Here is a 49,846-nt window from a genome sequence, read left to right as displayed (position 1 = left end):
CTCCGTGCCTGCCAAATTCCGCAGCGCTTATCTGCAAAGCCTTCGTCCCGAAGAAGTTCAGGCTTTATTGCCTCACGAACAGGATTCTATCCGTTTGGCAGCCGAGAACCTTTTGGGTAGAGAGATTGCTTTGAATGAGGAGCGTGCCGCCCGCAAGAAAGAAATGTTCAAGCTGCTGGTTCCTTCTCCTTACAAAGAGAACACACGTTATGATATAGTACTTCCCGAGGGAAATAACTTTACTTACCGTTATACCCAGGAGTATCCGGTAACAAAAAACCTACGCAACCTGGCTGTTACCCTGAAAGGACAGGTTACAGCTACCGACCGTAGTGGTTTTCCTATCGCCCCATTAGATACACTAACGTTCCTGATCTCTTCTTTGGACGAGTTAGCCGATGGTAAATTATTGATCAATGCCGACTTTACCGAAGAGCAGCGTAAGGACTACACTTTGGGTCTTCAGTTGCTTCGCAACCGGGAATACAGCCGTGCCTTAAATATCCTTAGTCCATATAAGGACTATAACACGGCCCTTACACTAACATGTCTGGGAGATAATCAGAAGGCCTGGAAGATCCTGACTTCTTTACCTGCCAACGGTAATGTTTACTACCTGGCTGCCATCATCTGCTGTAGGATGAAAGATGAGGGTGGTGCCGTTCAGATGCTTCGTGATGCAGTGAAGGCGGATGGTGATAAACTATTCAGAATCAATCGTGATTCGGAGATCGCTAACCTGGTAGAGAAACGAGGGCTGAAACAGGAGTTAGAGAAGTTGGCTGCTGCGAATTAGGAATTGGTTTATACAACGCACAAACATATCTATTGATATATAACAAAAAAGTGAGAATTGAAAAAGGTTTGAAACNGTTTGAAACCATTTATTTATTAACTAATTATTTTAAACAATGAAATTTAAATTTAAGTATGTAAGTATGCTTGTAATGGCTGCTATGATGGCAGGGTTTACAGCATGTAGCGACAAAGATGCAGTCGTTGAAGGTACAGACGGTACTGGTTCTGGCGATGGCTTGGAACTTCGCGAAGATGATCTGACTATTCAGATAACAGTTCCTACTGCATCAAAAGGTACTCGTGGAGAATCTACAACTAACGTAGGTATTGCCCCTCACGTTTTTGACATGACTTTGGTATTTGTAGGTAAAACAGTATCTACACTTCCTGAGCAAGTACTTGCAGTAATTGAAGGAGATGTTGCTTCTTTAACAGGTGCTGGACAAAAATTTAAAGCACTTCCTTTGGGTGTAACAGGTTTGTATGTTATTGGTAATACAAATCCTGCTAAATATGATGCAAATGTTATTACTGGGTATGAGTCTTCTAGTTCTACAATTAAGGATGACTTTGGAGTATTAGCAATGAAAAATGCAGCTAAAAGGAAAAAACTTTTGGACTACAATCCTAAAGAAACACCTGCTGGTTCAGGAACTTATACCTATGTAGATGTAGAAACTTTCATGAAAGAAGTTCGTATCTCATTGGATAACTATAACCTGAAAGATGCAAAAGCTGTAAATATTACAGGTTATGCTCCTATTACAGCAACTCAAGGAACTACTCCGGTAAGAGTAGTAGTTACTCCTGCTATTTCTCGTTATGAGATTGCTGAGATTAAATCAAGCGTAGATTTTGCTATTAAAGGAATCTATATCAGCAATACAATGAGAGAAATCAGTGTGGATGGTCAGCAATATCCTAATCCAGTTCAGGAACCGGAAATGGTATTGAACTATGGTTGGAATAACCCAGCATGGAACTACTCTTTGTGGAAATGGGATTATACAGCTTATTCTCCTAAAGATCCTAATAACTTTGGTGGTAGCAATGCTTGGTATGAATATAAAGTAGATGCTGAAGGTGATGCAATAACTCGTTCTGGTACTTATGCAGAATCTCATAATTACACAAAGAAAGGAGATTTGAATTATGATATAATAAAGAACGCAGCTATTCCTACAGCAAGAAAGAACCAAGAACGTTGGGCTAAATGGTATGAAACAGATTTGAGCAAAGCTGTAAAAAGCACAGTAAATGGTGTTATTGGCTATAGACCTTCTGATAGAAACTACTATTGGTCATTCTATATTGCTTCAGCTCGTAAACAAGATGATCCCAATTCACATCCAATTACTAATCCTTATTTAGATGAAGGTGTATACAATCGTGTTGGTTTGAAATGTGGTGATTGGGCTTACACAGATGAAGAAGCAGCAGTAGAAAAAGGTGATGTGTTTAAAGCACTTGGTACAGCTTATGCTGTAGCTGCTTATCCGGGAGTTCCAGGACTTGATATGGAAGTTCCAGATTGGGCTACTCGTGGTACCGGAATCCAATATGGTACTTTTCCAACTATCTGTATTGATATTGATTTAGCTACTGCTAATTCACATGGTTTGAAAAGAGGTTGGTATACTATTACTAAGTTCTTGGATGCTGCTAATGGTTTACCACTTCAATACCCAAAACCAGGTACAGTATATGTAATCAAAGCAATCAATATTGATGCTGATAAATTGACTCCTGATCCAATGTGGCCAAAAGAAGAAACAGATATTTCAGTAGAAGTAATTGTTGAAGGTTGGGTTGGTCAAGACACTATTGTTGAGTAATCAATTGCCTTTAAACTAAACAGAGTTCCGGGAAGCCTTTTCCCGGGCTCTGTTCCCCCAAAACAAAAAAAGATAAACTCATGAAACTACTAAAGATATTATCCTTGTTCACTCTGTTGAGTGGTTTGTGTATATCCTGCGATTCGATAGGTGATAACTTAGACGATTGTGGTATGTACGTTAACCTCTACTTTGAATATCCTAAGTTTCCTGAACGCATTCACCGTGTGAATGTGGGTATTATCAATAAGGATAACGGACAATTTGTTCGTGTTCGCAACTTGAGCAAGAAATATCTGATAGATTATCAGGGTATTCGTACCCGCTTGATGCCCGGCAACTATATGGCAGTGTGCTGGGGAAATGCTTTTGATAAAACCACCATTGGTGGTCTTGATTTTGATCTGCCTGCTGAAGATCATTGGGTGAAACACCCTAAATTCATAGCTTGGGAGGACCCCTTGGCTCTGCATGAGCAAATTCAAACCAACGACTCCCTTTTTTATGGGAGACATACTTTTGAAATCCCCGAAATGTATGGGGTTTATAACGATACTGTTCATTACCGCCCTGCACATATTACATTCGAGGTTTATGTACACGGTTTAGAAAGTACATTGCCCCAAAAACCGACTGACAACTATCCTTTTGTGACATTTAATAACCTGAGACCTTACTATGATTATGAGATGGAAACTTTGGGAGATTATGTAAGCTATTATCCCACAATGGAAGTAGATACCGACATGGTAATGGCTTCCTGCACTACGAAAGTATTGCGCTTTACAAATGAGAATCCTATAGAGATTGTGATCGACGAACCCCAGGTTCGCACACATCCCGAAATACCATATACAATCGATGTGAAGCAACTATTGCATGGTCGTCTTGATTTGATTGAAGAAGATAAAGAATACATCATTAAAATAGGAGTCTACTTTAATGGACTCGGAGTGGAAGTGAAATTACTTGGCTGGATAGGCCAGGGAACAGAAACACCCATAGATTAATAATGATTTTAATATAGACACAAGATGCGAAATAAATATCTATATATATTAATAAGTGCTTTGGTGCTTATGTTGATGGTTGCCTGCCAGGGTGATGAAATGAAGCAGCCTGTGGAACCAATAGAGGAGGAACTGATGGAACTATCCGTACAGATAAGACCCGACAAAACCGGATCTTCTCGCGGAGCAGAGGATGAAACCGCCATCAGCATTGTTCCTCACCTGAATGGTACTGTATTATTCCTGATGCTGGATAGAGATAGCGTTATACAAGACGTTGTTTCTGTAGATGCCGATGCGGTAAGATACCCTGCCCCTAATAATGGTATCCGGTTAAAGTTTAACCGTAATGAAATAGAGAAGATTAAAGTTATCGGTAATGTGGATGACAATAAATTATATTTGAATAATCCTTCCACTCCTCTTTCTCCTGCTACTCTTTTACCTGCCGGCACCGACTGGAAAGCAACATTAGTAGGCAAACGTTTTGAGGATCTTCAATACGACATAACCGGACAAGGTACCGGTGGAGACCAACTCGACCCCCAACAAGTAAATGTATTTGGTGGAGTGCTTACCCGAGAAATCCCTATGGGGAATGCTCATCTTATTGTTGTTGTAAAACCTGCCATCTCACGTATTGAGATAGGAGGACTGAAATCTACCGATAATATTAAATTCCTTCTGGAAGAGATCTTTGTGGATAATAATTTCAAGAAGATGGGACTAAACTATATGGCTTATCCTACTTATACGAATGATTTGATTGCATTCGATTGGTATAATTCTGCATTCACAACAGGACCTACTGCTTATCCTAAGGAATTCTACTTTAATGTAAATAAACAAGGAGCTGGTACAGCTAAGCCTTCGCCTATGCCTACCATTACCACTACCGAAATTACTCCCAAAGTAGATCATTGGTGGTCGTTCTATGTAGCTCCTGCTTGGGTACCGAATCCTGATTATGATGATGCTGATCCTAAGCAAGATCATGAATATATAGGTAACGTTATAGAACCTTATGTAGGAATAGATACTCCAAGCCCGATTTATAAGCGTACCTATTCTGCCATGCCTATGCTTATTTTTAAAATATTGCTGGATGATCCAGATGCAGTAGAAGCTGATGCCGACGATGAAGGTCGGCACTGGATTACCATCAAAAACTATAAAAATGCAGATACAGGAGAACGCATCCATCGTATGGCACCCGGATATGTATACCAGATTAAATGCATAGAGTTTACAAAAGATGATGTAGATAAGGAACCGATAAAAGAAGCAAGCCCGTATGGGATAGATGCTGTAGTTTCTGTAAAAGACTGGACTTATGTAGGTGGAGCCGGTATGCCGGGTCCTATTGAGAAACGTTGATAATAAAAATATAAAAATACAATTGTTATGAAAATCAAGTTGCTGAATATTTTATATGTTATTTCCCTATTCATGATTTGTATTTCCTGCGAAAAAGAGGATACGGAAATGCCGGAAGAAGAAAATGGAATCCTTGTTTCATTGGCTTATCCTAAAGAATCGGGTGGATCTGCTTTCACTCGGGCAATGAATGAAGGATTAGGAACCTTGCGTGTGCTCTATTTTATAAAGAGTGGTTCGGATTATATATATAGAGGATTAAATAGTTTTGATACAACACCTACTGCAGATGCTAATGGTAATTATACCTATCGATTAACGCCTCCGTTTGTGGATGCTGCTAATAATACAACAGAGGCAATGAAACTTGTTTTTATAGCAAATGCGGAAAGTGAAGTTGCAGCAGTAGCTGGTGTTGCAGGTAAAATAGTTACAGGAACCACCACATTAGCTAATGCATATCAGTATTTAACTGCCGTAACAAGCACTACAGCCAAAATTTCGCTATGGACAAAAAACAAAAAGGGGGATGAAGTCATTCCAATGGCTGTAGAAACAGAGGAAGTTAGTTTGCCTACAGGTAAAACAGCACCTACAGGTAATCATTATGTAGGAGGATCAAGTAGCGGAGCTACCAATGATAAAGTATACTCATTAGTACGTATGGCAGCTAAGGTTAAAATCGTAAATACGGTGATAACAACAAATACTTCCACTAAAAAGAATTTTAAAATAACAAATGCCTGGATTATAAATGGGAATGATGAGGGCTTTCTCTGTTATCAAGGAGCAATTTCGGGATCTGCCACACATACTTATACTATTGATAATAAAAGCGGCGAAAAGAGTGGACATGTGGTGACGGCGGTTAGTGCGATCCCTTCTGGTGCAGAGAAAAGTGTAAAAGATAACAATAATAAATTGACACCAACTTTATCAGCAGATGGAAAAACACAGACTTTGGAATGCTATATATTGGAAGCAACATCAAGCTCTACCGGTAATATTACTGATATTACATCAAACTGCCATATCCGTTTGGAAGGTAAACGTTGGGAACCGGGTGACGCGGAAAGTACAGCAACAAATGTAAACTATATGATTCCTTTCCCTAAGTTAACACATACCTCTGGGGCAAGTGGAATTACCATTGATATCAGTACTACAGATGGAGGGCATGTTTTACGTAATCATTTTTACGATTATACCGTAAATGGAGTAAACGACTTTGGAACTTTTGCTGCTTTAAGTGTAAAAAACTGGACTACTGTAGACCTGTCAAATTACAATCCGACTCCTATACGATAATTCCTTGTATTTATTTATTAATCCCTTTTCTCAGATATGAAGCATTACCATATTATATCAATATTCTTATTTCTTTTGGCAGGATTAACCTCCTGTCAGCAGGAAAGTGACGACGACACCAATGTTGTCGAACAGGTTATTGAACAGGAACAGGAAGCCGGACTTTATTTGGCACTTCATTCTTCTGCTACTCGCTCGGTAACTGATGAGGATGGGATAAATAATTTGTATGCTATTTATTTTAAGAATGATAAGTGTACAGGTGTTAGTTCTCTGGGCTATTCGCCTACTACCGGATTGTCTTGTCTCACAGGATACCCTACCGGAACAAATATTCAAATTATGTTTGTGGCTAACGCCAAAGAGGTAATGGAGGCAAAAAAAGCATCTATGGTTGGTAAAAATCAAAGTGGGGTGAGGGGGGATTTGCTCGTAACCGGAGCCTCCAGCATTTGGTGTGTAAACAAACCTTCAGACAATGGTAAGCATTTCATTCCTATGTATGCTATTACGAATGAGCTACAGATATCTGCTACTACTACTACTACCATTACCGATGTCAGATATATAAGAGATTTTAATGACGTTACAACAGACAAAAGCAAAGCTACCACTTATTACTTAATTCGGATGTTAGCCAAAATAGAAATCATAAATAAAGAAACCCCCGCTACCGGTAAGCTAAAATTCCAGATAAATAATGTTTCTTTAAAATATGGTAAAACTGCCGGATATATTGGATACAACCCAGACTGTTGGGATGCCGGTAATAATTGGGTGTTTAATCCGACTCTTTATGGAGCCGGTGTAGTAGGAGCCGACATAAGCACCATTTCCGGAATACCTACTTATAGCAGTAATCAGCAGGTTATTGAATTCTATGTATTTGAAACAGGAGTAAAGGAATCCGGTTTGGACAATGTAAACTCTACGGATAACTGCCATATCGTGTTGGAAGGGTATGTAGACAACGACGATAAAACTTCCAGATCTTATATGTTATCCATTCCTTCGCTCGACAGAAAAGGCGGTTCGGTTTCTGCCAATAAAGCAAAGCCCGGTTCAATTCTTCGTAATCATCACTATAAATATACTATCGAGGGGGTAACAAATGTATACCCTATAGATGCAAAGATAAAAGTAATTGATTGGACTGATCGTTATTTCGGCGTAGAACTTTGATGCATACGCTATTATATAAAATTGAAAGAATATGAATTATCAACACAATATATATACTGCCACTTTAATAGCATTTCTACTCCTGTTTTTGGTGGGATGCAAAGATGACGATAGCCCTAATAAGGAGGAGCTACCTGTAAAACACGATATTCAATTTTTGTTGCGTATTCAAGAAGAACCGGGAAATCCCAATCAGGAAGATAATACAAGAGCGTCTGATCCTACTAACGATAAAGATAAGAAGCTAAACGATGTTATTGATGTTATTGCACTAACCCCACATTCTACAAATACTGGTTCAACAGATGGTGGTAAATGGGTGTATAGCTATATGGTGCGTGCAACATTGAAGAGCAATACTCCTGATGCAAGTGGTGCATACACCTATACAGCTCCAATTCAAGAATTGAAAGGTGTAAAGCAACGCTTTATATTCCTTGGCAATATTAGCAATTATATAGATATAAACGAACTGCAGAAAGCTCTTTCCGGTAAAGAGTATGTTAAGGGTGAAACTAATCCGGGGAGTAATTCAATATTAGAATGCCTGAAACTCTCAAACGAATCGTTCTGGTTTGTTTCTGATGATGCGAATGGAAATTACGAAGTAAAGCCGGAAAATGTGAGAATCCCGATGTATTCGGTACCTACTACTCCCGAAGAAATTACATTAGCTACAAAAACAACAGGTCTAAATGGTGGCAATACCATTTACATATTACGAATGTTGGCACGTATTGATGTGAAACTTGATAAAACCCAAGTTACAGATCGTAACCTAAGAAGAGTTTACCTGCTTCATCGTCGCACAAGTGGCTATATAGGGCATAAGGATGACGCTACTTCTTGGATTTCGGACAATAATATCGATAATAAAAGCAGAGTAAAAACCGCTTGGGAAATTGATGAGAAAATTTTTGAGCAAGATATTTCTTACGCAGTATCAGGTAACGAACTTACCCACAGCATATACGCATTCGAGAGCGATGTAACCGAGCGTAACCTTACCCAAGCTATTGTTGTGGGAATTGAAAGTAGTGAAGGCTTAACTTATTACCGAATAGATATACCAAAGTATGATGATGTAGGGAATTTAGCTACACCTTTAGCCCGAGGCCCCATTTTGCGCAACCACTGCTACACCATAAACATAACCAAAGTAACAGATGAAGGAGCAAAAACCCCCGAAGAAGCTTATTATGGCCATATACCGATAGGAGCTACAATCGATCCATGGGAAGATAAGTCGGTAGATGCCAATCTTGGTACAGTATACCGCCTTTGGGTAGATAAAACACTTATAGAATATCCTGCCGATTCGAATGAAGAACTTATCTCTTTCTCGGCAGAAACCACTTGGAAAGATGGATTCTTGATAAACTGTTACAATGGAGGAGGCGTATTTGAACACCAGTCGCCTACTCCGGTTGCCACTTCTACTTCCGGAAATTATAACTTCCCTTCATCCGATTATTATGGCCTCAATGGCAAAAGAGAGGTAATAACATTCAAAACCAAAGAAAACAAATCTGATAACTCAAGAGGAGGAACTTACACCTTTAAGGCAGGCAATATAATTAAGTATGTACATATACAGCAATCGAGTTTTAAATGGGATAATTCATTAATTATAACCGATTGGAGTGATATGCCTATAGATGGAGAAACCGGAACCATGTACCACTTGGATGTATCTACTGATATAATGTATTTGGGACTAACAACGGACCTTAAGCTCAGAAACTCAGATAATTCTAAATGGTGGTTTAAAGTAACAGCCTTGGGTTATGACAATAGCTATTGGGTGTTAGATTCGCATAGTAGTTGGATGCAATTTCAGTGTGGTCCCGATAGAATGCTTACTAATGATGAAAAAATTGATGATGGAGATGGAGTATTCGAACCGAATTCAAGCAGAGCAGTTGCGGATGGAACAACCCGTACCTTGATAATGCACCATCATTATGAATTTGAAAGGAGGGACTTAGAAAAACCTAAATTTTACACAGGTGGAACTCAGGCTGAAATAGATGCAGAAAAAGAATATTTAAAGAATGCCGGAATAGCCCCCTATGTAGCAAGTGCAGACTATGGCTTACGTAGTGATGTTGAACGGTGTCTTAGCTTTGTGAAAATACGGCTTGGAAACTTGTATAAAGTAGTGCAGGTTGTTCTCTATAACCCAAACCCAACAAATGATGTGATAACTGTGTATGATGAGGCTGATAACAAATTGAAGAAGTCTTTCAATGGTGATTTTGGACAGGTCATATTCACATATAAAATCAATGCATCTGATCTGGAAGATGGAGATAAAGAATACAAACTAAAGATTAAAACAGCTCGAACGGGATGTGCTTGGGTGATCAATAATATCAGCTCGGCTGGAGATATACTTAGAAGTGTAAAAGTAGGATCGGGTAGAGGCTCTGTTGATGGCGAGGAATTTTCGTTTGTGATAAAAAAAGGAACTCAGGCTGGCTCCGCTACTATTATTATTGGGCCGGATATAACTTGGAACAATTACAGAGAGTTTGTTCAGGAAAGAGTAATAAATATAATAATAGAAAAGTAAGAGATAAAAAACGTAAGCGTATTTAGAATATGAAGAAACTATTTTTGCAGTTTGCTATAATGGGGGTTATAATAGGAGGGCTGATTTCGTGCGAATCGGAAAGCTCCTTTATGATCGATGAAAAGGAAACCTCCGAGGGTAAGATGGTAGTGGAATTTATATTGCCTACAAATTCGCTGCCACAAACGAGGGCTGTAGATGCTACCGACGAAAATAAAATTGTAGATATTTATGCATTGGCTTTTTCGAAGGCTAATAAAACATACTTGGGCTATCAAAAAATAGGAACTCCGGCTAATGCCAGCGGTAGTGAAGGGCGTAGAGCTTTCGTTATGAATGCTTTTAATAAGGCTGCAAATACAGCTGACGAAAAGCATGCTGCTATAACAGAAGATATCTTTCTGGTTTTCCTTGCAAATGTGGGTATAACTGGATTAACTATAGATACTGATACTTATGCCACCGTACGAAACAAATTTATAATAAATACAGAAAGTAATTGGTCTCGCCCGGAAGAAAATAGCAATTGGAAAGGCATACCTATGTATGGTGAAACGGACTCTTTCTCGCCGAATACCAAAGAATCGCTACCTGTGATTTATTTAATACGCTCCATGGCAAGGGTAGAAGTAAGATTTGCCGGTATTGGAGAAGCCGATAATAAATTCACGCCCGAACAACTGTATCTGTATAATGTGTCGAAAAACACTGTAGTAATGCCCGAAAAGACCAAATTGAATGCTAACAAAAATAAAGTGTTAGATGTATCGGTGGAAGATGAACTGTTCTATCATGTTACTGCAGAGAATACATATAAACTACTCCCTGAGAGCTATTCTACCGTTTTTTTTATTCCTGAACGAAAAGCTTATATAGGAGAAACTGACTGGACCAAAAACTTTGCCATCATAATTAAAGGTACTTATGATGGTAATCCATCTTATTATCGGGTAGATATAAAAGACCAGAAGAAAAATACTTTGCCAATTTTACGCAACCATAACTACGTAGTTACGGTTAGAAGAATTAAAGAAATAGGACGTGACTCAAAGGGAAAGGCATTAGAAACTGAGCATACAAATACAGATGCAGATATAACATGCAATAGCGGAGAAATATTGTACACCCGTTCTTATGGTCATCGAATGCTGGGAGTGAACCAGATTGAGTTTCATCGAGATGCTGAGGCACAAAATTTAAGAGATAATACTAAAGCAGGAGGCGAAAAATATACAACTTACTTGAAAGTAAGCAGTCTGAATTTTGAAGATGATGCTACTGGCACCTCAACAGGTACAGCTGACAAATGGAAATATAAGTTCGTAGATGAAAATGGTAACAACACCTCTGTAGGCTGGATAAAGATTGATGATTATGACACAGAACAAGAATTCCCCACTGTGAGATTAGAGAAATTTACGTCATCAAAAGTATACGATACCCGAACTGCCTACATTCGGATTTATTCCGAAGAGTTGGGCGAGCGCTTGTATATTGATGTGAAAATAGTACAGCACTACCCCGGCTTATTTAAACGCGAGAATAACTCGAAAATTAAAAAGAATTGGCTGGTAAACCATACGTATGGAACCGGACTTGTGATGAACTTTGCAACTCCCGTAGCGGTTGCTCTGGTGGAAGATCCTTACGGTGTAATCGTCGGATTTCCATTGAGGGTGGATGAGAAGGTGGAAGATGACTATGGAGCACCATTTGTTCCGGGCGAAAAAACACTGTTTCATATTCGAACCACCAATGGTTGGTATTTAGAACCGGAAAAGAATGAGATAAAGGCGAAATTAGGATTCCGATCTTTCTTAGACCCCGCATTCTATGCCGAACACGAAATGGAGTTTTTTAGAACAATCAAGATAAATGGCTATTATATAAGTCCGGTAATACCGGAATTTGAAAATAACGACTATAAATATGGTGCGCATGAACTAAAACTTGGAGACCTACCACGCGAGACATCATACCCTACCTGGTATCAGGCTATGGGAAAAGATGACCCGGCACCTTATAACTACACAAATCCCCAAAAAGGATGTCCTCACCTTCCAACAACAGATAATACTCAAGCTACAGGCGATTGGAAGCTGCCCACTTTGGCAGAAGCATACGCAATCTTTGGAGTAGCGGGAACAAACGATTTTAATGAACAGATGATTAATTTTTGGCACACTTTTGCAGAAACAAATTTTCCGCTCCAAAGCCCTCGTCCTTATTTGACTTTAGAGCATTGGGAATCTGCCAATAACGGCACTGGTGACCGTGTGGGAGAGTTCTGGCTACAGGATCAGATGATAGTTGATGGTCAAGCTATCGGAGATAACAAAAGGATTTTGAGGCTATTATTAAAACCTGGAAATACGAAGGTGTCTTATCACGATGGGGATGATCACATGTCTCTTCCAATGGGAGTTAAATCCCCTGCACCGCCACTGCCGGGAACTACAACTACCCGTTTCTCATATTTTTGTATAAGAAAAGCTAAGTAATATATGAAACAACTAATAAATTATTTCTCTATCGTTTTGCTTTGTGTATGCATAATGGCATGCGAAGACGATTTTATGGGAAGTTCCAAAGGAACTAACAGTGGAGAGCTAACAGTAGTATTCTCGCTTCCTATTTTTGATATACCAACTACGGATATTACAAGAGCCGATCCTGATGAAAATGACGTAAAGGCGATGAACATATTTGTGTTTAACGCATCAGATAATAAATGTGTAGCTCATCACCTGATAGAAGAAGGAAAAATTAAGAGTACAGTGATAGGCGGTAAGACAAAAAAGCAATTCCGCATACCCAGCACACGCACAGAAGGCCAATTCTATTTATTGGCAATAGCCAATGCAAAGGCCGATATTGAGGCCATTGGCGATGTGGATAGTGACCTTTGGAAAAACAAAACCTATACCGAAATTAGCCAAATGATTAATGTGGTTGACTTTTCGACCGAAAAATGGGAGAAGATAATTAAAGGAGAACTTGCTCTTCCTATGATGGGGAAGTCTGGCGATTTTAATTTGACATTTGGCGGCTATAACCAGATTAATGTAACCCCCCTCGACCCCCTCGAAACCTCCATTGATATACATTTGAAACGCTCGTTGGTTCGGGTAGATGTTGAGGTAAAAGCAAATGGAACGACTAAGCCGGAAGACTTCCAAATAAAAAAGATTTATGTATATAATGCCAATAATAAAATTGCTTTATTCCCGGAAGGAGACCCTACCATTCCGTCGGGAACGGGGCGTTTAGATGCTTTAGAATACGATAACACCGGAAGTAGCACACCAACCATAGTAGAAAAGAAATTATATTTCCCGGAGAGCGAAGCCGGAAGTTTAGAAACAATCAGCAAGCATACCTTTTTGGTAGTTGAAGCTTCTTACAAGAACAGTAATGGTAACCGCTTTTACCGCATTGATTTTGCCAAACCTAAAGATAAAGAAGACGGATTGATTAAAGACGTAGACTTCTTGCCATTGCTGCGCAACCATAAATATATAATAACCATTAAGGATATTTTAGGCCCGGGGTTTGATACATGCGATGATGCCACCAAAGTAATTGGAAACAATAACAATATAGCCATAGACATTGTGTGCGAGGACGATAGGTTCGGCACCATATTCTACGATGGTTATAACTTTGTGAAGTTAGACCGAAAATGCATTTACAGAGATTGGAATAAGGGTCATGAAGTTACATTTCAGGTGTTAGTCAGCACCGAAGCTACCATAGAATGCGGAGACGAAACCTGGCTTAAGATAACAAAAATTAAAAATGATTTAGGGAATAAGGAAACTGGCTTAGATGGAGAACAGACCTTGGCTGAAGGACTGAACTATGTAACTATAAAGTATACACAAGATCATATACTTACAGAAAACAAATCTCGTAGACAATACATCTCCATCAAACCAAAACACACGCAAACCGAGTTTGCTCAAATAAAGGTATTACAGTTTAGCCAGCAGTTGATAGAATTACCCAAGGAGGATGATAAAAACAACTTATTACACAACACCTATTGGGCCACAAGAAAACAATTTGGAACAGCTATACCCTTAGGCCTAAATGGGAAATTAATTGCTAACGACGAAAACGAAAAAGCAATAGACTGGATAGTTTCCGTTAAGGAAGATGAGGGTAACGTTTTAGAACGAATTATAACTAATAGCAATAATACGGATTATATTAAAGATGAAGATAAAGATTTGTTGTATTACCAACATGAAAGCGAATTGATTATACCATATCCGAGTGATCCCAATTATACAAATACCCCCCACTATTATAATGGGGTATATAAAGGTGTACCTTCTACTAGATCTGGATTATGGACGTATAACAGTGATCGTACGCAAGCTAATGATATGTTATTCAGATTTCAATTGTATAATAACTGGGAGAAGGAAATCGGCAAAAAGGAAGTAGTGTTCTCGTTTCAGGCGATAGATGACCCAACCTGTACGATGGATCATAAAATATACGTTTTTGGTAAAATGGTGCTTGGAGGTGTAACTATCACACCACCGGGAATAAAAAGGAGTCTGATAAAAGTAAACGAAGGAGAGGATAAAAGTAAGAAGTTAGGAGAGGAGATAAAAAATCCTCTATCCCCCGATGAGGAAAAAGAAAAGCATACTAATCAATACTACATGAAGCTGAGCTCTGCAGCAGGTATTCACGAAAAACGGTATGCTGATGTGGACATTTACGATGATAAGAAGTCTGATGGAGTCACACGTTATTTTTCAGGCACTGGTCTGACAGATCGTTATAAATACGAACTTACTTATAACACGATTGAAACTGGAGGAGAGATATTTCCAATATATCTCTATCATTACTGGAATCGAAATCGCCCAATAAGCAACGGATGGGGAAAAGACTACGAAGAAGATATTCCTTCTTGGGCTGCCGATTTTTTATTCTATAGTGGACTAAGCTTAACAGAAAAAAAAGCAGCATGTGAAGGTTTAAAGAGAGATGATTCCGCAGGTTCTGATTTTACAGTAATGGGAGCTCAAGACTGGAAGTTACCAAATAAAACACAAATTGAAAGTATCTTTACAGGAAATTATGAGGATAAGGAATTAAAACTGGCTAATTTACTCCTTCATTATCATTGTTTAGAAGAAAGGAGAATTTATCGTTATTTTAGCTTTCCGGATTATTATACAATTATGCACGACAAACAGCTAAAACCATCCGTAGAACCTCGAATTGGCTGGGGAGCCCAAGGAGCTGATTATGCTAAAGCATTTTTTTTGGTGTACGATTCTGTTAATCCTATTAATGATGGCTCATATAAATATCTGTATTTCGCGCCAGGAAGCTATATAAAAGATGGTAAAATTACGCTTGAAACAATCTCAACAACAGACACCAGAAAGATGAGAATTGGAGTCAGAGTCTACCCCGGCAGCGCCTATTTCTGTGTTAGTACAACTGTAAAATAACTAACCCCTAACCCCCGTTCCGGGCGGGGGCTATAAGTTCCCGGAATAGATGTCAGCATGCCTCGCTGCGAAGCGCGGTTCTGTAAATAAATAGGTTTTTTGCTAAGCCCCGACCAAGCGTGGTCGGGGATTTCTGTTAGTGCCTGTGCATAATACACACCACTTCTTAAACAGAAATAGCAAAAACAATGCAATTTTAAAGCGTTTATTAGAGAGCTTGGCCTAAAATAGTTAAATTTGCCATTCACCTTACAATAAGGAATAAACCATGGAAAAGCAAGCTAAATACATCCAACGAATAGAGATAGATCGGCTTTGGGGCAGATTGAACATTGTATGGGAGTTAAACCCGGAAGTAAACATCCTTTCGGGCATCAATGGAGTAGGGAAGAGTACTATTCTTAATCGGTCGGTTCATTACCTGGAGCAAACGGGCGAAGTAAAGAGCGATATTAAGAATGGAGTACGTGTGTTTTTTGATGATCCGCAAGCAACTTTCATTCCTTATGATGTAATTCGTAGTTACGACAGACCGCTGATATCCGGCGACATTGCTACCCGCATTCCGGGCGAATACGTGAAATCCGAACTGGATTGGCAACTGTACTTGCTTCAGCGGAAATACCTGGATTACCAAGTGAATATAGGAAACCAAATGATTGAACTCCTGAATAGCAACGACGAAGAGCAACGCAGCAAAGCTGCCGATTTATCGTTGGCGAAACGTAAATTCCAGGATATGGTGGACAGCTTATTCGGGTATACCAACAAAACCATCGATCGTAAAAGGAATGATATTGCGTTTTTTCAGAATAATGAGTTGTTATTCCCCGATAAACTATCATCGGGAGAGAAGCAAATGCTGGTTATTCTTTTAACTGTATTGGTGAGAAACAATGAACACTGTGTGTTGTTTATGGACGAACCGGAGGCTTCGCTACACATAGAATGGCAACAGAAGCTTATTGCTATGATCCGCGAGTTGAACCCTAATGTGCAGATGATACTAACCACACACTCGCCGGCTGTAATCATGGAAGGCTGGCTCGATGCTGTGACCGAGGTGAGTGATATTTCTACGGTTGTAGAAGATAGGGTTTAGGTTATGGCTAAAAAACTAAAAGATAACGTCAGCTCTTCTTATTTTGATGCGGCTCGTAAATTCTATCCCCGGAAAACCCGCCGGCGAATAATAGCTTATGTAGAAAGCTATGAAGATGTGGCTTTCTGGAAAACACTGCTCAATGAATTTGAAACAGAGGAACATTACTTTCAGGTAATGCTCCCTTCGGCCACTTCTCTTTCTAAAGGAAAGAAAATGGTGCTATTGAATACACTGAATACGGAGCAATTGGGGAGGAGCCTGATAGCCTGTGTAGATAGCGACTTTGATTTTCTGCTACAGAGGGCTACGGTTACTTCGCGAAAGATCAATGAGAACTCTTTTATTTTCCAAACCTATTCTTATGCCATTGAGAATTATCGTTGTTATGCAGAGAGCCTTCATAATGTATGTGTGCAGGCTACACTGAATGATAAACGCCTGCTCGATTTCGATAAATACATCATTCGCTATTCTCAAACAGTGTATCCTTTATTCTTGTGGGTAATCTGGTTCTATCGTAATAAAGATACGTATACTTTTCCGATGTACGATTTTAATAAATGTACCTGTTTGCGGGGAGTACGTTTAAGAGATCCGTATTCGAGCATTGATGAACTGCGCGAGAGGGTGAATCATAAATTGCTGGAACTGGAGAAACAACACCCCACACTAACTGCCAAAGTAAAGGCGCTGGGAGGGGAGTTAAGCGAATTAGGACTCTCTCCCGAAACCACATACTTATATATTCAAGGGCATCATTTGATGGATAACGTAGTTTTGAAACTGCTCATTCCAATTTGCACAGTGCTCAGAAGAGAACGCGAAGATGAAATAAAAAGACTGGCAGGGCATGGAGAGCAATATCGCAACGAGCTGACCTCTTACCAAAACAGCCAGTTAAATGTAGGAGTTGTATTAAAAAAGAATATAGGATATAAAGGGTTGTACCACTATCAATGGTTGCGCAACGATCTGAAAAAATTTGTAGATAGTTTAATTGAATAAGTAAGTGTTCATGATTGGTTTATATCATTGCCCCCTCCGCCCTTTGGGCACCTCCCCCTTGCAGGGGAGGATCGGCGAGGCGCCGAAGCCAAGTCCTCGATGCCGCAGGAATTCCTCCCCTGCAAGGGGGAGGTGCCCAAAGGGCGGAGGGGGACTTTCTCATACTATGAATTAATTTTGCATACCTACTACTTACATTAATTAATTTTGAATACCTACTTACCTATTTAATATATAATAAAGTAATGAGAATAATTGAGTATTTACGTGAGTCCCTTTTATCGTTAGGACTGAGTGAGAATGTAACAGGCATAGTATCTACTGTCGTCATAGTTTTAGTGCTTATAGCTTTGGCACTTTTTATAGAAAAAGTGTGTGTGCGTATTATATTAGGAATAATACAGCGAATTGTAAAAAACACCAAAGCAACCTGGGATGATATTATATTTAGCCCCCAAGTAATTGGAAAACTGCTGGGACTGATAACGCCTATTCTTTTATATGTGCTTTTCCCCATTGTATTTAAACCTACGGGCGAAGAAGGGGTTACGGCTTTGGTAGTAGCTCAGCGCCTCTGCATGGTATATATTATCGCTATGTTTGCTCGTTTCCTGAGCGAATTATTAACGGCTTGCTTTACTGTTTATAATTCGAAAGAGGAATTTCGCGACAGGCCATTGAAGGGATTATTGCAAACCTTTCAAATCGTTATTTATTTCATTGCAGGCATTGCTATTGTCAGCATACTGATTGATAAGAACCCGGCTATACTGTTAACCGGACTTGGAGCTTCGGCAGCTATTTTAATGTTGATCTTTCAGGATAGTATTCTGGGATTCGTATCGGGCATTCAGCTTACAGCAAACGATATGCTTAGAGTGGGCGACTGGATTGAGATGCCTAAATATGGTGTAGACGGTGATGTAATAGAAGTAACCTTAAACACCGTAAAAGTAAGAAACTGGGATAAAACCATTGTTACCATTCCTCCTACATTGCTTATGAAAGACTCTTTCAAAAACTGGCGGGGTATGGTAGAATCCGGTGGGCGACGGGTTAAACGTGCTATCTATATAGATATGAGTAGCGTAAAATTCTGCTCGGAAGAGATGCTCGATAGATACCAGAAAATACAAATCCTGTCTGAATATATAGATGATAAAGAAAAAGCGTTGAGCGAATATAACAAAGATCATAATGTAGATAATTCTGTAGTGGTGAATGGAAGACGCCAGACGAACTTAGGGGTATTCAGAGCTTACCTGAATAATTACCTGAGTAAACATCCTTCGGTAAACCATGAAATGACTTGTATGGTACGCCAATTACAACCTACCGAAAAAGGGATGCCGTTAGAATTGTACTTCTTTACAAATACCACAGCATGGGTGCTTTATGAAGGAATACAAGCCGATGTTTTCGATCATGTATTGTCGGTGATTCCTTACTTTGATTTGAAGGTTTATCAGAATCCTTCGGGAAGTGACTTCCAAAATCTGTCTAAGAGCTATTAATATTCTTGTATTTTCGTACTTTTGCAACGCAAAATGCAATAAACAAATTACTAATTCTAAAAAATAACACCTAATTATGAAGCCTACATTATTTGTGCTTGCGGCCGGAATGGGAAGCCGCTACGGAGGTTTGAAACAACTCGACGGACTGGGTCCTAATGGAGAAACGATTATGGACTATTCCATTTTCGATGCAATTCGTGGTGGATTTGGCAAAGTTGTTTTCGTAATTCGTAAAGACTTTGAAAAGGATTTCCGCGAAAAGATCATTAGCAAATACGAAAATCATATTCCGGTTGAAGTGGTATTCCAGGCTTTAGATAGCCTTCCACAAGGATTCGAAGTGCCCGAAGGCCGTGTGAAACCGTGGGGAACCAATCATGCCGTACTAATGGGAAAAGATGTTATCAACGAACCATTTGCCGTAATCAATGCCGACGATTTCTACGGACGTGATAGCTTTGCTGTATTGGGCAAGCAATTAACAGAGATGGAAGGAAAGAAGAATGACTACTGCATGGTAGGCTATCGCGTGGGCAATACATTGAGCGAAAGCGGAACGGTGGCTCGTGGCGTATGCGAAACCGATGCAAACGGCTATCTGACTACTGTGGTAGAGCGCACAGCTATTGAACGTATAGATGGAAAAGTTTCTTTCACCGACGAGAACGGACAATTGGTAACGATTGCTGATAATACCCCTGTTTCTATGAATATGTGGGGATTCACTCCCGATTACTTCCAATACTCGGAAGACTTCTTTGTAGACTTCCTGAAAGAAAACATGAGTAACCTGAAGAGTGAGTTCTTTATTCCATTGATGGTAAACAAACTAATTGTAGAAGGTACTGCCCGCGTAAAAGTGTTGGATACTACCTCTAAATGGTTTGGAGTAACTTATGCCGAAGATCGCCAAGGTGTGGTAGATAAGATTCAGGCATTGATTGATGCAGGAGAATACCCCGCCAAACTGTTTTGATAAAATAGATCTAAAATAATCCCGGTTAGCTTCTACTGTGGTAGGGCAAACCGGGATTTGTCCACATGCGCCCCATCGCAAAAGGGCTTATTCCGCGATTTGCCGCAACGGCACAGTGTTACCCGATTCCTTATTTCATAGCTTTCTCCATCGGCGCTTTCAATACGAATGCCGCCTTTTACCCATAGTGGGCCGCTAACTTTCAAGGTAGGATCTTCCAGTACTCCGATGGAAGGCTTAAACTCAGGTTCGTAAACTTCCTGCTTTTCCCTGTCATATAACAGTAATCTGCCTGCCGGACAATATCCCGCGGAGTGGCGGGCAAGTTCCTTTTCTTCTTCGGTTTGAGCTTTCTTGGCAAGCTTCCACGCTGTTCCATGAGAGTCGCAAAAACGGGCAAGGGCACAAAATTTCCGGTTGTCGGACAATACCAGGTTAGGTCCTTTGTACTCCTTACTATCTTCCAGGATGGGGCGTTTATCGCTTGTCTCTTCCGGATTCCAATCTGCCTCTTTATGAGAGCCATCGCAGAAAGGATGCTTTTTGGAAGCTCCGCAACGACATAGGGCAGCTACTTTAGTGGTATAATCGAATTTTAGCCCTTGGCAATACTCCCAGGGCAGCCCTTCTTTGTTTGGAACGAATGTTTCCTGAACAATAGGTGGATTTCCATATACCAGGTAGGGGCCTTGGGCGCTTACCTTAATATAGAATTCTTCGGGTGCTTGCTTGCTACCTGTTTCTTTTACTATTTTCTCTAAACGGTTTATCATAAAATGTTGCTTAATGAAATAATAACAGAATAAACAAGGGAATGGTTTTGGTTTTACTTATTTTAATTCAGTTTTGAGCTAATTCACCACAGATTAACACGGATTTTCACAGATTATTAACTAAAAGTTCTGTCCTCTTTGGTTTTGTAGTGGAATAATTTAATCTGTGAAAATCTGCGTAATCTGTGGTGAAAAGTCCTCCTTTCCGAACCGTTATGAGTTAAGTTGAAATGGGTACGCTGAAAAAACGGAATGAGCGGATGAACGCGGAAGATATATATTCGTCCTTATGTCGCAAGAAAAAAATAATTCCGCGTGTTTCTGCTCATTCCGCGTTTTCCGTGTATCTATCTTCTTTTGAGTTATATTGAACCGCAGAGTTACGCAGATTAACACAGAGTTTTTGATGCAATGCTGCATAGAACTAAAACTTAATCCTCTGCGTTAATCTGCGTAACTCTGTGGTTCAAATTCAATTCTTTCCAAACTGCTTTGAAGCAAACAATTCTACAGTAGCAAGTAATAATTTGTTTGCTACTGGCAAAAACCCGGAAAATAAAATTAGATGAAGTGGAAAGATACATAGAATACATTTCATATAAAAGATAAGAATGTATCTTTGTATTCAAGATGAAGAAAGACATGAAAGAACCAAATAAGCGTGTACTGGTGGGTATAAGCGGCGGGATAGACAGTTGCGCTACCTGCCTGATGCTGCTGGAACAAGGATATGAAGTAGTGGGAGTTACCATGAGGGTGTGGGGAGAGGCTCCCGAAGATGCCAAACTACTGGCCGATAAAATAGGAATTGAACACCACATAGCTGATGAACGAATTCCCTTCAAAGATACCATCGTAAAGTATTTTATTGATGAGTATAAGCAGGGGCGAACTCCCAACCCTTGCGTGGTGTGCAACCCCTTATTCAAATTCAGAATACTGACCGAGTGGGCAGATAAACTGAATTGTGCCTGGATTTCTACCGGACATTACTCTCGTTTGGAAGAACATAACGGAAATATTTATATCGTGGCCGGTGATGATGAAAAGAAAGATCAATCTTATTTTTTGTGGAGATTGGGGCAGGATGTTCTGAGGCGATGTATTTTCCCTTTAGGGAACTATACCAAAGTAAAAGTGCGCGAATATTTAAAAGAGAAAGGATTTGAAGCCAAGGCGCAAGAAGGAGAGAGTATGGAAGTTTGTTTTATTGAAGGAGACTATCGCGATTTCTTGCGCGAGCATGATGCAGATATAGATAAAGAAATAGGTGCCGGTTGGTTTGTAAACTCGGAAGGGGTGAAGTTAGGGCAGCATAAAGGATTTCCTTACTACACCATCGGTCAGCGAAAAGGATTGGAAATTGCACTCGGTAAGCCGGCGTATGTATTGAAGATTAATCCCAATAAGAATACAGTTATGCTGGGCGATGCAGAGCAGCTAAAAGCGGAGTATATGCTGATAGAGAATCCCAATGTTGTGAACGAAGACGAGTTCTTTGCTTGTAAGAAACTGACTGTGCGCATACGCTATCGCAGCAAACCAATCTCGTGCGAGGTAAGCCGATTGGAAAACGGGCAACTGCTGGTGCATTTTCTGGAAGAAGCTTCTGCCATTACTCCGGGGCAATCTGCTGTGTTTTATGACGGAAAAAGAGTGCTGGGCGGGGCATTTATAGCTTCGCAACGCGGAATCGGATTAATAGTATCATCCATACAATAATACAATGAAAAGAGCCATCCTATTTATATGGGCGCTTGCCGCGTTGACGGCTTTTGCCCAACAAGATTCTTTAAAATATCGTATCTACTTAAAAGATAAAGTTTCAACAACTTATTCTTTGGATAGACCATCGGAGTTTCTTTCGCTCAAAGCCATTGAACGACGCATGAAACAGCAACTCCCGATCGACTCTACCGATTTGCCCGTGTGCCAAAACTACATCGAGGCTATTCAGGCAAAAGGAGTTCGCATCGTGGCTAAAGGGAAATGGGAGAATTTCGTAACGGTATCTTGTAGCGATACGATTGTAATCGACCGGATTATGGAATTGCCTTTTGTTGCATCTGCAAAGAAAGTATGGAGGTGCCCGTCGAGGGTTCGGAATAAAGCAATCAAAAGAGATTCTCTTGTAAACAAAGCTTGGGGTGATAAAGAAGATTGGCATGGAAACGGTCATAAGCAGATAGCCATTAGCAATGGGCATAAACTTCATGAAGCCGGCTTCAAAGGCGAAGGAATGAGCATTGCAGTAATCGATGATGGTTATCATAATGTAGATATAATACCTGTAATGAGTAATATCCGCATATTAGGTACTCATGATTTTGTAACGCCGGGCGGCGACGTTTTTGCCGCAGGCAATCATGGATTGGCCGTGCTTTCTTGCATAGCCATGAATCAACCTTATAAGATGGTGGGTACAGCTCCCGAGGCTTCTTATTGGTTGCTTCGCAGCGAAGACAGTGCCACAGAGCAACCTGTAGAAGAAGACTACTGGGCCAATGCCATCGAATTTGCCGACAGCGTAGGGGTCGATGTAGTAAATACCTCTTTAGGTTATTTTGATTTCGACGATCCGTTTACAGACTATCGCCTGCGCGATTTAACCGGGAAATATGCCATGATCTCCCGCCAGGCCGCCCATGTAGCTAATAAGGGCATGGTATTAGTGTGTAGTGCAGGCAATGCAGGAAGCTCTTCCTGGAAGAAATTGACTCCTCCGAGCGATGCCGAGCATGTGCTGACCGTAGGAGCCATCGCGAAAAACGGCAAATTAGCCTCCTTCTCTTCTGTAGGAAATACCACTGACAACCGGATTAAACCTGATGTGGTAGCCGTAGGAGTATCGGCAGCCGTTGTAGCTACCGACGGGCAGCCTTCTTTCTTGGGTGGAACTTCCTTTTCATCACCTATCGTATGTGGAATGGTGACTTGCTTGTGGCAAGCATTGCCCCACCTCACTGCCAAGGAATTGATAGAAGTAATTCGCCGTTCAGGAGATCGATTGGAATATCCGGATAATATTTACGGATATGGTGTACCGGATATGTGGAAAGCGTATGAACTCTCTCTCCCTCTTTGAACTCAACTCGCTGGTAAAGCGAAGTATCTCTCAAAGCCTTTCCGATGAATATTGGGTACAGGCTGAGTTAAGCGATGTGCGTACCAATGCCGGCGGACATTGCTTTTTGGAGTTTGTGCAGAAAGACCCTCGGGGAAATACATTGGTAGCCAAAGCCCGTGGAACAATCTGGGCAAATGTCTATCGTTTGTTGGCTCCTTATTTTGAGGAATCTACCGGACAGCCCTTCGTTTCCGGCATCAAAGTACTGGTAAAAGTAACAGTGGAGTTTCATGAACTGTATGGTTACAGTCTGACGGTTTATGACATTGATCCCACCTATACATTGGGCGATATGGCTCAACGTCGCCGGGAAATATTGAAACAACTGGAGGAAGACGGAGTACTTACCCTCAACAAAGAGTTGGAGATGGCTGTGCTTCCTCAGCGGATAGCTGTTATTTCTTCTCCCACTGCGGCGGGGTATGGCGATTTTAGTCATCAGTTGGCTACTAATCCTCGTGGTTATTATTTCTATACCGAACTCTTTCCGGCTATTATGCAGGGCAATCAGGTTGAAGAATCTATTCTGGCTGCTTTAGATAAAATTATGCAACGAGAGAAAGAGTTTGACGTAGTTGTTATCATCCGTGGGGGAGGAGCCACTTCCGATCTTTCGGGCTTCGATACCTATCTGCTGGCTGCCGCCTGTGCGCAGTTTCCTCTACCCATTATCACCGGAATAGGGCACGAACGAGATGATACGGTACTTGATGCCATCTCTCATACCCGGGTAAAAACCCCTACTGCCGCCGCCGAATACTTGATAAATAAGGTAGATGAAGCTGCCAAATATTTAGATATGTTGGCAGCGCAATTGCGCGAATCGGTTATGGCTCGGTTAGAAAACGAAGAGAACAGGTTACTGTTATTGAAAAATCGTATTCCATCATTAGTAATCAGAAAACTGACGGAAGCCAAATACGAATTAAAAGTTGCAGAGAAAGGATTGACGCAGACAGTTTCTTCATTATTAATGAAGAGAAAACATCAATTAGAACTATTGAAGCAGCGCATATCCACTGCTTCTCCGGACGAATTGCTGAAAAGAGGATATAGCATCACATTGAAAGATGGAAAGATTGTAACCGATTCGGCACAGGTAGAGGCTGGCGATGTTCTTGTCACCCGTCTGGCTAAGGGAGAAGTAAAGAGTAAAGCGTTTTAGAATTCATTTAGAACACAGAGCCACAGAGCCACAGAGCCACAAAGCTGTATAAATAATTGCGAATTAGAAAATTAAAACCTCTGTGCCTCTGTGCCTTTGTGTTCATTATAATATAAGATAATTATGAAAAAAGAAACCTACTCCCAAGCCATCGAACGGCTGGAGAAAATAGTACGCCAGATAGATAATAATGAGTTGGAGATAGACGCATTAAGCGAAAAAATAAAAGAAGCCAATGAAATTATAGCCTTTTGTACCGAGAAGTTATCGAAGGCGGAAATAGAAGTAGAAAAATTGTTGGGCGACAAGCAACAATCTAAATAATAAAGAGTATTTTTGTTCTTTAGTTAAAAAGAACTATATTATAAAACATGTCGATATGAAAGAAATAGATTGGTCGAGTCTGGCATTTGGTTATATGCCAACAGACTATAACGTGAGAATCAACTATCGTAATGGTGAGTGGGGCAAACTGGAAGTAAGCAGCAGTGCATACATCAACCTGCATATAGCAGCTACAGCGCTTCACTATGGTCAGGAAGCATTCGAAGGCTTGAAAGCCTTCCGTGGAAAAGACGGTAAGATTCGTATTTTCCGGTTGGAAGAAAATGCTAAACGTATGCAATCATCTTGCGAAGGCATCTTGATGGCTAAGTTACCAATTGACAGATTTAAGGAAGCTGTTCTTGAAGCAGTGAGGTTAAACGAACGTTTTGTGCCTCCTTATGAAAGCGGTGCTTCTTTGTATATTCGTCCTTTGCTATTTGGTACAGAGGCACAGGTAGGTGTTAAGCCGGCTTCGGAATATATGTTTATTGTATTTGTATCTCCTGTAGGTCCTTACTTCAAAACAGGATTCAAGCCATCTCCGTATGCTATTTTAAGACATTTCGACCGTGTGGCTCCGTTAGGTACCGGACGTTATAAGATCGGTGGTAACTATGCCGCCAGCTTAATGGCAGGCGAAGAAGCTCATAAAAGAGGTTACTCTGCTGTGCTTTATCTGGATGCCAAAGAAAAGAAATATCTGGATGAATGTGGCCCGGCCAACTTCTTTGGTATTCGTGGAAACTCATATATAACTCCAAAATCAGAATCTATCCTTCCTTCCATCACCAACAATAGCTTGATGACGTTGGCAGAAGATCTGGGTATGACAGTAGAATGTCGTCCCGTTCCGGTAGAAGAACTGGCTACTTTCGACGAAGCAGGTGCTTGCGGAACAGCAGCCGTTATCAGTCCGGTACTTAAAGTAGATGATTTGGACGAAAACAAATCTTATGTATTCAGTAAAGATGGTGAGGCAGGTCCTGTATGTACCAAACTTTATAATAAACTGAGAGCCATTCAATATGGTGACGAGCCGGATACACACGGTTGGGTTACTATAGTGGAATAAAGAAGCCTCTCCCCAACCCTCTCCAAAGGAGAGGGAGGAAAACCATGCGGAGGAGGTTGTTAATTTGAAAAAAATAATTGATTAATAAAGATAGCGCAGCTCTTTCTCCCTCTCCTTTGGAGAGGGCTGGGGAGAGGCTGTTTTTTTATATATGAGCAAAAATAAACTCGCCAAGTTTGCCGACATGGCAAGCTATCCCCATGTTTTTGAATACCCTTACTCCGTTGCTGAGAACGTTCCTTTTGAAATGAAAGGAAAGTGGAACAAGGAATTCTTTAAGAATGACAATCCCATTGTGCTGGAATTAGGTTGTGGTAGAGGAGAATATACCGTAGGCTTGGGCAAGATGTTTCCCGACAAGAATTTTATTGCTGTAGACATAAAAGGATCTCGCATGTGGAGCGGAGCCACCGAATCTCTGGAAGCCGGTATGACGAACGTGGCCTTTCTGCGAACCAACATAGAAATTATAGATCGTTTCTTTGGCGAGAATGAGGTCAGTGAAATCTGGCTGACTTTCTCCGATCCTCAAATGAAGAAAGCAACCAAGCGTTTAACTTCTACCTACTTCATGGAGCGTTATCGTAAGTTTCTGGTTCCTGGTGGAGTGATTCATCTGAAAACAGACAGCAACTTCATGTTCACTTATACCAAATACATGATAGAAGAAAACAAACTCCCCGTAGAGTTTATAACCGAAGATCTCTATCACTCCAATTTGGTTGACGATATTCTTAATATTAAAACTTATTATGAACAACAATGGCTGGATCGTGGTTTAGCCATTAAATATATAAAATTTCTACTTCCGCAAGAAGGTACACTGGCTGAACCCGATGTGGAAATAGAACTTGATTCATATCGCAGCTATAACCGTAGCAAGCGAAGTGGATTGGAAAAAAGTAGTTAGTAGGTAGGAGATAGTAGTCCTAACTACTAAAGATTTAATTCATAATTCTCAATTCTCAATTAATCATGACTCTTTATCCCAAATTAATACTCGATGCCCTTGCTACTGTGCGCTATCCCGGTACAGGAAAGAACTTGGTAGAAGCCGGCATGGTCGATGATAATATTCGTATCGAAGGAATGAAAGTTTCTTTCTCCTTACTTTTCGACAAACCTACCGACCCTTTTATTAAATCTGTAGTAAAGGCTTCCGAAACGGCTATTCAAACGTATGTAAACAAGGATGTGGAAATAGTTGGTAACATTTCGGTTGTTACTAAGCAGGCTCCTCGTCCGGAAGCGGGAAAGCTTTTGCCGCAAGTGAAGAATATTATCGGTATATCTTCCGGTAAAGGTGGCGTAGGAAAATCTACTGTAGCAGCTAATCTGGCTGTAGCTTTAGCGCAGCTTGGATACAAGGTGGGCTTATTAGATGCAGATATTTTTGGTCCTTCCATGCCTAAGATGTTTCAGGTAGAAGATGCCCGCCCCGTTGCAGAACAAATAGACGGTAGAGATTTGATTGTTCCTATAGAGAAATACGGAGTGAAGCTTCTTTCTATCGGTTTCTTTGTAGATCCTGAACAAGCTACTTTATGGAGAGGTGGTATGGCAAGCAATGCCCTGAAGCAACTAATCGGTGATGCCAACTGGGGCGATCTTGATTATTTCCTGATAGACCTTCCTCCCGGCACAAGTGATATTCATTTGACTATTGTTCAGAATCTGGCCATGACGGGAGCCATTGTAGTAAGTACCCCGCAAGAAGTGGCCTTGGCAGATGCCCGAAAGGGAATCAATATGTTTACTAACGACAAAGTAAACGTTCCTATCTTAGGCTTGGTAGAAAATATGGCTTGGTTTACTCCTGCCGAACTTCCTGACAATAAATATTATATTTTTGGTAAAGAAGGTGCAAAGAAGTTGGCCGAAGACATGAACGTGCCCTTATTAGGACAAATACCTTTAGTGCAAAGCATTCGCGAAGGGGGAGATGAAGGTAAACCGGTTGCTTTGAATGAAGATTCAATAACAGGTCGAGCATTTATAGAATTGGCAGATCGGGTTATTCAACAGGTTGATAAGCGTAATGACGGGATGGCTCCGACTAAGATTGTGGAGATAAAGTAAAGAGTGCTGAATTTAGCGTGATAACAGTAAACCACAGATTAACAGATTACACGGATTTACTTATTTACAGATTATTGATAATCAATATAATCTGTGTAATCTGTTAATCTGTGGTTAATACTAATCCTTTCTTATCATTGTCAATCCAAGAACCGTCAACAACCCATTTATCAATAAGATCTCATTCCCTACAGTATAATTGAACTTAGCTTTCAGAAAGACTTCAATCCCAAAACACGCTATAGGAGCCAACACGCATACTATCGGCACAAATTTATCACGTGGTTTGACACGCGTAAACAACCCAAAGAAGAATAGCCCCAACAGAGGACCATACGTATAAGAGGCAATCTTATAAATCGTATTTAAAATACCATCCTGACTGAAATACTCTATCAGCAAAATAACAAAGAAGAAAGCGATACTGATTAATATATGTATCAGTCTTCTGGTCTTTACTGCTTTCTCTATTGTTCCTTTTCGGATGTCGAGTAAATCCACACAAACGGTTGTAGTGATGGAAGCTAAGGCAGAATCGGCACTTGAGAAAGCTGCTGCAATAATACCAATAGAGAAAAACAGCAGAGCCGGAAATCCTAAATATTGATTGGCTAAGAGTGGTAAGATTTCATCTGACTTCTCGGGCAGTACAATCTGAAACTGAGAAGCAAAAACCAACAACAGGATTCCTAATGACAAGAACAATAAGTTGAAAGGAATATACAACGCGCCAAAGGTAACCATATTCTTTTGAGAGTCCTTCAGGCTCTTGCAGGTCAGGCTTTTTTGCATCATATCCTGATCGAGGCCATTCATTACGATGGCTATTAATATACCATTCAGGAATTGCTTAAAGAAATACTGGGTAGATGTCCAGTCGTCAAAGACAAAGATTCGAGAGTTCGGATGATTGGCTATTACCTGAAAAACCTCCGGTAAGTTTAGATCAATTTTATCAATTACCTGCCAGGTGATGACTATTAAACTTGCAATGAGACAGAACGTTTGAAGGGCATCTGTCCAGATAATTGTTTTAATACCACTCCGATAGGTGTATAACCATATAAATAAGATAATACCCAACGCTACGGCATAAAAAGGAATATTCCATGCAGAGAAAACAAGACTGTGCAGAATGAGTACTACCAGAAAAAGCCTGGCAGCTGCGCCTATGGTTTTGGATAGAATAAAAAAGGAAGCGCCCGTTCGATAGGAACGAATGCCAAACCGCTGTTCCAGATAACCATAAATAGTGGTTAAGTTAAGGCGATAATAAAGGGGGAGAAGTACAAAAGCGATAATCGTGTATCCAACAAAGAATCCTAAAACCATTTGCATATAAGTCATATCTTGCCCTCTGACCATTCCGGGTACAGAAACAAAAGATACTCCCGATATGGATGAACCGATCATCCCGAAAGCTACTACATACCAGGGTGATTTTTTATTTCCAAGAAAGAAGGCTTGATTGTCGTTTCCCTTATTGCTTACAATATGAGAGATCAGGATAAGTGCTCCAAAATAAATAATGAGGATGAGTAAAAGTGTGTTTGCCATAGTATAGGATATTGAAAGTTTAAGAATTTAATATAGAACACGAAAGCACAGAGACACAGAGCTTTTCATTTCGTTGAAAATAATTCTCTGTGTCTCTGTGCTTCTGTGTTCATTCCTTATATTTGAGGTGGACTAAACAGTCATGATTTCTTTTTCCTTTTCTGCCAGCATATCGTCTACTTTCTTGATATACTTGTCGTGTGCTTTTTGAAGTTTAGCTTCATTGTCTTTTCCCATATCTTCAGAAAGTCCTTCTTTCACCGCTTTCTTGATAAGATCGATACCATCGCGACGAGCATTGCGAACGCTCACCTTAGCTGTTTCGGCTTCTCCTTTACACTGTTTGGAAAGTTGTTTACGGCGTTCTTCGGTTAGAGGAGGAATACCTATGCGGATAATTTCGCCATTATTCTCGGGCATAATGCCTAAGTCAGAGTCTATAATTGCTTTTTCTATCACTCTGAACATGCTCTTGTCCCATGGTTTGATGGTAATACTGCGAGCGTCGGGAGTGGTTACGGCAGCAACATTACTTATAGGTACCATGCTTCCGTAAGAATCAACCCTGATGCCATCGAGGATTCTGGGGTTAGCCTTACCTGCACGGATGTGTGCGAATGATTCTTCAAGATACATAATGGCCATATCCATTTTCTCTTGGGCTTCGTTGATGCAATTGTTTACGTCTATCATATTTTTGAGTTTTAAGTTTATAGTTTGGAGTTTACAGTTTTGAGTTTATAGTTTGGGGGTTATAGTTATGAGATGCAAAGTAATTAAAAAAACACACATCCTCAAAACTTAAAACTATAAACTCCAAACTATAAACTCAAACTCAATTATGTACCAGTGTTCCTATCTCTTCTCCCATGATAACTTTCTTGAGGTTACCAACGGTATCCATATCAAACACTACAATGGGAAGATTGTTTTCTTTGCACATGGTAGTGGCGGTTAGATCCATTACTTTGAGCCCCCGATTATAGATTTCATCGTAAGTGATTTCTTTAAATTTGGTGGCTGTTTTATCTTTCTCAGGATCAGCAGTATAGATACCATCTACCCGTGTTCCTTTCAGCATAACGTCGGCTTCTATTTCAATGCCGCGTAATGAAGATCCCGTATCTGTAGTAAAGAAAGGATTACCTGTACCGGCAGACATGATAACAACCTCACCGGCTTCCATATTTTCTATGGCTTTCCATTTGCTGTAAAACTCTCCGATAGGTTCCATACGTACAGCAGTGAGTACACGTGATTTTACTCCGGCCGATCCAAGCGCGGAACTAAGAGCCAGACTGTTGATTACAGTAGCCAACATACCCATTTGGTCGCCCTTCACTCGGTCGAAACCTTTGTCGGCACCGCTTAATCCACGAAAAATATTGCCACCTCCGATTACGATACCGATTTGAACACCCAACTCATGAATCTCTTTAATCTGGTTGGCATATTCAGCCAGACGTTTTTCGTCTATGCCATATTGTTTCTCGCCCATCAGGCTTTCTCCGCTCAATTTCAGAAGAATTCTTTTATACTTTACCATACTTTACAGGTTATTGTCATTTAGTTTATGCAAAAATAGCATCAACTAACCGATTTTACTCAATCTTCATTGAATAAATTTCTACTGTGGCATCTTTTTGATTGCTTTAGAAGATTTTGCCACGGCCGTTACGGGTTTTTGCCACGGCCGCAACAGTATTTTGCTACGGCCGCAACAAGTTTTTGCCACGGCCGTGACAAAACTTTGCCGCAGGCGTGGCAAAAACTGGCATAGGAACCCCCTTCTATTTTACAACAATCTTTTCTATTTTCCGGATAATATCCCCATATACCGATAATCCTTCGATAACGATGGTATAGGTTGTAGGGAAGTCGGAAGTATAGAAGTTGAATTCGGCGTTGCCATCATCTTTGGTGATAATATCCGGTTTCCAATAGATGGTAGTTCGGTAATCCGGAATGTTGTTGATTCTATTTTCATAAGTATCGTATTTGGGGGAGTAAAATTCCATATATTTCTGAAAACCCAGAGGGGTTGTTAATGTTTGATTGGGCATGGTTGCGGTTTGAAGATACCTTCCGGGCTGTATGGTGGTAATGTTGATTACACCATGATCTCCTTCCGGACCAAAGAATGTTGTGTTATTACCTGTAAATATATCAATGCGCTCTACTGTGGAAACGTGAAGTCTTTTCCATCGGGGGACACCTGAGTCATAAGTGCTAAAATCTTGATTGTCAATTCGGATTAATGCCGGCTTCTCGTGGTTTTTAATGTAAACTTTATCTCCGGATACTCCTAATACTCCCGGAGTTGCTATTAATATATCTGCAATACTTTTAGCACCCGAATTTAGTAGTTCATCTTTGCTTATAGATTGGTCTGCTATGGCAGAAAACATAACCTCTTTTCCTTTTCTTTTTGCAGTGATTTTTACTTCATCTAAATGAATGCTTTTTATATATTCCTCATACTGAATACGTTGATTTGCCTTTTGGAGGAAATTACTAACCATTGCAACTGTATCTTTTATTTCGAGTAAAGGAGCCTTATAAGGAATGCTGCTGATATTGGGAAATGTTTCTTTATCGAGAATCAGCTTTGCCTGCTTGCTATCTTTTTTGCTGGTAGCTTGTATGAAATAAACGGTACTGTCTCGTTTTTCCGAATTTGTGGAAAAACGTCCTACGGAGTCTGTGTCTAAGAAACTAAAGTTGAAAGGTGCAGTTAGTACTGTGATTTTAGCATCCTTTAAAGGCGTATTTAATAGAATATGTTTCACTTGCCCCGTAATTTTTTTCTTGCCTTCAAAAGGTATTTCCGGGATTTCGAAGTTTCCTTTTGCTACTTCCGGTATGTTGTACCTTCTCCAGCCGTGCGTCAACATTAAATGATCTAAAGCCAGCGTACGGTTTATGCTGTCGTTTTCAAAATAATATCCGGGGGCATCAATATATCCTTTTAGTTCGGATGTTAACAACAGGCAGCTTAATATAGATTCTGATGTTGTGTTCAGTTGAATATCTTTATCGTCTGTTACTGCTACGGAAATACTTCCTTTTAAAGGTATATTTAAACTATTCTTGATATTTAATTGAATAGAAACCTGTTCTCTTTTAGTATAAGATTTCTTATTGGCTTGGAAGGTGACATCTGCCAATTCCGTGTTCTTGCAAAATACAAGTCGTTCGCTTATTGGGTGCATAGCTGAATCAAAGAGAATAAACTGAATGATGCCGGCAGGAAATATCTTATTGTTAAATTGGATATATGACTTCTTGGTGTCCCAAATATCAAAATAATAAGGCTTACCTTTTATATGGGCTAACAAATAGAGAGTATCATTAGGGTTGATATTTCCTGCATGGTGTTTGCTGATATAAATATGCTCATCTCGCAGGATGCAGGAAAGCGTATGTCCGTTAGATAATGGGGTGGGTAGTTGAAAGCGTTTACTGACTCCCTCCTTATTACTACATTCCAAAAAGTAGTTTCTTCCCGGCAGAGGTGCAAAAGAGAAAGTACCCATTCCTTGATGGAAAGTTTCTGCTTTTGCTATGACTTCTCCTGTAGTACCATCAAGAACTTGCCCATGAATCTCTTCCGGAATTCCTTTTGCATTTAGTGCTTTGAATGCTACTTTACTAAATATGTTTTCCAATAAATTGCCTCCTTCCGGAAAGAAAGAGACTTCATAATCAATAGGATCAGTTTTCTTCTTTTCTTTTTGGGTGGGTGTTTCATTGGTTGCATCTTTAACAGGTGCCTCTCCAATGTAGATTTCTTTCTTGAAGAAGTAATCTTCTCCCAGATTTTCCATGTGGCGAGTGTAAGCACATATAGTGTAATACCCTTTGGATAGTTCTTCTGAAAGTGCAATATTGCCAAAAAATAAACTCTTTCGTGGAGGAAGCATTACTCTTTTGATAACACTTGCTGAAGAGTTAATTAACTCTACATACACAAAACGGCTTCGTTCGCAGTACTCATTTGTAAAAGCATCTGCTGTATACGCTTTAAACCACACTGTATCTCCCGGAATATAATATTCCCTATCGGTATGCAGGTATATTTTTTCTTGCGGATAAAGTGCTAATTGTTTGATTGCGTTTGTTTGAACTTGTTCTTTTAGTTGTTCTATATTTGTTTGAGCATAAGCCTGAAAGCAGGTTAAAATCATCAGACTAAAAAAGGTTCTTATTCTCATTCGTTTTTCATGTAGATAGTTAGTTTGCGTAAATATAAATAAAAAAAGAATAAGTGCGTTGTTTGCCTGAACAATAATGTGTTTAAATTGTCTTCTATAGTAGAACAGGGAACCTATTATTATAGAGATAGATTATCCGAGGTATATATTACAGACTATACAAAAGCGCAGGCTCATTTGCTCAATGTGGTGCAACAATTTTCTTCTCAGGAAGCTAAACTGATTTTGGAAAAGATAGAGAAGGTAAAGAGAGCTACAGATGGGAACTTACCTCCTTGAACGCATATTCCCTCTCGCGTCCTTCGTTATCTTCCAATACGAGTATTCCGGTATCTTTCACAGTTCGGATTCGTGCGTGGAATACACCTTCTTTGTCCGAATACAAATGATACCCCACTCTGCGGAAGAGCGCCCGATGATAGCGAGTATTAATTGCTTCCTTATCACCATTTTTCAGTAATTTATAGTATTCCTGAACCTTTTCCATCACTGAAGCAAGAACTTTCTCTATCGAATGAACTTTCCCGGTGATTTGTTGCAAAGAAACCGGGTTGGGAGCAGGGCTTTGAAACAATTCCTGGTTAATGTTAATACCGATTCCTGCAATACTCTTCTCAATGGTAGAACCTAATAAATCATTTTCGATCAGTATGCCGCAAATCTTTTTGTCCTTCCAATAAATATCATTCGGCCATTTGATGGAAATGTCGGCAGCATAATCTTCTAATGTCTCCTTGATAGCAAGTGAAACCATTTTGGATAATAGAAACTGCTCACGAATTGGCAAGAAGTGGGGGTACATAATGAAGCTGAAAAGTAAATTCTTGCCTGCTTCCGCTTCCCAGGAGTTGCCTCGTTGGCCTTTGCCTGCCGTTTGAAAGTCTGCCATTACTACAGTAAACTCCTCGAGCTGCTCCTTTTGCGAAAGTGTATTCAGGTAGTTGCTGGTAGAATCTGTTTCAGTCAAGTGAATCATATTCCTGCTTTAGTTTTCGGGTAAATTTCTTGATTACTTCTTCGTAAGAGTGATCAATCAATGATTTGATAAGTGCATCATCGGCATCACTATTGAAGGAAACTTGGTTCCAATATTTTTTGTTGAAGTGATAAGCACCCTCAATGGCATTGTATTTCTCGCGCAACTCAATGGCGTATTCAGGATCGCATTTCAGCGATAACTTGTTTGCGCTTTCCAGATCAATCAGTGCAAACATTTTATCCATCACTTTAATTACAAGCGAAGTATCGTCAAAAGGAAATGATTCGGTAGTTCCCTTTTTACTTAGGCAATATTCTCTGGCTGTTTCTATGTTCATAAATTATTGCTAATCTTTTAATTTCTATTGTAATTACTTTTTTGAACCGCAGAGTTACGCAGATTAACGCAGAGTTTTTAATTTATTCTCGTAATAATACTCCGCGTTAATCTGCGTAACTCTGCGGTTTAAAAGTAATACAATTAAGTATTTACCAAATAGGCGGATAAAACGCCTCCTTAATATGTTCTATTTTAAAATTCCCAGCATCACCCACTACCGATATAATATCGAACCGTACAGGGCTATCAATACCAAAGAACTTCATATATGTATCTGCAGCTATTACCGTTCTTCTTATCTTTTGGGCATTAACCGCCTCTTGTGGTAACGAGAACAACGTGCTTTTACGTGTTTTCACTTCAATAACCACCAGCTCGTCGTCTTTGGCGGCTACGATATCCAGCTCCAGATTTCCCTTTCGCCAATTGCGGTGACGAATGGTGTAGTTATGCTCTTTTAAGTACTCAACGGCAGCGTCTTCTCCTGCCTGTCCTAAGTCATTATGCTCTGCCATATATACATTTAGTGTGTTTTTTGCAAATTTACGCTTTTTATTTTTTGATATTCAAGAAGTAAAAGTAATTTTGCGGAAGATATGAAAAAGAGAGATCGGATATGTGCAAAATCATCGTCAACTGAGACAAAAAGACAGTTGAGGATGACTTGTTTACTCAGTGAAGAGGAGCAACGGATTATAGATCGTTATCTGGCTAAATACAAGATATCAAATAAATCCCGTTGGTTTCGCGAAACGATACTCTCTGTAATCCATAAAAGCATGGACGAAGATTATCCCACACTTTTCGAAGAACATGATATGCGCCGCTGATCTATGCTGGATGATGTATACTTTATGAAACAAGCCTTGCTGGAAGCCGACAAAGCCAAAGCAAAAGGAGAAGTGCCGGTGGGTGCTGTGGTGGTTTGCAAAGAACGTATCATTGCCCGCTCTTTCAACCTAACGGAAACACTGACCGATGTAACTGCCCATGCCGAGATGCAAGCCATTACTGCGGCAGCCAATGTACTTGGTGGAAAATACCTGAACGAATGTACTCTTTATGTAACAGTAGAGCCCTGTGTGATGTGCGCCGGAGCCATTGCCTGGTCGCAATTGGGAAAGCTGGTGTTTGGTGCAGCAGACGAAAAAAGAGGATATCAGGCTTATGCACCAGAGGCATTACACCCTAAAACCGTTGTAGTAAGTGGAGTGATGGCAGAGGAATGTGGACAAATAATGAAAGATTTCTTTCGGTCTAAACGTTGATAAAGATTTTAATTCTCTTCTTCTTCTTCTTTAACCTCTTCGAATTCAACATACTCTCCTTCATTATCATCGAATAACTTTTTCTTTTTAGGAGAAGGGTTACTGACTTTTTGTCTGGTTTGCCCTTGAGAACTTCCCGATTGTTGAGAGGAAGATGAAGAACGCCCTCCAAATCCGAATAAAAAACGGAGTATATTACGGATAATGGATAAACCGAATACGAATATAACGAAGATGATGAATAGAAAAGTTAATAATACTCCTCCCATTGAATTAAATGTTTTTTTGTTTTGAATAAATAGAAAACAATAAGTATGCCAGATATAGTTGCAGGCCTACTTCTTTTTATTCGTAATTAATGAAAGTATAATGTACCAAACCATACTTGCTGCGATTCCGCTTATACCCAGAAAGACGATAAGCAGTATGGCAACAACTAAAAAGAGAACACGTATTTTATTTTCCTGCCAGGTGAATGATTTAAATTTAAATGCAAACATCGGGATCTCGGAAACCAACAGCAACGAGAAGATAATCACCAGAATGATTAAGTATATAGCGTTGAATTGTGTAGAAGTTAAGAAAGCATGATTGCCTACCACCAGCGAACTCCAGAAAAAAGCATTAGATGGAGTGTTAAGTCCCACAAAAGATTCTGTTTGGCGTTCATCTATATTGAATTTAGCCAATCTTAAGGCAGAAAATACCGCGATAACAAAAGCGAAATAAGGAACATAAGCACTTATTCCTTCCATGAAAGCAGGGTAATGAACTTCTTTAAATAAACTGAAAATTATAAAAGCAGGGGCAGCGCCGAAGCTGATATCATCGGCCAGTGAATCCAGTTCCTTGCCAATAGCAGAAGGTGCATTCAATACACGGGCCAGCATGCCATCGAGGAAATCGAATATACCGCTGAATATGATAAAAAGAAATGCCAGCGAATAATTCGCTTCAAATGCCATGACACAGGCAATACACCCGGAAAAAAGGTTTAGGCAAGTAATGGTGTTAGGTATATAGCGGGTGATGGTATTGGCCATTTTTATTTAAGTTTTGCGATAACAGTTTGATTACCAGTAGTCAGCTGTCCCATTGTTACATGGACTTCTGTACCTAATGGGAGGTATACATCCACACGAGAACCGAATTTAATGAATCCCATGTGCTCGTCGATATAACATTCTTCGCCTACCTTGGCGTATGTAACAATGCGGCGTGCCATAGCTCCGGCTATCTGGCGTGTCAATACCTCTACTCCTTCGGGAGTCTCAATCACTACAGTAGAACGCTCATTTTCCGTACTGGCTTTTGGGAGCCATGCTTTCAGGAATTTACCATTATGGTGAGCAACCTTTTTCACAACGCCGTCTACGGGATACCAGTTAGCGTGTACATTAACTACACTCATAAAGATGGAGATCATCAAACGACGATCGTGAAAGTACTCATGTTCATCTACTTCTTCGATTACTACAATCTTACCATCGGCAGGAGCAACTACAATCTTCTCTGTGTCTTGCTCAAATACCCGAATGGGGCATCGAAAGAAGTTCACCAACAAAGAGTACAGTACAATACTGGTGGTAGCTATAATATAGAAAGCGATTTTGCATTCGAATGCATAGTATAACATAGCATTCAGTAAGAGTAGTAATAAACAGGAGACTATTAAAAGTTCTGTTCCTTCGTGATGTATTCTAATCTTTCTTAGTTTTTTTAATCGTCTACCCATGTTTTTCCTTTAATGAATTATCGGCAAAAATAGAGCTATTTTAAAAATATAACAAGTAATTAAGGTATAAATGAAGTTTGTTGATAACTTTTAGAGAATAATCTTTGTTAGTCGTGGCGTAGGTAGTAACTTTATGAACTCAAAAAAGAAGGAGCTTCACACTATGCAAGATTTTGTTCATTTACATGTTCACACCCAATATTCTTTGTTAGACGGTCAGGCCAGCGTAAGCGCATTGGTCGATAAAGCGATGAAAAACGGGATGAAGGGAATCGCTGTTACCGATCATGGTAACATGTTTGGAATCAAGGAGTTCTATGACTATGTATCGAAGAAAAACGGGGGTACTAACAAGGCAATTAAAGGGCTGAAAAAGCAAATTGCCGACTTGGAGAAAAACGAAACGGAAGGCGAAGATAAAGAAGCACAATTGGCCGCTCTTCGAACAGAATTGGCAGAAACCGAAGCCAAACTCTTTAAACCCATCATCGGGTGCGAAATGTATGTGGCTCGGAGAACCATGGACAAGAAAGAAGGAAAGACCGATCAAAGCGGATATCACTTAGTGGTGCTTGCTAAAAATAAAACCGGATATCATAACCTTATTAAACTTGTATCCAAAGCTTGGACAGATGGTTATTACATGCGTCCACGTACCGACCGGAATGAATTGGAGAAATATCACGAAGGTTTGATTATTTGTTCCGCCTGTTTAGGAGGAGAAGTACCCAAGCGCATTACCAACGAACAATATGAGGAGGCAGAAGAAGCCATTCAATGGTATAAGAATCTGTTTGGCGACGATTATTACCTGGAACTTCAACGCCATAGAGCCACCGTTCCGAATGCCAACCATGAAGCTTATCCATTGCAGCAGCATGTCAACAAGCACCTGATAGAACTTGCCAAAAAGCACAACGTAAAGTTGATCTGTTCCAACGACGTGCATTTTGTGAACGAAGAACATGCCGAGGCGCACGACCGCTTAATCTGTCTTAGTACAGGAAAAGATTTGGACGACCCCAAACGTATGTATTATACCAAGCAGGAGTGGATGAAGACCCGCGAAGAAATGAATGAACTCTTTGCGGATGTTCCCGAAGCACTGTCCAATACAACCGAAATTTGCGATAAAGTAGAATACTATACTATTGATAATCCGCCTATCATGCCCCAGTACGAGATTCCCGAAGAATTTGGTACGGAAGAAGAGTACAGGCAAAAATATACGGAAGAAGATATATTCAATGAATTTACCCGCGATGAAAACGGGCAGGTAGTATTGAGCGAAGCCGATGCACATGCCAAGATCAGCAGTTTGGGAGGCTACGAAAAACTATACCGTATCAAATTGGAAGGTGATTATCTGGCTAAATTAACTTTTGACAAGGCTAAGAGCAAATATGGCGATCCGTTAGAACCCGAAGTGAAAGAACGTTTGGTTTTCGAACTTCACATTATGAAAACAATGGGTTTCCCCGGCTACTTCTTAATTGTACAGGATTTCATTGCCGCCGCACGTAATATGGGCGTTTCCGTAGGTCCCGGGCGTGGATCTGCTGCCGGTTCTGCCGTGGCTTATTGTTTGGGAATTACATTGATTGACCCAATTAAATACGATTTGCTGTTTGAACGTTTCCTTAATCCCGACCGTATCTCTTTGCCCGATATTGATATCGACTTCGATGATGATGGTAGAGGGGAAGTTTTGCGTTGGGTAACAGAAAAATATGGATATGAGAAAGTAGCTCATATCATTACGTATGGCACGATGGCTACCAAGATGTCTTTGAAAGACGTAGCCCGCGTACAGAAATTGCCATTATCGGAGTCTGACAGGTTAACCAAGCTGGTGCCCGACCGAATACCCGATAAAAAAGTAAATCTGCAAAACGCCATTGATTATGTGCCGGAATTGCAAGCCGCCGAAGCATCTCCCGATCCTTTAGTCAGAGATACCATTAAGTATGCCAAGATACTGGAAGGGAATGTGCGTGGTACAGGTGTACATGCCTGTGGTATCATTATTTGTCGAGACGATATCACCGATTGGGTACCCGTAAGTACCGCCGACGATAAAGAAACCGGAGAGAAAATGCTGGTAACCCAGTATGAAGGCTCCGTGATTGAAGATACCGGACTGATTAAGATGGACTTCTTGGGACTAAAGACTTTGTCCATCATTAAAGAAGCGGTTGAGAATATCCGTTTGCGTACCGGAGAAACCATTGATATGGAGAACATCTCCATTGAAGACCCCGCCACTTATCAATTATATAGTGAAGGGAGAACAGTGGGAACATTCCAGTTTGAGTCTGCCGGGATGCAGAAATACCTGCGGGAGTTGCAACCTTCTACCTTCGAAGACTTGATTGCGATGAACGCGCTTTATCGCCCGGGACCTATGGATTATATTCCCGACTTTATTGAACGTAAGCACGGTCGGAAGCCTATTATCTATGATATTCCGGTTATGGAAACCTACCTGAAAGATACTTATGGAATTACGGTATATCAGGAACAGGTCATGCTTTTGTCTCGTCTGTTGGGTAACTTCACTCGTGGAGAGTCTGATGCCCTGCGTAAAGCTATGGGTAAGAAGCTGCGTGATAAGCTGGATCAGATGAAGCCCAAATTTATCGAAGGTGGAAAATCGAATGGGCACGACCCAAAAGTATTGGAAAAGATCTGGGCCGACTGGGAAAAGTTTGCTTCTTATGCGTTTAACAAATCACATGCTACTTGCTATTCTTGGGTAGCTTATCAAACGGCTTACCTGAAGGCCAATTATCCGGCCGAATATATGGCTGCCGTTATGAGTCGAAATATTTCGAACATTACGGAAATCACTAAGTTCATGGACGAGTGTAAGTCTATGAACATGGAAGTGTTGGGGCCGGATGTGAATGAAAGTAACCTGAAATTTACTGTTAATAAAGAAGGAAACATTCGCTTCGGATTAGGAGCCGTGAAAGGAGTAGGAGAGAATGCAGTACAATGTATTGTAGATGAACGCCGTGAGAATGGTCCTTTTAAAGGTATCTTCGATTTTGTGCAACGCGTCAACCTGAATGCCTGCAATAAAAAGAATATGGAAAACCTGGCTTTGGCCGGAGCTTTCGATAGTTTCCCCGAGATGAAAAGAGAGCAGTATTTTGCTGCCAATTCCAAAGGAGATGTCTTTCTTGAAACACTGATGCGGTATGGAAATAAGTACCAAACAGATAAATCTGTAGCTGCCAACTCTCTTTTTGGAGGTGAAAATGTGATAGATGTGGCTACTCCCGAAATACCACAGGCAGAGCGTTGGAACGATCTGGAAAGATTGAATAAAGAAAGAGAATTAATTGGTATCTACCTCTCTGCCCATCCGTTGGATGAATATGAAATTGTGCTTGAGCATGTGTGCAACACTAAAATGATTGAACTTGCCGACAGAAGTGCGCTGGAAACCAGAGACATCACCATGGGAGGCATTGTGATAGGTGTGCGTCAGGGGATATCTAAAAAAGGAAGTCCGTACGGAATTGCCCGTGTGGAAGATTACTCCGGTTCGGCCGAGCTGGCATTCTTTGGGCAGGATTGGATTAACTTCCAGAACTATATGCAGGAAGGTCGCTTTTTGTTTATGCGAGCCAAATGCCAACCCAAACAGTGGAATGCCAATGAAATGGAAATTAAAGTAGGTTCTATTGAATTGCTTTCCGATGTGAAAGAAAAACTGATTGAAAAGATAACCATCACCATTCCACTGCCTTCTTTAAATACAGCACTTGTAGCCGATTTAGCTTCCATAATACAGAGCTCTCCGGGCAATGCCGAACTCTGTTTCAGGATACAAGATCCGGACGACCATCAAGGGGGGACTATTGACTTTGTGTCACGTCCGGTGAAGCTTTCTGTAGGAAATGAGCTTGTTTCTTACTTAAAAGAGCATTCGGAACTTGAATATCGTATAAATTGATTATCTTTGTATAGAATATAGTAACATAGAATACTAACCTAAAAATAGAAATTGATATGGCATTAGAAATTACCGACAGCAATGTAGAAGGTTTATTGAATGAAGGAAAATTAGTTGTTATCGACTTTTGGGCTCCATGGTGTGGACCTTGTAAGCAAGTAGGTCCTGTAATTGAAGAATTAGCAGCGGAATACGAAGGAAAAGCAATCATCGGCAAATGTGATATTGACGAAAACCCCGATCTTCCGGCTACTTATGGCATCCGTAATATCCCTACTGTACTTTTTATTAAAAATGGCGAAGTAGTGGATAAGCAAGTAGGTGCTGCTGCAAAGAATGTGTATAAAGGAAAAATAGACTCTTTAGTATAAGTAAGATAAAGGAGTGAATCCTTTAGTAACTAAAAAAACAGATAGTTTTATGGGACAGGAAGAAGACTTTTTACTAAATGATGCCGATGACGAAAAGACCATCGAGTACATCAAGAACTATTTGCCCCAGGAATTGAAAGAGAAGTTCACCAATGATGAATTTTGCTACTTCCTGGATCTAATGGACGAATATTATGCAGAAAGTGGTATACTGGACGCCGAACCTGACGAAGAGGGATATGTGAATCTCGATTTGGAACAAGTGGTTGAATATATCGTTAATGAAGCAAAAAAGGACGAAATGGGTGAATATGATCCGGAAGAAATCTTGTTCATTGTACAAGGAGAAATGGAATACGGAAACTCCTTAGGACAGATAGACTAAGGTCCTGTAAAACTCGAAAATAAATGGAAGCCCGGCTGAAAAGTCGGGCTTTATTTATAGTGTACTGCCAACTATTTCCTCATAATCAGTCAATCTGGTACATTTCTGAATTTTCTTCTTTACTTTTCTGTCTAATTCCGGATAAGGGTATTCCCAGAACGTTTTCATTTTGTTGAGAAGTTGCGCATCTCCACCTTCGATGCGATTGCGATAATGTTCATACACATATTGGTGCATTCGATTCATCTTTTCTTTGAACTCTTCAACAGTAAGTTGTTTACCCTCCTTGTATTCCAGTGCCAGCGCGGGATTGGTTAATAGGCCTCTGCCGATCATTACTCCCGAAAGTTTAGGGTAATGTTGCTGTATTCTCTGAATATCTTCAATACATTTAATATCTCCATTGTAGATTAATGGATGATTGCATTGCTCATAAAACAAGCCAAATCCTTTTAGGTCAACCTCCCCTTTGTATTGCTGAATCCCCAGTCGAGGGTGCAGGGTGATGTGTTTTAAAGGTATGTCGTTCAATATCGGAAGCAAGTTTATACTTTCTTCGGCCGAATGTAAACCTAATCTCATTTTAACGGAGAACCGGATGTCTGGAAATTGCTGCACAGTACATAGCAGTTCTTTCACTTGCTCCGGATAAGGTAGAAGCCCCGAACCCTTTTTCTTCTTAACAATTAAGGGAAAAGGACAACCCAGATTGATATCAATCTCTCGATATCCATTTTCTATAAAGAGAGTAACAATCCTTTTCATTTCCTCCGGTTCTGCGGCAATTAGTTGAGGAACCGGGGAAGATATTTTATTGTTCTCGGGTATTATATCTTTGAGGTCTTTGTTTCTGAATTCTCCCTTCTCTATTCTCACAAAAGGAGTATAATAATGATCTATACCACCAAGGCTAAATGCATGTGCATGGCGATAGATGGCATCTGTATATCCCTGTAATGGAGCAAAATGAATAGGGAGAGTGATGTAATGCATGGGTGTGGTGGTATTAAAACGATACCCACTTTACCACAAAATACCCCCCAACCAACAGCCATAAAAACAAGATAAAGGCTAATAGGAAAGGTTTAGCACCTGCCTCTTTGAATTTCTTTAAGTGAGTTTCCATCCCTAAGGCAGTCATAGCCATGGTGAGTAAGAATGTATCTATATAATTGATGCCATCCACTACAACTTGCGGCAAAAGATTCAACGAATTAAAACCAATGACGGCAATGAAGCCGAATGCAAACCAGGGCACCGCTATTTTGATGCTACTTTGGCCGCCGCCTGCTGTTCGCTTGGCCTGTTGAGCAATGATGAGTGCGAAGATTAACAAAACAGGAGCCAGAAAGATTACCCGGATCATTTTTACAATGATAGCTACTTCGGATATGCTTTCGCCCATTGCATTTCCTGCTCCAACTACATGCGCTACCTCGTGCACGGTGGCACCGGTATAGAGTCCCCATTGCTGGGCGTTAAGGTCGAGCCATCCGTTTCTGTAAAGTATGGGGTATAAGAACATCGAGATGGTGCCGAAAATAACAACAGTAGATACCGCAATCGCTGTTTTATGAGGCTTGTTATTCAATACCGGTTCCATACCTAAAATAGCGGCTGCACCACATATTGCGCTACCGGTACTGGTAAGCAGGGATATTTCCTTATCTATCTTTAGAAGCTTACCTAATAAAAGCCCAAGAATTAATACACTTGCAATAATGATAACATCCACTACGATAGCCGAAAGACCTACTGATATCACATTCTGAAAAGTAAGCCTGAAACCATATAAAATGATAGCGAGCCGCAAAAGCTTCTTAGATGAAAAAGTGATACCGGGAAGCCACTCATCGGGCATATTCTTTTTTAATGTATTTCCATAAATCATCCCGATAATGATACCGATAATCAGTGGACTGAAGGATAGGTATTGCAATGCCTTAAAATCTGAAATATAAAATGCAGCGCAGGCAAATAAAGCCACAAACAGTACACCATGAATGGTGTTTGCTTTCTTTTTAGTCATGTTCTTTCTTTTAGCTCACAAAGCTAAGCATTATATATGAATATGTTATCGTGTTTATACATTTTTGTATTATCGGCTGATTCCTGTTTCGTAGACAAATCACCTTCTGTTTTTGATAAGTGTTCAGAAATAATTCATACTTCAGCAATCACCCCGATAGGGGTGAGATGTGCATAACCCCGGGTCAGCGAAGCGCAGCCCGGGGCTGGCAAGTCACCACACGCAGACTCAACCACATAATAGATTTGACGAGTGTAACAAATGTTACAGATTATGTCTCCATATCACTGTATGTTTGCAAAAGAATAATTGGAGAAGATTAATGAGAAGAAAGACTGTAAGAAATAAATAACTATGTAACTTCCTTTACTTCACAATTACTTTATGCGTAATTACACTTTAGCCATAGTTTGTCCGAAATTAGATAGTGACAAAGAAACTCAAGTGTTTAAAAAAGCTGATATGATAGACGAGGTGCAGGGAACAGACATTAAACAAAGTTCCCGTAAAAAAGTTATTATATAATATACAAAGAGAAATAATAGAAGAAAACTGATTACTAACAAATTAAAATTAAAGAAAAGATGAACATGTTTTGCTATCAATGTCAGGAAACAGCACAAAACAAAGGTTGTACTTTGAAAGGTGTATGCGGAAAAACTTCCGATGTGGCTAACTTGCAGGATTTATTGATATTCCTGTTAAAGGGTATTTCTTGTTATACAGTAGAAATGCGTAAAAAAGGGGTTGAGGTATCGGCAAAGACCAATCACTTTGTGATGGAGTCGCTCTTTATGACAATAACCAATGCCAATTTCGATAAAGAGCGTTTTGTAACTCGCATTCAGGAAGCTATCGCCTTACGCGATAAGCTTGCTGCAGAGGCGGGAAGCATCACTGTCGATTGCGATTGTATGACTTGGCGAGGAAATACGTTGGAAGAAATGGAGGCAAAGGCTGCTATGGTTGGAGTTCTTAAAACAGAAAACGAAGACATACGTTCTTTACGTGAATTGCTCAAATATGGATTAAAAGGGATGGCCGCATACGCAGAACATGCTGTTAATCTGGGCTTTGACGATGATGCTATCCAAACCTTTATACAAGAATCCTTGGTGGCTACCACTCAGGAGCTTTCTGTAGATGAGTTAACAGCATTGGTTCTTAAATGTGGAGAATACGGTGTAAAAACAATGGCTCTACTCGATAAGGCTAATACTTCTACTTATGGCAACCCGGAAATAACCAAAGTAAATATCGGTGTCCGTAATAATCCGGCTATATTGATATCCGGGCATGACTTGCGCGATATGCAAGACTTATTGGAACAAACCGAAGGTACAGGTGTAGACGTTTATACACACAGCGAAATGCTTCCGGCTCATTATTATCCCGCATTTAAGAAGTACAAGCACTTCGCAGGTAACTATGGTAGTGCATGGTGGCGTCAGAATGAAGATTTTGAATCATTCAACGGTGTTATCCTATTTACCACTAACTGCATCGTACCTCCCCGTTCCACCTCTACTTATTCCGACCGGGTTTATACCACAGGTGCTTCCGGGTTTAGCGGATTCGCACATATTGAAGACCGCAAAGAAGGACAAGCGAAAGACTTCTCCAAGCTGATTGAACATGCCAAACGCTGCAAAGCCCCTACCGAAATTGAGACGGGAGAGATCATCGGAGGTTTTGCTCATGAACAGGTATTTGCGTTGGCAGATAAGGTAGTTGATGCCGTAAAATCGGGTGCTATCCGTAAATTCTTCGTAATGGCAGGTTGCGACGGACGTATGAAGAATCGCAACTACTATACGGAGTTTGCCGATAAACTTCCAAAAGACACGATTATCCTTACAGCAGGATGTGCCAAATACCGTTACAACAAACTACCATTGGGTGATATAGGTGGAATTCCACGTGTATTGGATGCCGGACAATGTAACGATAGCTATTCGTTGGCGTTGATAGCTTTGAAACTGAAAGAAGTATTTGAACTGAATGATGTAAATGAACTTCCGATAGCTTATAATATTGCCTGGTATGAACAGAAGGCAGTAATTGTTCTTCTGGCTCTGCTTTCTTTAGGAGTGAAGAATATCCACTTAGGGCCTACACTGCCTGCATTCCTTTCGCCGAATGTTGCCAAAGTGCTAATCGACAATTTTGGTATTAGAGGAATTACCACGGTAGATGAGGATATGAAGATTTTTTTAGGATAATCAATTAAATACTCTATACTTGAAGTTGAAGAATCCTCTTGAAGGCTTTCCTTTGGGAGGATTTTTCTTCAATGGGTAAACTAATACCTGGTAGGCTGTGTTATCTAATAAAGAACTAAAAGATACGGATATGAAAAAGAATGTTTTCGTATTCTTATTTTGGATTTTCGTCTACTTTTTAATTTTCGTAATTACTATTTCTCTACATTCGCACACCCTATATTGATGGACTGAAATTAGAATTCTAAATAAAATATACCGGTGGCAGAGCAAAAAGATAATCACGAAATACTGTACAAGCTGTTGATAGACAGAAAGTACAGAGCTTTAAGGCATATTATATTAGTCTTTGTGTTGTTGAGTATTGCACTGAATTATGCAATTCCTTATGATTATTTCGAGGTTTGTACTGCTCCATTATTTATTTGTTATGCTGCCGGTATATTTTTCACCTATCTGTTACCGAGTTATTTCAATCTTTATTTCCTTATGCCTCGGTATCTGCTAACGAAAAGATACTTAACTTATTTCCTCTTATTGGCGCTGCTTATTTTTATTATTCTTATCCTTCAGTTTTATCTGGAAAATAGGGCTTATGCTGCCATGGAGATTGATCCGGAACCTACCTATAACTTTAACAATAACTATGTACTGATACTTGATTTGTTCGGTAATTATTTTCTCTGTTTCATCGCCTTTACCGGTTGCTCGGTTACCCTCCTGCTGCGTTATTGGATCACAGATAATCAGCGTGCCAAACAATTAGAGAAAGAACACCTCAAAACCGAAGTGGAGCATTTGAAACAGCAAGTGAATCCTGGTTTTTTATATAACACTTTACATCGTATTGCTCAGATAGGTGAAACGAATACGACAGAGGCATCTGTTACCTTAATGAAGTTCAGCAAACTGCTTCGTTATCAACTCTATGACAGCAATCGCAACGAAGTTTTCCTCAGTTCGGAAATACTATTTGTGAGCGATTACCTCAAATTAGAACAATTATACAACAAACAGTTGAGTTATGAGATTAATACACAAGGTGATATATCTTGCACACTTGTTCCGCCTTTGCTCTTTACTCCATTTATCCAATTGTTGATAAGTGGAATAGAACATCCGGACAAATATGCAAATCTATCTTTGACTTTCAACGTAGATGAAGAGAAACTCCTTTTTACCTGTGTAACAGATTTACCTATCGAGAGCCATAATGAGTCTTTCATCACCATCAGGCAGCGCCTTGATTTTCTATTTGGAAAGACCTATTCATTGCAAGTGCTTCCTCCTCCCTTTATTATTCCCGATGGGCATATCATTGCTCTAACCCTTTATTTTAATGAAGAAGTATGAAGAAGCCTGAGGCATGAATTGTATTATTGTAGATGACGAACCACTTGCCCGGCGTGCTGTGGAGATATTGATTGAAGAAACCGGAGAGCTTACTCTTTTGGGTATGTTCAATAGTGCGGCTTCTGCTGCCCGTTTTATGAACGAGAACCCTGTGGATCTTGTTTTTCTGGATATCCAGATGCCTAAAATGACGGGCTTGGAGTTTGCCCGCTCTTTGTCGGATCGTACCCTTGTGATTTTCACCACTGCTTATACTGAGTATGCTGCCGAAAGTTATGATATCGACGTTATTGATTATCTCGTAAAGCCCATTGAACTACCACGCTTCCAAAAGGCTGTAAACAAAGCAATTTCTTATCATTCTCTTTTGCTTGAAGGGGGAGATAAGAAAGATAATATAGAAACCATAGAGGATGATTTCCTTTTCATTAAATGCGATCGGAAGTTTTTCAAGGTAGAGTACAAAGACATATTGTTTATTGAAGGATTGAAAGATTATTCGATTATTCAATGTGATAACCAACGCCTGATTGCTCGCATGAACCTCAAAAATATATACGAGGAATTACCTTCGGACACTTTTCTGCGAGTGAGTAAATCATATATTATTAATATGGAACATATTCACTCCTTTGACAACAATAGTGTGTACATCAAAGGAAATGAAATTCTGATTGGGAATAACTTCAGAGAGTTGTTTATGGAAAAGGTATTGAGGA

The 49,846-nt window shown here is 40.1% G+C and carries 41 protein-coding genes and 1 pseudogene (1 of these 42 running past the window's edge); 29 read left to right on the top strand and 13 right to left on the bottom strand.

Going from position 1 to position 49,846, the window contains the following annotated elements:
* From D0T60_RS14600 to D0T60_RS14540, 13 genes and pseudogenes are all read left to right on the top strand, one after another.
* Positions 1-796, top strand: a pseudogene (locus D0T60_RS14600) (hypothetical protein); the annotation flags it as partial.
* Between the two features lie 115 nt (positions 797-911).
* The gene (locus D0T60_RS14595) at positions 912-2,633 is read left to right on the top strand and encodes a hypothetical protein (RefSeq protein WP_163218849.1); all 1,722 of its coding nucleotides are present in this window, start codon (positions 912-914) and stop codon (positions 2,631-2,633) included.
* 80 nt (positions 2,634-2,713) lie between these two features.
* Positions 2,714-3,643: a FimB/Mfa2 family fimbrial subunit gene (locus D0T60_RS14590; protein WP_163218848.1), complete on the top strand. Its 930-nt coding sequence runs from the start codon at positions 2,714-2,716 to the stop codon at positions 3,641-3,643.
* 24 nt (positions 3,644-3,667) lie between these two features.
* A complete protein-coding gene (locus D0T60_RS14585; RefSeq protein WP_163218846.1) occupies positions 3,668-5,020 on the top strand; it encodes a hypothetical protein in 1,353 nt (450 codons plus the stop codon).
* A gap of 27 nt (positions 5,021-5,047) precedes the next feature.
* The gene (locus D0T60_RS14580) at positions 5,048-6,328 is read left to right on the top strand and encodes a hypothetical protein (RefSeq protein ID WP_163218844.1); all 1,281 of its coding nucleotides are present in this window, start codon (positions 5,048-5,050) and stop codon (positions 6,326-6,328) included.
* A gap of 36 nt (positions 6,329-6,364) precedes the next feature.
* A complete protein-coding gene (locus D0T60_RS14575) occupies positions 6,365-7,510 on the top strand; it encodes a hypothetical protein (RefSeq protein ID WP_163218843.1) in 1,146 nt (381 codons plus the stop codon).
* 31 nt (positions 7,511-7,541) lie between these two features.
* The gene (locus tag D0T60_RS14570; protein ID WP_163218841.1) at positions 7,542-10,085 is read left to right on the top strand and encodes a fimbria major subunit; all 2,544 of its coding nucleotides are present in this window, start codon (positions 7,542-7,544) and stop codon (positions 10,083-10,085) included.
* Between the two features lie 29 nt (positions 10,086-10,114).
* Positions 10,115-12,586 carry a hypothetical protein gene (locus D0T60_RS14565; protein WP_163218839.1) on the top strand — a complete coding sequence of 824 codons (2,472 nt, stop codon included), beginning with the start codon at positions 10,115-10,117 and terminating at the stop codon, positions 12,584-12,586.
* Between the two features lie 3 nt (positions 12,587-12,589).
* Complete coding sequence (locus tag D0T60_RS14560) at positions 12,590-15,565, top strand: hypothetical protein (protein WP_163218838.1); 2,976 nt, start codon at positions 12,590-12,592, stop codon at positions 15,563-15,565.
* A 268-nt stretch (positions 15,566-15,833) separates the two neighbouring features.
* Complete coding sequence (locus tag D0T60_RS14555) at positions 15,834-16,667, top strand: AAA family ATPase (protein WP_163218836.1); 834 nt, start codon at positions 15,834-15,836, stop codon at positions 16,665-16,667.
* Positions 16,668-16,670: 3 nt separating this feature from the next.
* On the top strand, positions 16,671-17,675 hold the full coding sequence (locus D0T60_RS14550) for a DUF4435 domain-containing protein (protein ID WP_163218834.1): 1,005 nt from the start codon (positions 16,671-16,673) through the stop codon (positions 17,673-17,675).
* Between the two features lie 245 nt (positions 17,676-17,920).
* On the top strand, positions 17,921-19,189 hold the full coding sequence (locus D0T60_RS14545; protein WP_163218833.1) for a mechanosensitive ion channel family protein: 1,269 nt from the start codon (positions 17,921-17,923) through the stop codon (positions 19,187-19,189).
* Positions 19,190-19,265: 76 nt separating this feature from the next.
* Positions 19,266-20,168: a nucleotidyltransferase gene (locus D0T60_RS14540; protein WP_163218832.1), complete on the top strand. Its 903-nt coding sequence runs from the start codon at positions 19,266-19,268 to the stop codon at positions 20,166-20,168.
* A gap of 32 nt (positions 20,169-20,200) precedes the next feature.
* Here the strand turns inward: D0T60_RS14540 and D0T60_RS14535 are convergent, their stop codons facing one another.
* A complete protein-coding gene (locus D0T60_RS14535) occupies positions 20,201-20,941 on the bottom strand; it encodes a CDGSH iron-sulfur domain-containing protein (RefSeq protein WP_203558350.1) in 741 nt (246 codons plus the stop codon).
* A gap of 642 nt (positions 20,942-21,583) precedes the next feature.
* On the opposite strand from D0T60_RS14535, the gene mnmA reads away from it, so the two are divergent.
* The 7 genes from mnmA to D0T60_RS14500 all read left to right on the top strand — a co-directional run bounded on the left by mnmA (position 21,584) and on the right by D0T60_RS14500 (position 28,711).
* A complete protein-coding gene (gene mnmA / locus D0T60_RS14530) occupies positions 21,584-22,663 on the top strand; it encodes a tRNA 2-thiouridine(34) synthase MnmA (RefSeq protein ID WP_163218831.1) in 1,080 nt (359 codons plus the stop codon).
* Between the two features lie 4 nt (positions 22,664-22,667).
* Positions 22,668-24,026 carry a S8 family serine peptidase gene (locus D0T60_RS14525; protein ID WP_163218830.1) on the top strand — a complete coding sequence of 453 codons (1,359 nt, stop codon included), beginning with the start codon at positions 22,668-22,670 and terminating at the stop codon, positions 24,024-24,026.
* Positions 24,004-25,233, top strand: a complete 1,230-nt coding sequence (gene xseA, locus D0T60_RS14520) for an exodeoxyribonuclease VII large subunit (protein ID WP_163218829.1) — start codon at positions 24,004-24,006, stop codon at positions 25,231-25,233. The genes D0T60_RS14525 and xseA overlap by 23 nt, the downstream gene beginning before the upstream one ends.
* Before the next feature lie 117 nt (positions 25,234-25,350).
* Complete coding sequence (xseB, locus tag D0T60_RS14515; RefSeq protein ID WP_163218854.1) at positions 25,351-25,557, top strand: exodeoxyribonuclease VII small subunit; 207 nt, start codon at positions 25,351-25,353, stop codon at positions 25,555-25,557.
* 55 nt (positions 25,558-25,612) lie between these two features.
* The gene (locus D0T60_RS14510; protein ID WP_163218828.1) at positions 25,613-26,632 is read left to right on the top strand and encodes a branched-chain amino acid aminotransferase; all 1,020 of its coding nucleotides are present in this window, start codon (positions 25,613-25,615) and stop codon (positions 26,630-26,632) included.
* A 151-nt stretch (positions 26,633-26,783) separates the two neighbouring features.
* A complete protein-coding gene (gene trmB, locus D0T60_RS14505) occupies positions 26,784-27,542 on the top strand; it encodes a tRNA (guanosine(46)-N7)-methyltransferase TrmB (protein ID WP_163218827.1) in 759 nt (252 codons plus the stop codon).
* A 65-nt stretch (positions 27,543-27,607) separates the two neighbouring features.
* Positions 27,608-28,711, top strand: coding sequence for an Mrp/NBP35 family ATP-binding protein (locus D0T60_RS14500; protein ID WP_163218826.1), 1,104 nt, complete (start codon positions 27,608-27,610; stop codon positions 28,709-28,711).
* A gap of 120 nt (positions 28,712-28,831) precedes the next feature.
* On the opposite strand, the gene D0T60_RS14495 is transcribed toward D0T60_RS14500, so the two are convergent.
* The 4 genes from D0T60_RS14495 to D0T60_RS14480 all read right to left on the bottom strand — a co-directional run bounded on the left by D0T60_RS14495 (position 28,832) and on the right by D0T60_RS14480 (position 34,482).
* The gene (locus tag D0T60_RS14495) at positions 28,832-30,268 is read right to left on the bottom strand and encodes a sodium:solute symporter (protein WP_163218825.1); all 1,437 of its coding nucleotides are present in this window, start codon (positions 30,266-30,268) and stop codon (positions 28,832-28,834) included.
* A 132-nt stretch (positions 30,269-30,400) separates the two neighbouring features.
* Complete coding sequence (gene frr / locus D0T60_RS14490) at positions 30,401-30,961, bottom strand: ribosome recycling factor (protein WP_163218824.1); 561 nt, start codon at positions 30,959-30,961, stop codon at positions 30,401-30,403.
* Positions 30,962-31,103: 142 nt separating this feature from the next.
* Positions 31,104-31,814 carry a UMP kinase gene (pyrH, locus tag D0T60_RS14485; protein WP_163218823.1) on the bottom strand — a complete coding sequence of 237 codons (711 nt, stop codon included), beginning with the start codon at positions 31,812-31,814 and terminating at the stop codon, positions 31,104-31,106.
* 244 nt (positions 31,815-32,058) lie between these two features.
* Positions 32,059-34,482 (bottom strand): Plug domain-containing protein, encoded by a 2,424-nt coding sequence (locus D0T60_RS14480; RefSeq protein ID WP_163218822.1) that lies wholly within the window; start codon positions 34,480-34,482, stop codon positions 32,059-32,061.
* Positions 34,483-34,569: 87 nt separating this feature from the next.
* Between D0T60_RS14480 and D0T60_RS14475 the strand changes: the two genes are divergently transcribed.
* Positions 34,570-34,761: a hypothetical protein gene (locus D0T60_RS14475; RefSeq protein ID WP_163218821.1), complete on the top strand. Its 192-nt coding sequence runs from the start codon at positions 34,570-34,572 to the stop codon at positions 34,759-34,761.
* On the opposite strand, the gene D0T60_RS14470 is transcribed toward D0T60_RS14475, so the two are convergent.
* The 3 genes from D0T60_RS14470 to D0T60_RS14460 form a co-directional block, all read right to left on the bottom strand.
* Positions 34,736-35,458 (bottom strand): biotin--[acetyl-CoA-carboxylase] ligase, encoded by a 723-nt coding sequence (locus D0T60_RS14470; protein WP_163218820.1) that lies wholly within the window; start codon positions 35,456-35,458, stop codon positions 34,736-34,738. The genes D0T60_RS14475 and D0T60_RS14470 overlap by 26 nt on opposite strands.
* Positions 35,442-35,798 (bottom strand): MmcQ/YjbR family DNA-binding protein, encoded by a 357-nt coding sequence (locus D0T60_RS14465; protein WP_163218819.1) that lies wholly within the window; start codon positions 35,796-35,798, stop codon positions 35,442-35,444. Before D0T60_RS14465 ends, D0T60_RS14470 begins: the two co-directional genes overlap by 17 nt.
* Positions 35,799-35,949: 151 nt before the next feature.
* Positions 35,950-36,315: a YraN family protein gene (locus D0T60_RS14460; RefSeq protein WP_163218818.1), complete on the bottom strand. Its 366-nt coding sequence runs from the start codon at positions 36,313-36,315 to the stop codon at positions 35,950-35,952.
* An 81-nt stretch (positions 36,316-36,396) separates the two neighbouring features.
* On the opposite strand from D0T60_RS14460, the gene D0T60_RS14455 reads away from it, so the two are divergent.
* Together D0T60_RS14455 and D0T60_RS14450 are read left to right on the top strand one after the other, a co-directional pair.
* Entirely contained in the window at positions 36,397-36,630 is a 234-nt protein-coding gene (locus D0T60_RS14455; RefSeq protein WP_163218817.1) for a hypothetical protein, read from the top strand.
* 3 nt (positions 36,631-36,633) lie between these two features.
* Positions 36,634-37,068: a nucleoside deaminase gene (locus D0T60_RS14450; protein ID WP_163218816.1), complete on the top strand. Its 435-nt coding sequence runs from the start codon at positions 36,634-36,636 to the stop codon at positions 37,066-37,068.
* 8 nt (positions 37,069-37,076) lie between these two features.
* On the opposite strand, the gene D0T60_RS14445 is transcribed toward D0T60_RS14450, so the two are convergent.
* The 3 genes from D0T60_RS14445 to D0T60_RS14435 all read right to left on the bottom strand — a co-directional run bounded on the left by D0T60_RS14445 (position 37,077) and on the right by D0T60_RS14435 (position 38,803).
* Positions 37,077-37,337, bottom strand: coding sequence for a DUF4834 family protein (locus D0T60_RS14445; RefSeq protein WP_163218815.1), 261 nt, complete (start codon positions 37,335-37,337; stop codon positions 37,077-37,079).
* 66 nt (positions 37,338-37,403) lie between these two features.
* On the bottom strand, positions 37,404-38,111 hold the full coding sequence (pssA, locus tag D0T60_RS14440) for a CDP-diacylglycerol--serine O-phosphatidyltransferase (RefSeq protein ID WP_163218814.1): 708 nt from the start codon (positions 38,109-38,111) through the stop codon (positions 37,404-37,406).
* A 2-nt stretch (positions 38,112-38,113) separates the two neighbouring features.
* Positions 38,114-38,803, bottom strand: coding sequence for a phosphatidylserine decarboxylase family protein (locus D0T60_RS14435; protein ID WP_163218813.1), 690 nt, complete (start codon positions 38,801-38,803; stop codon positions 38,114-38,116).
* 163 nt (positions 38,804-38,966) lie between these two features.
* Here D0T60_RS14435 and dnaE point away from each other — a divergent pair, with 163 nt between their 5' ends.
* From dnaE to D0T60_RS14420, 3 genes are read left to right on the top strand one after another with little or no spacing between them, the layout of a single operon-like run.
* Positions 38,967-42,767, top strand: coding sequence for a DNA polymerase III subunit alpha (gene dnaE, locus D0T60_RS14430; protein ID WP_163218852.1), 3,801 nt, complete (start codon positions 38,967-38,969; stop codon positions 42,765-42,767).
* 56 nt (positions 42,768-42,823) lie between these two features.
* Entirely contained in the window at positions 42,824-43,138 is a 315-nt protein-coding gene (gene trxA / locus D0T60_RS14425) for a thioredoxin (RefSeq protein WP_163218812.1), read from the top strand.
* A 49-nt stretch (positions 43,139-43,187) separates the two neighbouring features.
* Positions 43,188-43,523: a hypothetical protein gene (locus D0T60_RS14420; protein WP_163218811.1), complete on the top strand. Its 336-nt coding sequence runs from the start codon at positions 43,188-43,190 to the stop codon at positions 43,521-43,523.
* Between the two features lie 54 nt (positions 43,524-43,577).
* Here the strand turns inward: D0T60_RS14420 and D0T60_RS14415 are convergent, their stop codons facing one another.
* Together D0T60_RS14415 and D0T60_RS14410 are read right to left on the bottom strand one after the other, a co-directional pair.
* Positions 43,578-44,516, bottom strand: coding sequence for a tRNA-dihydrouridine synthase family protein (locus tag D0T60_RS14415; RefSeq protein WP_163218810.1), 939 nt, complete (start codon positions 44,514-44,516; stop codon positions 43,578-43,580).
* A 13-nt stretch (positions 44,517-44,529) separates the two neighbouring features.
* A complete protein-coding gene (locus D0T60_RS14410) occupies positions 44,530-45,552 on the bottom strand; it encodes a YeiH family protein (RefSeq protein WP_163218809.1) in 1,023 nt (340 codons plus the stop codon).
* 590 nt (positions 45,553-46,142) lie between these two features.
* Between D0T60_RS14410 and hcp the strand changes: the two genes are divergently transcribed.
* From hcp to D0T60_RS14395, 3 genes are all read left to right on the top strand, one after another.
* Positions 46,143-47,774 (top strand): hydroxylamine reductase, encoded by a 1,632-nt coding sequence (hcp, locus tag D0T60_RS14405; RefSeq protein WP_203558351.1) that lies wholly within the window; start codon positions 46,143-46,145, stop codon positions 47,772-47,774.
* A gap of 261 nt (positions 47,775-48,035) precedes the next feature.
* Positions 48,036-49,127, top strand: a complete 1,092-nt coding sequence (locus D0T60_RS14400) for a histidine kinase (RefSeq protein WP_163218807.1) — start codon at positions 48,036-48,038, stop codon at positions 49,125-49,127.
* Positions 49,128-49,140: 13 nt separating this feature from the next.
* Positions 49,141-49,846, top strand: the 5' portion of a protein-coding gene (locus D0T60_RS14395; protein ID WP_163218806.1) for a LytTR family DNA-binding domain-containing protein. Its footprint extends 17 nt past the window's final position; 706 of the gene's 723 nt are visible here — the first part of the coding sequence; it begins with the start codon at positions 49,141-49,143; its stop codon lies off the right edge, out of view.

The organism is Bacteroides sp. 224, from assembly GCF_010500995.1.
Lineage (GTDB): Bacteria > Bacteroidota > Bacteroidia > Bacteroidales > Bacteroidaceae > Bacteroides.
Note: the sequence above shows the minus strand (reverse complement) of the source record. Positions and strands in the feature narration are given on the sequence as shown.

Coding starts and splice junctions, on each gene's coding strand:
- D0T60_RS14595 (WP_163218849.1), top strand. CDS start 912: ATGAAATTTAAATTTAAGTATGTAAGTATGCTTGTAATGGCTGCTATG.
- D0T60_RS14590 (WP_163218848.1), top strand. CDS start 2,714: ATGAAACTACTAAAGATATTATCCTTGTTCACTCTGTTGAGTGGTTTG.
- D0T60_RS14585 (WP_163218846.1), top strand. CDS start 3,668: ATGCGAAATAAATATCTATATATATTAATAAGTGCTTTGGTGCTTATG.
- D0T60_RS14580 (WP_163218844.1), top strand. CDS start 5,048: ATGAAAATCAAGTTGCTGAATATTTTATATGTTATTTCCCTATTCATG.
- D0T60_RS14575 (WP_163218843.1), top strand. CDS start 6,365: ATGAAGCATTACCATATTATATCAATATTCTTATTTCTTTTGGCAGGA.
- D0T60_RS14570 (WP_163218841.1), top strand. CDS start 7,542: ATGAATTATCAACACAATATATATACTGCCACTTTAATAGCATTTCTA.
- D0T60_RS14565 (WP_163218839.1), top strand. CDS start 10,115: ATGAAGAAACTATTTTTGCAGTTTGCTATAATGGGGGTTATAATAGGA.
- D0T60_RS14560 (WP_163218838.1), top strand. CDS start 12,590: ATGAAACAACTAATAAATTATTTCTCTATCGTTTTGCTTTGTGTATGC.
- D0T60_RS14555 (WP_163218836.1), top strand. CDS start 15,834: ATGGAAAAGCAAGCTAAATACATCCAACGAATAGAGATAGATCGGCTT.
- D0T60_RS14550 (WP_163218834.1), top strand. CDS start 16,671: ATGGCTAAAAAACTAAAAGATAACGTCAGCTCTTCTTATTTTGATGCG.
- D0T60_RS14545 (WP_163218833.1), top strand. CDS start 17,921: ATGAGAATAATTGAGTATTTACGTGAGTCCCTTTTATCGTTAGGACTG.
- D0T60_RS14540 (WP_163218832.1), top strand. CDS start 19,266: ATGAAGCCTACATTATTTGTGCTTGCGGCCGGAATGGGAAGCCGCTAC.
- D0T60_RS14535 (WP_203558350.1), bottom strand. CDS start 20,941: ATGATAAACCGTTTAGAGAAAATAGTAAAAGAAACAGGTAGCAAGCAA.
- mnmA (WP_163218831.1), top strand. CDS start 21,584: ATGAAAGAACCAAATAAGCGTGTACTGGTGGGTATAAGCGGCGGGATA.
- D0T60_RS14525 (WP_163218830.1), top strand. CDS start 22,668: ATGAAAAGAGCCATCCTATTTATATGGGCGCTTGCCGCGTTGACGGCT.
- xseA (WP_163218829.1), top strand. CDS start 24,004: ATGAACTCTCTCTCCCTCTTTGAACTCAACTCGCTGGTAAAGCGAAGT.
- D0T60_RS14510 (WP_163218828.1), top strand. CDS start 25,613: ATGAAAGAAATAGATTGGTCGAGTCTGGCATTTGGTTATATGCCAACA.
- trmB (WP_163218827.1), top strand. CDS start 26,784: ATGAGCAAAAATAAACTCGCCAAGTTTGCCGACATGGCAAGCTATCCC.
- D0T60_RS14500 (WP_163218826.1), top strand. CDS start 27,608: ATGACTCTTTATCCCAAATTAATACTCGATGCCCTTGCTACTGTGCGC.
- D0T60_RS14495 (WP_163218825.1), bottom strand. CDS start 30,268: ATGGCAAACACACTTTTACTCATCCTCATTATTTATTTTGGAGCACTT.
- frr (WP_163218824.1), bottom strand. CDS start 30,961: ATGATAGACGTAAACAATTGCATCAACGAAGCCCAAGAGAAAATGGAT.
- pyrH (WP_163218823.1), bottom strand. CDS start 31,814: ATGGTAAAGTATAAAAGAATTCTTCTGAAATTGAGCGGAGAAAGCCTG.
- D0T60_RS14480 (WP_163218822.1), bottom strand. CDS start 34,482: ATGAGAATAAGAACCTTTTTTAGTCTGATGATTTTAACCTGCTTTCAG.
- D0T60_RS14470 (WP_163218820.1), bottom strand. CDS start 35,458: ATGATTCACTTGACTGAAACAGATTCTACCAGCAACTACCTGAATACA.
- D0T60_RS14465 (WP_163218819.1), bottom strand. CDS start 35,798: ATGAACATAGAAACAGCCAGAGAATATTGCCTAAGTAAAAAGGGAACT.
- D0T60_RS14460 (WP_163218818.1), bottom strand. CDS start 36,315: ATGGCAGAGCATAATGACTTAGGACAGGCAGGAGAAGACGCTGCCGTT.
- D0T60_RS14455 (WP_163218817.1), top strand. CDS start 36,397: ATGAAAAAGAGAGATCGGATATGTGCAAAATCATCGTCAACTGAGACA.
- D0T60_RS14450 (WP_163218816.1), top strand. CDS start 36,634: ATGCTGGATGATGTATACTTTATGAAACAAGCCTTGCTGGAAGCCGAC.
- D0T60_RS14445 (WP_163218815.1), bottom strand. CDS start 37,337: ATGGGAGGAGTATTATTAACTTTTCTATTCATCATCTTCGTTATATTC.
- pssA (WP_163218814.1), bottom strand. CDS start 38,111: ATGGCCAATACCATCACCCGCTATATACCTAACACCATTACTTGCCTA.
- D0T60_RS14435 (WP_163218813.1), bottom strand. CDS start 38,803: ATGGGTAGACGATTAAAAAAACTAAGAAAGATTAGAATACATCACGAA.
- dnaE (WP_163218852.1), top strand. CDS start 38,967: ATGCAAGATTTTGTTCATTTACATGTTCACACCCAATATTCTTTGTTA.
- trxA (WP_163218812.1), top strand. CDS start 42,824: ATGGCATTAGAAATTACCGACAGCAATGTAGAAGGTTTATTGAATGAA.
- D0T60_RS14420 (WP_163218811.1), top strand. CDS start 43,188: ATGGGACAGGAAGAAGACTTTTTACTAAATGATGCCGATGACGAAAAG.
- D0T60_RS14415 (WP_163218810.1), bottom strand. CDS start 44,516: ATGCATTACATCACTCTCCCTATTCATTTTGCTCCATTACAGGGATAT.
- D0T60_RS14410 (WP_163218809.1), bottom strand. CDS start 45,552: ATGACTAAAAAGAAAGCAAACACCATTCATGGTGTACTGTTTGTGGCT.
- hcp (WP_203558351.1), top strand. CDS start 46,143: ATGTTTTGCTATCAATGTCAGGAAACAGCACAAAACAAAGGTTGTACT.